At 40.3% G+C, this 57,671-nt stretch carries 54 protein-coding genes, 1 rRNA gene and 1 pseudogene (1 of these 56 running past the window's edge); 33 read left to right on the forward strand and 23 right to left on the reverse strand.

Translation table 11 applies throughout. The features are described 5' to 3' along the window. Window positions 1–141 precede the first annotated feature (141 nt). The 11 genes from rrf (at window position 142) to FA047_RS19635 (ending at window position 8,395) form a co-directional block, all read left to right on the forward strand. A 5S ribosomal RNA gene (gene rrf / locus FA047_RS19590) occupies window positions 142–253 on the forward strand. 71 nt (window positions 254–324) lie between these two features. Further along, complete coding sequence (locus FA047_RS21070) at window positions 325–579, forward strand: cation:dicarboxylate symporter family transporter (RefSeq protein WP_317130922.1); 255 nt, start codon at window positions 325–327, stop codon at window positions 577–579. Continuing rightward, window positions 536–1,285 (forward strand): cation:dicarboxylate symporter family transporter, encoded by a 750-nt coding sequence (locus tag FA047_RS19595; RefSeq protein WP_317130923.1) that lies wholly within the window; start codon window positions 536–538, stop codon window positions 1,283–1,285. The genes FA047_RS21070 and FA047_RS19595 overlap by 44 nt, the downstream gene beginning before the upstream one ends. Window positions 1,286–1,400: 115 nt before the next feature. Continuing rightward, complete coding sequence (gene rplM / locus FA047_RS19600; RefSeq protein ID WP_136837795.1) at window positions 1,401–1,844, forward strand: 50S ribosomal protein L13; 444 nt, start codon at window positions 1,401–1,403, stop codon at window positions 1,842–1,844. 10 nt (window positions 1,845–1,854) lie between these two features. After that, window positions 1,855–2,241, forward strand: coding sequence for a 30S ribosomal protein S9 (gene rpsI / locus FA047_RS19605; RefSeq protein ID WP_069378174.1), 387 nt, complete (start codon window positions 1,855–1,857; stop codon window positions 2,239–2,241). A gap of 18 nt (window positions 2,242–2,259) precedes the next feature. Further along, complete coding sequence (gene rpsB / locus FA047_RS19610) at window positions 2,260–3,084, forward strand: 30S ribosomal protein S2 (RefSeq protein ID WP_136837796.1); 825 nt, start codon at window positions 2,260–2,262, stop codon at window positions 3,082–3,084. A gap of 99 nt (window positions 3,085–3,183) precedes the next feature. Beyond that, window positions 3,184–4,023: a translation elongation factor Ts gene (gene tsf, locus FA047_RS19615; protein WP_136837797.1), complete on the forward strand. Its 840-nt coding sequence runs from the start codon at window positions 3,184–3,186 to the stop codon at window positions 4,021–4,023. A gap of 69 nt (window positions 4,024–4,092) precedes the next feature. Beyond that, window positions 4,093–5,208 carry an N-acetylglucosamine-6-phosphate deacetylase gene (nagA, locus tag FA047_RS19620; RefSeq protein ID WP_136837798.1) on the forward strand — a complete coding sequence of 372 codons (1,116 nt, stop codon included), beginning with the start codon at window positions 4,093–4,095 and terminating at the stop codon, window positions 5,206–5,208. A gap of 51 nt (window positions 5,209–5,259) precedes the next feature. Further along, entirely contained in the window at window positions 5,260–5,964 is a 705-nt protein-coding gene (gene pyrH / locus FA047_RS19625) for a UMP kinase (RefSeq protein WP_136837799.1), read from the forward strand. A gap of 21 nt (window positions 5,965–5,985) precedes the next feature. Beyond that, window positions 5,986–6,549: a ribosome recycling factor gene (gene frr / locus FA047_RS19630; RefSeq protein WP_136837800.1), complete on the forward strand. Its 564-nt coding sequence runs from the start codon at window positions 5,986–5,988 to the stop codon at window positions 6,547–6,549. A 97-nt stretch (window positions 6,550–6,646) separates the two neighbouring features. Further along, window positions 6,647–8,395, forward strand: coding sequence for an ABC transporter ATP-binding protein (locus tag FA047_RS19635; protein WP_136837801.1), 1,749 nt, complete (start codon window positions 6,647–6,649; stop codon window positions 8,393–8,395). Here the strand turns inward: FA047_RS19635 and FA047_RS19640 are convergent. From FA047_RS19640 to pnuC, 5 genes are all read right to left on the reverse strand, one after another. Then, a complete protein-coding gene (locus FA047_RS19640) occupies window positions 8,392–9,666 on the reverse strand; it encodes an MFS transporter (protein WP_225872802.1) in 1,275 nt (424 codons plus the stop codon). The two genes, FA047_RS19635 and FA047_RS19640, sit on opposite strands and share 4 nt — an antisense overlap. 66 nt (window positions 9,667–9,732) lie before the next feature. Beyond that, a complete protein-coding gene (locus FA047_RS19645) occupies window positions 9,733–10,365 on the reverse strand; it encodes a thiamine phosphate synthase (protein ID WP_136837803.1) in 633 nt (210 codons plus the stop codon). Window positions 10,366–10,370: 5 nt separating this feature from the next. After that, window positions 10,371–12,842 (reverse strand): TonB-dependent receptor, encoded by a 2,472-nt coding sequence (locus FA047_RS19650; RefSeq protein ID WP_317130924.1) that lies wholly within the window; start codon window positions 12,840–12,842, stop codon window positions 10,371–10,373. Window positions 12,843–13,025: 183 nt separating this feature from the next. Then, window positions 13,026–13,559, reverse strand: a complete 534-nt coding sequence (locus tag FA047_RS19655; protein WP_136837805.1) for an AAA family ATPase — start codon at window positions 13,557–13,559, stop codon at window positions 13,026–13,028. Then, window positions 13,543–14,154 carry a nicotinamide riboside transporter PnuC gene (pnuC, locus tag FA047_RS19660; protein ID WP_205943359.1) on the reverse strand — a complete coding sequence of 204 codons (612 nt, stop codon included), beginning with the start codon at window positions 14,152–14,154 and terminating at the stop codon, window positions 13,543–13,545. The genes FA047_RS19655 and pnuC overlap by 17 nt, the downstream gene beginning before the upstream one ends. A gap of 348 nt (window positions 14,155–14,502) precedes the next feature. On the opposite strand from pnuC, the gene FA047_RS19665 reads away from it, so the two are divergent. Then, window positions 14,503–14,820, forward strand: coding sequence for a carboxypeptidase regulatory-like domain-containing protein (locus FA047_RS19665; RefSeq protein WP_136837806.1), 318 nt, complete (start codon window positions 14,503–14,505; stop codon window positions 14,818–14,820). Window positions 14,821–15,037: 217 nt separating this feature from the next. Next, entirely contained in the window at window positions 15,038–17,854 is a 2,817-nt protein-coding gene (gene carB, locus FA047_RS19670) for a carbamoyl-phosphate synthase large subunit (RefSeq protein WP_136837807.1), read from the forward strand. 29 nt (window positions 17,855–17,883) lie between these two features. Here carB and FA047_RS19675 read toward each other — a convergent pair whose 3' ends face one another. The 6 genes from FA047_RS19675 to FA047_RS19700 all read right to left on the reverse strand — a co-directional run bounded on the left by FA047_RS19675 (window position 17,884) and on the right by FA047_RS19700 (window position 24,440). Then, the gene (locus FA047_RS19675; RefSeq protein ID WP_136837808.1) at window positions 17,884–18,849 is read right to left on the reverse strand and encodes a DUF3137 domain-containing protein; all 966 of its coding nucleotides are present in this window, start codon (window positions 18,847–18,849) and stop codon (window positions 17,884–17,886) included. Then, complete coding sequence (locus FA047_RS19680) at window positions 18,849–19,406, reverse strand: LemA family protein (protein WP_136837809.1); 558 nt, start codon at window positions 19,404–19,406, stop codon at window positions 18,849–18,851. Before FA047_RS19680 ends, FA047_RS19675 begins: the two co-directional genes overlap by 1 nt. Before the next feature lie 454 nt (window positions 19,407–19,860). Then, window positions 19,861–21,237: a DNA repair protein RadA gene (gene radA / locus FA047_RS19685; protein WP_136837810.1), complete on the reverse strand. Its 1,377-nt coding sequence runs from the start codon at window positions 21,235–21,237 to the stop codon at window positions 19,861–19,863. A 220-nt stretch (window positions 21,238–21,457) separates the two neighbouring features. Then, entirely contained in the window at window positions 21,458–23,008 is a 1,551-nt protein-coding gene (locus FA047_RS19690; protein WP_136837811.1) for an Rne/Rng family ribonuclease, read from the reverse strand. 250 nt (window positions 23,009–23,258) lie between these two features. Next, entirely contained in the window at window positions 23,259–24,131 is an 873-nt protein-coding gene (locus FA047_RS19695; protein WP_136837812.1) for a tetratricopeptide repeat protein, read from the reverse strand. A gap of 6 nt (window positions 24,132–24,137) precedes the next feature. Then, window positions 24,138–24,440 carry an HU family DNA-binding protein gene (locus tag FA047_RS19700; RefSeq protein WP_008240139.1) on the reverse strand — a complete coding sequence of 101 codons (303 nt, stop codon included), beginning with the start codon at window positions 24,438–24,440 and terminating at the stop codon, window positions 24,138–24,140. Window positions 24,441–24,602: 162 nt separating this feature from the next. Here FA047_RS19700 and mutY point away from each other — a divergent pair, with 162 nt between their 5' ends. Continuing rightward, a complete protein-coding gene (mutY, locus tag FA047_RS19705) occupies window positions 24,603–25,652 on the forward strand; it encodes an A/G-specific adenine glycosylase (RefSeq protein ID WP_136837813.1) in 1,050 nt (349 codons plus the stop codon). 14 nt (window positions 25,653–25,666) lie between these two features. Further along, window positions 25,667–26,089 (forward strand): single-stranded DNA-binding protein, encoded by a 423-nt coding sequence (locus FA047_RS19710; protein ID WP_136837814.1) that lies wholly within the window; start codon window positions 25,667–25,669, stop codon window positions 26,087–26,089. Window positions 26,090–26,160: 71 nt separating this feature from the next. Here the strand turns inward: FA047_RS19710 and FA047_RS19715 are convergent, their stop codons facing one another. Both FA047_RS19715 and FA047_RS19720 read right to left on the reverse strand, forming a co-directional pair. Next, window positions 26,161–27,618, reverse strand: coding sequence for a DUF4270 domain-containing protein (locus FA047_RS19715; protein WP_136837815.1), 1,458 nt, complete (start codon window positions 27,616–27,618; stop codon window positions 26,161–26,163). Between the two features lie 20 nt (window positions 27,619–27,638). Continuing rightward, a complete protein-coding gene (locus tag FA047_RS19720) occupies window positions 27,639–28,463 on the reverse strand; it encodes a glycogen/starch synthase (protein ID WP_225872803.1) in 825 nt (274 codons plus the stop codon). Window positions 28,464–28,616: 153 nt separating this feature from the next. On the opposite strand from FA047_RS19720, the gene panC reads away from it, so the two are divergent. The 3 genes from panC to FA047_RS19735 all read left to right on the forward strand — a co-directional run bounded on the left by panC (window position 28,617) and on the right by FA047_RS19735 (window position 31,118). Further along, a complete protein-coding gene (panC, locus tag FA047_RS19725; RefSeq protein ID WP_136837817.1) occupies window positions 28,617–29,486 on the forward strand; it encodes a pantoate--beta-alanine ligase in 870 nt (289 codons plus the stop codon). Between the two features lie 45 nt (window positions 29,487–29,531). Further along, a complete protein-coding gene (panD, locus tag FA047_RS19730) occupies window positions 29,532–29,882 on the forward strand; it encodes an aspartate 1-decarboxylase (protein ID WP_136837818.1) in 351 nt (116 codons plus the stop codon). Between the two features lie 96 nt (window positions 29,883–29,978). After that, window positions 29,979–31,118 carry an acyl-CoA dehydrogenase gene (locus tag FA047_RS19735; RefSeq protein ID WP_136837819.1) on the forward strand — a complete coding sequence of 380 codons (1,140 nt, stop codon included), beginning with the start codon at window positions 29,979–29,981 and terminating at the stop codon, window positions 31,116–31,118. A 161-nt stretch (window positions 31,119–31,279) separates the two neighbouring features. Here the strand turns inward: FA047_RS19735 and FA047_RS19740 are convergent, their stop codons facing one another. Continuing rightward, a complete protein-coding gene (locus FA047_RS19740; protein ID WP_136837820.1) occupies window positions 31,280–31,627 on the reverse strand; it encodes a phage holin family protein in 348 nt (115 codons plus the stop codon). Between the two features lie 18 nt (window positions 31,628–31,645). Here FA047_RS19740 and FA047_RS19745 point away from each other — a divergent pair, with 18 nt between their 5' ends. The 7 genes and pseudogenes from FA047_RS19745 to FA047_RS19775 all read left to right on the forward strand — a co-directional run bounded on the left by FA047_RS19745 (window position 31,646) and on the right by FA047_RS19775 (window position 40,154). Beyond that, window positions 31,646–32,074, forward strand: coding sequence for a hypothetical protein (locus FA047_RS19745; protein WP_136837821.1), 429 nt, complete (start codon window positions 31,646–31,648; stop codon window positions 32,072–32,074). Window positions 32,075–32,473: 399 nt separating this feature from the next. Next, window positions 32,474–32,932 (forward strand): annotated as a pseudogene (locus FA047_RS19750) (DUF6266 family protein). Between the two features lie 157 nt (window positions 32,933–33,089). Continuing rightward, window positions 33,090–33,554 carry a ribosome assembly cofactor RimP gene (rimP, locus tag FA047_RS19755; RefSeq protein WP_136837823.1) on the forward strand — a complete coding sequence of 155 codons (465 nt, stop codon included), beginning with the start codon at window positions 33,090–33,092 and terminating at the stop codon, window positions 33,552–33,554. Window positions 33,555–33,556: 2 nt separating this feature from the next. Beyond that, on the forward strand, window positions 33,557–34,792 hold the full coding sequence (gene nusA / locus FA047_RS19760; protein WP_136837824.1) for a transcription termination factor NusA: 1,236 nt from the start codon (window positions 33,557–33,559) through the stop codon (window positions 34,790–34,792). Between the two features lie 117 nt (window positions 34,793–34,909). Continuing rightward, the gene (gene infB / locus FA047_RS19765) at window positions 34,910–37,933 is read left to right on the forward strand and encodes a translation initiation factor IF-2 (RefSeq protein WP_136837825.1); all 3,024 of its coding nucleotides are present in this window, start codon (window positions 34,910–34,912) and stop codon (window positions 37,931–37,933) included. 114 nt (window positions 37,934–38,047) lie between these two features. Beyond that, window positions 38,048–38,971: a GDSL-type esterase/lipase family protein gene (locus FA047_RS19770; RefSeq protein ID WP_169304464.1), complete on the forward strand. Its 924-nt coding sequence runs from the start codon at window positions 38,048–38,050 to the stop codon at window positions 38,969–38,971. A 103-nt stretch (window positions 38,972–39,074) separates the two neighbouring features. Further along, complete coding sequence (locus FA047_RS19775) at window positions 39,075–40,154, forward strand: acyltransferase family protein (RefSeq protein WP_136837827.1); 1,080 nt, start codon at window positions 39,075–39,077, stop codon at window positions 40,152–40,154. On the opposite strand, the gene FA047_RS19780 is transcribed toward FA047_RS19775, so the two are convergent. The 6 genes from FA047_RS19780 to FA047_RS19805 are packed head-to-tail and all read right to left on the reverse strand — an operon-like array spanning window position 40,151 to window position 47,058. Next, window positions 40,151–41,107, reverse strand: a complete 957-nt coding sequence (locus FA047_RS19780) for a glycosyltransferase family protein (protein WP_136837828.1) — start codon at window positions 41,105–41,107, stop codon at window positions 40,151–40,153. The two genes, FA047_RS19775 and FA047_RS19780, sit on opposite strands and share 4 nt — an antisense overlap. A 26-nt stretch (window positions 41,108–41,133) precedes the next feature. After that, window positions 41,134–41,991 carry an alpha-1,2-fucosyltransferase gene (locus FA047_RS19785; protein ID WP_136837829.1) on the reverse strand — a complete coding sequence of 286 codons (858 nt, stop codon included), beginning with the start codon at window positions 41,989–41,991 and terminating at the stop codon, window positions 41,134–41,136. 15 nt (window positions 41,992–42,006) lie between these two features. Continuing rightward, a complete protein-coding gene (locus FA047_RS19790; RefSeq protein ID WP_169304465.1) occupies window positions 42,007–43,044 on the reverse strand; it encodes a glycosyltransferase family 2 protein in 1,038 nt (345 codons plus the stop codon). Continuing rightward, the gene (locus FA047_RS19795) at window positions 43,028–44,221 is read right to left on the reverse strand and encodes a glycosyltransferase family 4 protein (RefSeq protein WP_136837831.1); all 1,194 of its coding nucleotides are present in this window, start codon (window positions 44,219–44,221) and stop codon (window positions 43,028–43,030) included. The genes FA047_RS19790 and FA047_RS19795 overlap by 17 nt, the downstream gene beginning before the upstream one ends. Window positions 44,222–44,267: 46 nt before the next feature. Next, complete coding sequence (locus tag FA047_RS19800; RefSeq protein WP_136837832.1) at window positions 44,268–45,230, reverse strand: glycosyltransferase; 963 nt, start codon at window positions 45,228–45,230, stop codon at window positions 44,268–44,270. 4 nt (window positions 45,231–45,234) lie between these two features. Continuing rightward, window positions 45,235–47,058, reverse strand: a complete 1,824-nt coding sequence (locus FA047_RS19805) for an ABC transporter ATP-binding protein (protein WP_136837856.1) — start codon at window positions 47,056–47,058, stop codon at window positions 45,235–45,237. Window positions 47,059–47,180: 122 nt separating this feature from the next. On the opposite strand from FA047_RS19805, the gene FA047_RS19810 reads away from it, so the two are divergent. After that, window positions 47,181–48,287 (forward strand): glycosyltransferase family 2 protein, encoded by a 1,107-nt coding sequence (locus tag FA047_RS19810; protein WP_136837833.1) that lies wholly within the window; start codon window positions 47,181–47,183, stop codon window positions 48,285–48,287. On the opposite strand, the gene FA047_RS19815 is transcribed toward FA047_RS19810, so the two are convergent. After that, the gene (locus FA047_RS19815) at window positions 48,274–49,065 is read right to left on the reverse strand and encodes a glycosyltransferase family 2 protein (protein WP_136837834.1); all 792 of its coding nucleotides are present in this window, start codon (window positions 49,063–49,065) and stop codon (window positions 48,274–48,276) included. The genes FA047_RS19810 and FA047_RS19815 overlap by 14 nt on opposite strands. A gap of 3 nt (window positions 49,066–49,068) precedes the next feature. Then, window positions 49,069–49,851 (reverse strand): glycosyltransferase family 2 protein, encoded by a 783-nt coding sequence (locus FA047_RS19820; protein ID WP_262710004.1) that lies wholly within the window; start codon window positions 49,849–49,851, stop codon window positions 49,069–49,071. 173 nt (window positions 49,852–50,024) lie between these two features. Here FA047_RS19820 and meaB point away from each other — a divergent pair, with 173 nt between their 5' ends. The 7 genes from meaB to recG all read left to right on the forward strand — a co-directional run bounded on the left by meaB (window position 50,025) and on the right by recG (window position 57,217). After that, complete coding sequence (gene meaB / locus FA047_RS19825) at window positions 50,025–50,915, forward strand: methylmalonyl Co-A mutase-associated GTPase MeaB (protein WP_136837836.1); 891 nt, start codon at window positions 50,025–50,027, stop codon at window positions 50,913–50,915. 288 nt (window positions 50,916–51,203) lie between these two features. Beyond that, window positions 51,204–52,541: an OmpA family protein gene (locus tag FA047_RS19830; RefSeq protein WP_136837837.1), complete on the forward strand. Its 1,338-nt coding sequence runs from the start codon at window positions 51,204–51,206 to the stop codon at window positions 52,539–52,541. An 89-nt stretch (window positions 52,542–52,630) separates the two neighbouring features. After that, on the forward strand, window positions 52,631–53,599 hold the full coding sequence (locus tag FA047_RS19835) for a glycosyl transferase family 90 (RefSeq protein WP_136837838.1): 969 nt from the start codon (window positions 52,631–52,633) through the stop codon (window positions 53,597–53,599). 77 nt (window positions 53,600–53,676) lie between these two features. Then, window positions 53,677–53,796 (forward strand): DUF6728 family protein, encoded by a 120-nt coding sequence (locus FA047_RS21075; protein ID WP_317130925.1) that lies wholly within the window; start codon window positions 53,677–53,679, stop codon window positions 53,794–53,796. A 15-nt stretch (window positions 53,797–53,811) separates the two neighbouring features. Next, window positions 53,812–54,192, forward strand: coding sequence for a RidA family protein (locus FA047_RS19840; protein WP_136837839.1), 381 nt, complete (start codon window positions 53,812–53,814; stop codon window positions 54,190–54,192). Window positions 54,193–54,196: 4 nt separating this feature from the next. Beyond that, window positions 54,197–55,108, forward strand: a complete 912-nt coding sequence (locus tag FA047_RS19845; RefSeq protein WP_136837840.1) for an EamA family transporter — start codon at window positions 54,197–54,199, stop codon at window positions 55,106–55,108. A gap of 3 nt (window positions 55,109–55,111) precedes the next feature. Continuing rightward, complete coding sequence (gene recG / locus FA047_RS19850; protein ID WP_136837841.1) at window positions 55,112–57,217, forward strand: ATP-dependent DNA helicase RecG; 2,106 nt, start codon at window positions 55,112–55,114, stop codon at window positions 57,215–57,217. Here recG and FA047_RS19855 read toward each other — a convergent pair. Continuing rightward, window positions 57,214–57,671, reverse strand: partial view of a serine hydrolase domain-containing protein gene (locus FA047_RS19855; RefSeq protein ID WP_136837842.1) — the 3' portion only. It continues 772 nt past the right edge of the window; 458 of the gene's 1,230 nt are visible here — the last part of the coding sequence; its start codon lies off the right edge, out of view; its stop codon occupies window positions 57,214–57,216. The genes recG and FA047_RS19855 overlap by 4 nt on opposite strands.

The raw sequence follows: 57,671 nt of genomic DNA on the forward strand, positions 1-57,671 counted from the left end.
GCTTTCAAGAGCAGTAAACTGTTGTTTGTTCTTCCTAACTTAACTTCTTTCAATAATATGTCATTGTTATATGTTGAAATATAAAGCCTGTACTGCTGCAAAGCGATACAGAGATATACAACTAAATAACATTAAAAATATTTAGGTGCCTATATCGGTGGTGTCCACCTCTTCCCATTCCGAACAGAGAAGTTAAGCCCACCAGAGCCGATGGTACTGCGGTAACACGTGGGAGAGTAGGTCGGTGCCAAATCTTAAAGAAAGCCTGTAGCTAAAACTACAGGCTTTTCTTGTTTATAGCGAAAATTTCCTAATCATCGCCTGATGAAAGCTTTATTTTCAAATCTTACTTTCCAGGTGCTGCTTGCAATTACATTGGGTATCTTAACTGGTGCTTTTGTTCCGGGATTCGCGCCGCATGCAAAGCTGATCAGCCAGACCTTCATCAATACCATCAATATGCTGATCGCCCCAATCATATTCCTGACTATAGTACTTGGAATTGCGCATATGGGAGATATGAAAAAAAGTAGGCATGGTAGGTGGCAAGGCTTTGCTTTTGCTGCAGTCATTCGATAAACTATCGAAAGTATTTTTTAACATCATGAAGATCGTCATGCGTCTGGCTCCAATCGGGGCATTCGGTGGAATGGCATATAGTGTGGGGACTTATGGCTCGGTTTATCTTACCTGCTTCCTTTTCATTTTTGTGGTATTAAATGCCATATGTAGGTATTACAAATTTAGTTTGTGGAGCTATTTAAAGTATATCAGACAGGAGATCTTAATTGTATTGGGTACTTCTTCCTCTGAGTCTGCTTTGCCCAGTATGATGCAGAAAATGGAAGCTTTTGGATGTAAGAAATCAATTGTTGGCCTGGTGATTCCTACGGGTTATTCATTCAATCTTGACGGAACAGCAATTTATCTTTCTATGGCCGTGATATTTCTTTGCCAGGTGTTTAATATTGATTTATCCATATGGCAGCAGATCACTGTTCTGGCAGTACTTATGGTGACATCGAAGGGGGCTGCAGGAGTTACAGGAAGCGGGTTTATTGTATTGGCATCTACATTAACCGCGCTGAAGATTATGCCGGTGGAGCATATTGTGATTCTTCTGGGAGTAGACCGATTCATGTCGGAAGCCAGGGCGATTACGAACCTTATAGGTAACGGAATTGCGGCTGTGGTGATAGCGAAAAGCGAAAACGACTTTAATGAGGAGAAATACCGCCTGGCAATACAACCTGATGCAATAGAAAGGGCTGAAGAAAATATTTAGCGGATATCTGGGTTTTTTCTCTCCAAGTGTTTGACAATTAAAGATATTACACTATCTTTGCAGTCCCTAAAATTGAGGGGAATAAATAATTGTTAAACAAATTAAATACAAGCAAGTGAATACGTTAAGTTACAAAACTGTCTCTGCCAATGCAAAAACTGTTAATAAACAGTGGGTTGTTGTTGACGCACAAGGCGAGATTTTGGGGCGCTTGTCATCGAAGATCGCTATGATCATCCGTGGTAAAAACAAGCCTGAGTACACCCCACACGTAGACTGCGGAGATAACGTTATCGTTATTAATGCAGACAAGGTTAAGTTGACCGGAAGTAAATTTACTGATAAAGTTTATACTTCTTACACTGGTTATCCAGGGGGTCAGCGCTTCATTTCTCCTAAAGAGTTAATGGCGAAACATCCTAAGCGTGTTATCGAGAAAGCGGTTCGTGGTATGTTACCTAAAACTAAGCTTGGTGCGAAATTATACACCAACCTTTATGTTTATGCAGGTACTGAGCATCCTCACGCAGCACAATCACCAAAAACCATTACACTTTAATTAAGAAGAAATGTCAGTTACAAATACTTCAGGAAGAAGAAAAACTGCTGTTGCTCGTATCTATTTAAAAGAGGGCAATGGTACTATTACCGTAAACGGTAAAGATCATAAAGTATATTTCCCAACGTTGCCTTTGCAATACATCGTTAACCAATCATTCGAAGTTTCAGAATTGACAGGTCAATATGATGTAAATGTAAATGTAGCAGGTGGTGGTATCAAAGGTCAGGCAGAAGCTGTTCGTTTAGCTATCGCTAAGGCTATCGTTGAATTAGATGCTGAGAAAAAACCAGCATTGCGCGCTAAAGGGTTAATGACCCGTGATATGCGTATGGTTGAGCGTAAGAAACCAGGACGTAAGAAAGCACGTAAGAAATTCCAATTCAGTAAACGTTAATCTTAAGGAGACAAAACAATGGCAAGAACTACATATCAAGACTTATTGGATGCAGGTGTACACTTTGGTCACCTTACCCGTAAATGGAACCCAAAAATGGCACCATATATTTTTATGGAACGCAATGGTATCCACATTATAGATTTAAATAAAACTTTAACTAAAACTGAAGAAGCTGCTTCAGCAATCAAACAGATCGTTAAATCTGGTCGTAAGATTCTTTTCGTAGCTACTAAGAAACAAGCTAAAGAAATCGTTGCTGAGCAAGCAAAAAAAGTAAACATGCCTTTCGTAACCGAGCGTTGGTTAGGTGGTATGTTGACTAACTTTGCTACTGTACGTAAGTCAATCAAGAAGATGGTTACCATCGATAAAATGACTAAGGACGGTACATATTCAATCCTTTCTAAAAAGGAGCGTTTAATGATTCAGCGTGAGCGTATCAAATTGGAAAGCTTATTAGGTGGTATCGCGGATTTAAACCGTTTACCTGCTGCTATCTTTTTAATTGACGTTAAAAAAGAACACATTGCTGTTAGCGAAGCGTTGAAATTGAACATTCCAACTTTTGCAATGGTAGATACTAACTCTGATCCTTCTAACATCGATTTCCCAATCCCTGCGAATGATGATGCTACTAAATCTATCTCTTTAATTACTGATGTAATCATCAAAGCAATTGAAGAAGGTTTAGACGAGCGCAAACGCGAAAAAGACGAGGAAACTGAAAAAGAAGCTGTAGCTGCTAAAGCTGCTGCTGATGCTCCTGAAGCTGCTGCTCCTGGTGCAAGAAGAAAAAAAGTTGAAGCTGATACTGAAGAAGGTACAAGCGAAGAAGCTTAAATAATATAATATTGGGTTGTATTGGTGCGTTGAGGGTTTAATACTTACAACAATCTTATACAACCCATAATTTTTGATAAAAACTTAAAAAGAAATAAAATGTCTACAGTACAAATTTCTGCAGCAGATGTAAACAAATTGCGCCAACAAACTGGTGCTGGTATGATGGACTGCAAAAAAGCTTTGATCGAAGCTAACGGTGATTTTGAAGCGGCAGTTGATTATCTACGTAAAAAAGGTGCTAAAGTTGCAGCTTCTCGTCAGGATCGTGATTCTAACGAAGGTGTTGTTATTGCTAAAGCTACAGCTGATGGCAAACGCGGTATTGTTATCGAATTGAACTGCGAAACTGATTTCGTTGCTAAAAATGCTGATTTCGTTGCCTTAGGTAATAAATTTGCTGATTTAGCTGTTGAGAAAAACCCGGCTTCTTTGGAAGAATTATTGGGTCTTGAAATTGATGGGCAGAAAGTATCTGACCTGATCATCGAGAACACTGGTAAAATAGGCGAGAAAATCGGTATCTCTAAATTCGAAACTGTATCTGGAGAGAAAGTTGTTCCTTACATCCACGGTAACTACCGTTTAGGTGTTTTGGTTGCTTTAAACCAGGATGTTGCAGGTGTTGAAGAAGCTGGTAAAGATGTAGCGATGCAAATTGCTGCAATGAGCCCTGTTGCTTTAGATAAAGGTGACGTTGATGCAACGACTATCGAGCGTGAAACTGAAATCGCAAAAGAGCAAATCCGTGCTGAAGGTAAGCCTGAAGAAATGGTTGAGAAAATTGCTGCTGGTAAATTGAATAAATTCTACAAAGACAGTACTTTATTGAACCAGGAATTTGTGAAAGATTCATCTAAAGATGTTCGTAAATTCTTAAATGATACAGCTAACGGTTTAACTGTTACTGCATTCAAACGTATCCAATTAGGAGCTTAGTCTCTTTTTAATGATATTAAAAAGTCCCTTGTTTTCAAGGGATTTTTTTTTTGCCTTATATTAGCAATTATGATCGCTATAAAGAATGGTAAGTTCTTTTTGAAGGATGAACTGGTGACTAACCATATCATCCTTATTGAAGAAGGAAAAATAATTGATGTTCAAGGAAATCAAGTACCGGAAGGTAGTCAGGAAATTGATGCTGAAGGCGCTTATATTACTTCGGGTTTTATAGACCTGCAGATTTATGGTAGCGGGGGCAATCTGTTCTCTGCTTATCCTTCTGTGGAAACATTGCGCCAAATGGACGCTAATCTGATCAGTAAGGGGACGACAGGTTTTTTAGCTTGCGTAGCGACCAATACGCCTGAAGTAGTTCATGAGTCAATCATCGCTGCGAAAGCATATAGAAATGAAGCTAATGCCTTTTTAGGCCTGCACCTGGAAGGCCCTTATCTGAATGCCAAACGCAAAGGAGCGCACATTGAGGAATACATTTGCAAGGCCTCACTGGAAGAAGTAAAACGCCTGATGGAACATGCTGATGGCACAGTAAAAATGATGACCATTGCAGCTGAATTGCAGGATGATGAGGTAATTAATTATTTGCTCGATCAGGGAGTTGTACTTTCTATGGGGCACAGCGATGCGACTTTTGAAGAAGCTACAAAGGCTTATGACGAGGGCGTTGCGAGTACTACACATTTGTTCAACGCCATGCCATCGATACACCACAGGGCACCAAACTTGCCGGTAGCGGTGTTTGGCCATCCAACAGCAATGGCAAGTATCATAGCAGATGGCAGTCATGTAGATTTTGAGGTGATAAAGATGAGCTATAAGCTGATGAAGGACCGGTTGTTTTTAATTACTGATGCCGTCACGGCCTGCAGTATCGGGCCCTATCAGCATCAGCTTTCGGGTGAGAAGTTCATTACGCCGGAAGGCACGCTTTCGGGTTCAAATATTACCCTGCTACAAGCAGTACAAAATTGTGTTTCATATTGTGATGTGCCGTTAGCAGCAGCATTAAGAATGGCATCTTTAAATCCCGCAAAACTGATGAGCCTGGATCAGAAAATTGGTAATTTGAATGCCGGTTGTAAGGCAGATTTGTTATTTTTATCTGATAGTCTGGAGTTAAGTAAGATTTTAAAGGATGGCCGGGAACACACGAAGACATAGTGTAGAGAACAATACATTGGAAATAAAAGCAATTTTATCTAAGTTTGCCCCATGAAGTATAAACGGATTCTACTGAAGTTAAGTGGCGAATCGCTGATGGGCGATAAGCAATATGGTATTGATAATGAGGTTGTAAAACAATATGCCGAAGACATCAAAGCTGTGCATGACAAAGGCCTTGAAATTGCAATAGTGATAGGCGGAGGTAATATTTTTAGAGGTTTAAGTGCAGAAAAGTCTGGTATGGATAGAGCACAAGCTGATTATATGGGAATGCTGGCCACAGTAATTAACAGTATGGCATTGCAGGATGCACTTGAAAAAGTAGGCCTTAAGACCAGATTGCTGACAGCAATAAAAATGGAGCAGATCTGTGAGCCGTTTATCCGCCGCAGGGCAGTACGTCACCTCGAAAAAGGCCGCGTTGTAATCTTCGGTGCGGGAACAGGTAATCCTTACTTTACTACAGATTCTGCGGCGGCGTTACGTGCGATTGAAATTAAAGCTGATGTGGTTTTAAAAGGTACACGTGTAGATGGTATTTATACGGCAGATCCGGAAAAAGATCCATCTGCGACGAAGTATTCGGAGATATCTTTTAAAGAAGTTTATGCCAAAGGACTGAATGTGATGGACATGACTGCTTTTACACTTTGCGAAGAAAATAAGCTTCCTATTATTGTTTTTGACATGAATAAGTCCGGTAACTTCATGAAGATTGCCGGAGGCGAAGAAATAGGAACACTCGTTAGATAAAAAATAAAAACTTTATACATTATGAATGACCTCATAAAGAAACAATTACAGGACGCTCAGGCTACAATGGATAAAGCCATTGCACATTGTGAGTCGGAACTGACGAAAATTCGTGCAGGAAAAGCTTCAGCAGGTATGCTTGATGGTATCATGGTTGATTATTATGGAAATCCGACTCCGTTAAGCCAAGTTGCAAGCATCAATACACCAGATGCACGTACTTTGTTGCTGCAGCCATGGGAAAAAGCTCTGCTTATTCCTATTGAGCGTGCGATTATGGAAGCAAATATTGGAATTAACCCTCAGAATGATGGTATTATGATCCGTCTGGTTGTTCCTCCGTTGACTGAAGAGCGTAGAAAGGATTTGGTCAAGAAAGTGAAGGAAGAAGCTGAAAGAGGTCGTATCACTGTCCGAAACATCCGTAAAGATGCCAACGAGAAAATTAAAAAGCTAAAAGGCGAAAGCGTTTCTGATGATGAAATCAAAACAGGAGAAGCAGAAGTGCAAAAAATCACGGATGCCTATATTCTGAAAGTAGATAAACACGCAGAAGCAAAAGAGAAAGATATCATGACGGTATAAGCCGGGTATTTATAATCTATAAGTAAATTAAAGGGAATGAGGTCAGTACTTCATTCCCTTTCTTTATTTTTGATCCCTCAGAAACAAAACTAGATTAATGAAATTACTTCTTGAATACTTGAAAAACCATAAATGGACAGTGGTTTTGGCACTATTCCTGGCTGCTATTAATATTGGGTTTTCATTGCTCGATCCTTACATCACAGGAAGGATTGTAGACCAGTTTATAGAAAAAAAGAACCTGCTGAGCAGGAGTGAATTTATATTGGGTGTTCTGGGGCTGGTTGGACTCGGGATTGGCGCTGCAATGGTATCCCGGATTGCCAAGAACTTTCAGGATTACTTTACAAGCATTATCGTTCAGAAGGTTGGTGCGAGGATGTATGCAGATGGCCTAAAGCATTCTCTGGAATTGCCTTATCAGGTGTTCGAGGATCAGCGTAGTGGTGAAACTTTAGGCATTCTTCAGAAAGTACGCCTGGACTCAGAGAAGTTTATAACTGCTTTTATCAGTATACTGTTTGTGAGCCTGATCGGAATGATATTCGTGATCGTGTATTCTGTCACAGTAAGCTATAAAGTGACCCTGATCTACTTCTCGGCAATTCCGATCATTAGTTTTGTAAGCTGGTTTTTGAGCAGAAAGATCAAGACCATACAAAAAAGTATTGTTGCTGAAACGACTGCACTTGCAGGATCTACAACAGAATCTTTGAGAAACATTGAGCTGGTAAAGAGTTTGGGACTGGCCAATCAGGAAATAGACCGCCTGAATAAAACAACCTATAAAATTCTGGGTCTTGAATTGAGAAAGGTAAAATACGTACGTAGCATGAGCTTTGTGCAGGGTACGACGGTCAACTTCGTAAGGAGTACGATGGTCGTGGTCTTATTGATCCTCATCTTCGAAAATACAATTTCGCCGGGACAGTATTTTTCGTTCCTGTTTTATTCTTTCTTCCTGTTTGGACCCTTGCAGGAATTAGGGAATGTGATCCTGACCTGGAGGGAAGCAGAGGTATCGCTGGGCAATTTCAAGAAGATTTTAAGCACTCCTATAGACCAGAAGCCAATGAATCCGGTGAAGTTGGAGAAAATTACCAAACTTGCTTTTGACGGGGTTAATTTTAAACATCTTACCGGAAAACACAATGCACTTAACGACATTTCTTTCACGACTCACAACGGAGAGACCATAGCTTTCGTTGGACCGTCCGGATCAGGGAAAACTACCCTGGTGAAGCTGTTGGTTGGACTTTATCAGCCAATTGAGGGGGAGGTATATTATAATGACACTTCGAGTAAAGAAATAGATCTGGATCTGTTGAGGGAAAAAATTGGCTTTGTAACTCAGGATACCCAACTGTTTTCAGGCACAATTAGAGAAAACCTGCAGTTTGTAAGACCAGGGGCCACAGATGAAGCGTGTATGCGTGTATTGCAGCAGGCGGCTTGTCATAACCTGCTGGCCAGAGCTGACAATGGTCTCGATACAGTTATTGGCGAGGGAGGCGTAAAAGTATCAGGAGGAGAGAAGCAAAGGCTGTCTATTGCACGCGCATTATTAAGAAAACCAGATATTCTGGTGTTTGATGAGGCTACATCCTCACTGGATTCTTTGACTGAAGAAGACATTACTGCTACGATCAGGGATATTTCAGTACATACCAATCACATCACGATATTAATCGCGCACAGGCTATCTACGATCCGTCATGCAGACCGCATATTTGTGCTGGAAAGAGGTCATATCATTGAGCAGGGCAAGCATGAGGATTTACTGGCATTGAACGGTTTATATTATGCCATGTGGAGACAGCAGATTGGCGAGCGGCTGGAAGTTTAAACCTTTTGCTCGTTGATTTCCTGGAGGCTTAATTTTAGGAGTCCTTTTGTCTTCAGATAAGTAATTCCCGCTACTACTATGGTCATGCTGCCGCCAAATACCACGGCAGGGACTGTTCGCATGAGTTTGGCGGTAAGGCCCGATTCAAATGCGCCGATTTCATTGGAAGATCCGATGAACATGCTGTTTACGGCAGATACGCGTCCGCGCATTTCATCAGGTGTAAGCAGCTGCATGATGGTAGAGCGAATGATTACACTGATGCTGTCGAAAGCGCCTTCTGCAAAGAGAAATAAAAGCGTGAGGTAAAAGTTTTTGGACAATCCAAAACAGATGATACTCACTCCGAAACCAGTGACCGCAATCAGCAGATTTCGCCAGGGTTTATTCATTGGAGAAAAGCGAGTCATGGCCAGCATAGTGATTACAGCTCCGCTTGATACTGCAGCGCGCATAAACCCCAGCCCTTCTGAGCCAACTTTCAAGATGTCATGAGCAAAGACAGGCAGTAAAGCTACAGCACCGCCAAAGAAGACTGAAAACAGATCCAGGCTCATTGCACCAAGCATCATCTTTGTTTTAAATACAAATCGTACTCCTTCAGTGAGGCTTTTAACAATACTTTCCTTAGGTATAAATGTGGGTGGGTGAGGTTTTAAAAAGAAGATACAGACTAAGGCTATGAATATGAAACTGATGATCACGATATAGGTGACTGTGATTCCAAAGAAAGCATAAATGAGCCCCCCTGCCATTGGACCCAGGATAGAAGCCATTTGCCAGCTGGAGCTGTTCCATGTACTTGAATTTGGATAGAGCTTTTTGGGGATGATCTGTGCCATTAACGAGAAGGTAGCAGGGCTGAAAAATCCTCTTGCTATCCCAATTCCAAATATCATACAATACATAATTGGTACAATATAGCTGGTAGGAACATAAGCATGCATCTGTTTGGTGGTCACGATGAGCATCACCAGTGAACAAAGGAATACTCCGCTAAAAATCTTTAATAGGAGACCTCTCTTTTCAGACTTATCGGCCACATAGCCGCCATATAAGGCAATGCTAATGGATGGAATGGCCTCGCACAACCCGATGAAGGCAAGTGCAAGTGGGTCTTTAGTGAGCTGATAGATGTGAAAACCGATGACCACTGCCTGCATCTGGTAGGCAAATGTGAAGAAGAAACGCATTCCGAGGTAGGAACGAAACTCCCGGTAGCGGAGGGCGGCGTATGGATCCGGTTTCTCTATGAGATCTGTATTGTCCAAAGGAATTGATTTTAGACAAATGTAAGTGTTAGCAGAGAAGATATTAAAACCCTGCTTAAAATATCATTACATAATCTTGTCATAAAATGAGCCATATGCATCTTTCATATTTTCGGATTGATTGATGGCCGCAGAGGCCGCAATTCCAAAGATGCCGGTTTGCATGAGCGCATCCACGTCTTCTATGGTGACGCCCCCGACGGCAAGTACAGGCAGGTCTATTTGGTGTTCTCTTAACTTCAGCATCGTAGTTTGATAACCATCTATACCCAGCAAAGGAAAACCATTTAGTTTGGTAGTGGTTTCGTAAAATGGTCCGAGACCGGCATAGTCAACCCCTTCTTTATTCAGCCTGATCAGCCCTTCGAGTGTATTGGATGATCCGCCAATGGTAATGGCTTCGCCAAGCTCGTCCCTGATCTTAAGAAAATCAGCATCCATATCCTCGATATGAAAACCCTGGATATCGGCTTTACCATTTAGGTGGATATGATCCGTAACGATTAGAGTTGCTCCCCAATCGTCACAGATCTCTGCTATTGCATTGATATCTTTTAAAAGCTCATCGTCACTTTTGGTCAGGCAGCGGTACTGGATCCATTTTGCACCCGATTCGCAGGCTATTTGGGCCTGTTCGATGTGTGTGTACTGTTCTATATCGTGCGTAATAAAGTGGAGTTTTTCGATGAACTTCTTCATGTATTTTAAAAATTCAGATTAAGCGAAAGTAAGAAATTAGTTCCTGCCTGCGGAAAGTAAAAATTTTCGGTAACCGTTGCCCATGGATAAATTGAACTGTAGGTATAGCCATTACTCTCGTACTTTTTATTGAGGATGTTGTTTGCCAGCAAGGCAACATTGATGTTCTTGATCCCTTTCAGACTGAAATTATAACCTAGTCTGGCATTGTTTACCCAATAGGCATCCAGCTTGCGGCTTTCATTCTGCGTATTGTCCATGAACTGTTTGCTCACGTACTTGCTTTGCAGCGCTACAGCCAAACCTGCAAGAGGTTTGTAAACCAGTTCACCAAAAACTACAGTATTTGGCGAGAAGGAAATATCAGGGTTTTTGTAAGTTGTCGCCTGCACATTGATCAGGTCAAAATTAGCATCATATTCAGAAACATAATCGATGTAGTTTTTGATCTTGTTTTTGCTAAAAGCAGCATTTGCGTTAACAGCAAAATGAGAACTGATGGTGTAAGACGCATCCAGCTCCAGTCCTATACGATAACTTTTATCGACATTCTGACGATAAGCATCTGAATATTCATTGATCTCTCCAGTAAAGATCAACTGATCTTTGTAGAACATTCCATAGACATTAGCACCTGCATTGAAGCGGTCATCCTTAAAGCGATATCCAGCTTCTACGTTGTTTAAACGCTCAGCTTTAGGATTGGGAAGGCCTTCTTTTAAATTGGTGAAGTCATCTCTATTCGGCTCTTTATTGGCTACACTAAATGAAGCGTAAGCATTGCTTTGCTCATTCATAAAATAAGTAGCCCCTACTTTAGGATTGAAGAAGTTATAGTTGTTGTTGAAGTCAAGCGCCTTGCGGTTCTTATCTGTGCCGCTGATTTTGTAAGCGACATTTCTGTATTGAAGGTCTGCAAACAGGCTCAACTGAGCTGTAGGATTGTAGTTTATCTTGCCAAAGGTATTGAAATCGTCTTTGTTGCCTTTTCCATCATAATAATGATGGTCATTGGCCGCAGTAGAAGCATGTTCAGCCCAGGTGATTTCTCCAAAATGTTTGCCTCTATATTGATTGTAAGCACCGCCAAGTGTAAAGTTCAAATCAGACTGAGGCTGGTAATTGAAAGCATAGGTAAAACCATAGAAGTCATTATCTAGCCAGCGACGACGCACCAGGTTTGTTTTGGTGATGGTTGTTCCACCTACGACAACGTTCGGTAGTCCGTATTTCGTAAACTTCTGACTGTTTTTGTATTCCTCGAAATACCCTTCGCCATCAGTATAGTGCAAAGCACCATTGAATGAGAAATGCTCGCTAAACTGTTTTGCATACAATGCCTGGTAGTGGTTTTGTTTGTAATTATCTACCTGGTCTTTATAAGTAAATTGATTGTATGTCCGGTTGTCCGAATTGAAGAGGTTCAGGGAATCAGCCTTTGTATAGTACAGGTATTCAAGATTGTTATTGTAATGCTCCTTTAAGCCTTCCAGATCTCCTCTTAGTTTAGCCTCGGGAACACCATTCCAGGCTTGGTAAGTTTCTTCTGTGCCCGAAAATACATTTACGCGCAATAAGTCGTTTTTACCATGATAAGCGCCCGATAGGAAGTACGATTTTAGATCAGAAGCTCCGCGGTCTATAAAACCATCAGACTTTATCCTTGACAAGCGGCCATCAAAGCTCCATTTATTGTCGATAAGACCTGTTCCCACTTTTACAGTGTTTTTTAAGGTATTAAATGTTCCGAATGAATTGTTGATTTCCGCGTAAGGAATTTCAGAAGAAGATAGGGTCTGGATGTTCAAACTTCCGCCAAAAGCACCAGCACCGTTTGTAGATATTCCCACCCCACGCTGAATCTGAATATTGTCTACAGAAGAAGCAAAATCAGGCATATTTACCCAGAAAGTGCCCTGGCTTTCACTGTCGTTATAAGGAATTCCGTTTACAGTCACGTTAACGCGGCTGGCGTCACTGCCCCTGATTCGGATCCCGGTATATCCAACTCCGGCGCCGGCATCAGACGTTACCACGACGCCGGGAGTATTGTTTAAAATAAAAGGAAGGTCTTGTCCGAAGTTGTTTTCTTCTATTTCAGCCTTGCCGATGTTTTTATAAGTAGTAGCAGACTTTTCATTTGCACGTGTTGCCCGCACCGTTACTTCATCTGCAAGGAGCGCAGATTGCTCCAGGGTAAAGTTGATGTTCTCGTCGGATGAAAGGGTGATGATCTTTTCAATGGATTTATAACCGATGAAACTCGCTGATAAAGTGTAGCTTCCTGCTTTCAGGTTACTGATTTTATAATTTCCATTGGCGTCGGCATTTGTGCCGGTAGTCTTTCCTTTAATCCTGATGCTCGCGCCCGGTAAATTTCCGTTTGTTTGTGATACAGTACCTGAAATGGTGAATTGAGCCATTGATGCCAATGGCAATAGCAGCACAGCAAATGCTGCGATGATTGATCTTTTCAATTTTTTTGAATTTAAATGAATTTCCATAACTCTTATCCCTCCGCCGGCATTATCCGGATCAGGTGCTTATAACTTTTCAGTTATAAAGGGTATACTCTCAGCCTGTTTTTGTGTTTATGAAACAAGGCACCCCATTTGATATGGCAAAGTTACCTAAAAAAAATAAAATTAGGTCGAATTGCTTTATTTAGATTGCTGCAGGAAGTCATCAACTGCAACTATGGCATTGGTCAATCTGTCTTCGACACCGTGGATCACTTTGTAATTCGCCCCCAAAGCCTGTAGTTCACTGTGCCAAACCTGCATGAAATGTTCGCGTTTGTGAGGGAAGTCCCGCAATGGATCTTCCTGCCAGGGGAGGTCGATGTCCAGGAGCAGGTACAAATCATAATTGTATTTTGGGAGCGCATCCAGCACTACTTCCGGAGTTTCTCCAAAAACTTCATCGCTCCAAATCTTTACAGTCAGAAAAGTGGTATCGCAAAAGATCAGGTTTTTATCGGCAATCGCAAGAATGGAGTCTTCCAGCGCGACTTGTCCGTGAAACATGTTTATTTCATCCTGCAGGTCGCAGGGCGAGGTTAATGCCGCGCAATAATAGCGGGCATATTCCGGAACCCACAGCGTATTGTAGTGCTTTGCCAGCTGTTGGGTAATGGTTGATTTGCCTGTACTCTCGGGACCTACGATCGCTATTTTTCTAATGGGTCTGTTCACGGTAAGTTTTTTTCCAGTCTAAGTAACCAACGGATGCAATGTAAATATAAAGTGCATACATGATTGCGGTGGCATAGAGGTCTTTATAAATATACATGCCGACATATATAATGTCTACAAAAATCCAGATCAGCCAATTTTGTACGACCTTTCTGGCCAGAAATATTTGAGCTACCAGACTGCACGCCGTACAAAAGCTATCTATATAGGGCAGGGAAGCGTTTGTGTTTTTATACAACAGCTGTCCCAGTAAAAAGGTAAAGATGATCACTCCAACCAACGAGAGTAATAGCTCCTTTTGAGTGATGTTTACGATTGGTCTTGATGCCTCTGGGTTATTTCTGTGTTTGCTCCAATAATACCATCCATAGATGTTCATGAAAAAAAAATAAAACTGAAGGCCCATATCCGCATACAGCTTAGACTCGAAGAAGATGAAAATGTAGATGACCACACTGATGATTGCGATGGGCCAGCTGTAGATGTTGTTTTTTGCGGCAAGCCATACACACAATATACCTGTAAATACGCCACACCATTCCATCGCTCCTGTTTGAATAAAAAGCTGCGTAAAACTATCCTTCAGTAATTCCATCGCTCAAAAGTACTAAACAGATTTGCATAAAAAAATCCGGCAGGGAAAGATTCCCGGCCGGATTATAAACCAAACAAACTATTTATGAAGATTACCCTCTAACCAGAGGATTTTTTAATTCTGAATTATACCTGGTACTGTGCAAGCTTTGAGCCAATAAATGAAAAGAAGGTTTATGTGACTTAACGATGACCTGCTTATGGCTATTTCCTGAATTTTCGAAAACAAATACAAGCCTGACTTGTCTTTAAGTAGAGGAGATTTGAGTATGGTACACACCTACTAATTAATTTTATGTTAAACTCTGCTGATCAGAGATTACTGCTGATCTGCTAAACAACCATCCTTATGAAAAAGTTAAGTTTAAGTCTTTTAGTGTTTACGCTATTAGCGCTCGGAATACTTGCCTTTACATTTATTAAAAATGGGGGAATAAAAGGAACTATTGTACCTGCTGATGGTGCAACTGAAGTCATCGCCATATCGGCGACAGATACGTTGAGAACGACAATAAGCAATGGTAGTTTTGGATTTGGTGAGGTCAAGCCTGCTACTTATACGATTTGGGTGAAAGGGAAATTGCCTTATAAAGACACCTCAGTTGAAAACGTAGCTGTTATAGACAGCACGGTTACTGATGTCGGCGAGATCAAACTTCAGCAATAATTGGTTTAAAATAATCTAAAAAGGGGGCGTTTTTGCCCCTTTTTTTATTTATAAGCCTTTTTGAAAAAAAGCCTTATTTTTAATGTTCAAAAGCGTAACTTTGCATCCCGACAGAAGAGTCGGGTTCTTTATGATTATCAAAGGGAATCTCAAGACTGTTCCAGTCCATAACAAAGCATATTTTTCATCAATTATACTTTAGACTTTTTAAAGCCTTATGCCTAAAGACACCTCCATACGCTCAGTACTGATTATCGGATCTGGACCCATTATTATTGGTCAGGCCTGTGAATTTGATTATTCAGGATCGCAAGCAGCCTTATCTCTAAAAGAAGAGGGAATTGAAGTTTCCATAATTAACTCAAATCCTGCAACAATTATGACCGACAAGGTGATTGGCGATCATGTTTATCTATGGCCTTTAACTGTAGATTCAATCGAGCAGATTTTGCAAGAACGTAAAATAGATGCCGTATTGCCTACTATGGGTGGACAAACAGCATTGAACCTATGTATCGAAGCATCTGAACGGGGGATCTGGGATAAATACGGAGTTAAAGTAATCGGTGTAGACGTTGCTGCAATAGAGAAAACGGAAAACCGTGAAGCGTTCCGCCAGTTAATGGTTGATATAGGTGTGGGTGTTGCTACTTCAAAAATTGCAAACTCTTTCCTTGAAGGTAAAGAAGCTGCTCAGGAAATTGGTTATCCATTGGTTATCCGCCCATCTTATACACTAGGTGGATTTGGTGGCGGTTTCGTACACAAGAAAGAAGAGTTTGACCAGGCTTTAAAACGCGGGCTTGAGGCTTCTCCGACCCACGAGGTTTTGGTAGAGCAAGCAGTGTTGGGTTGGAAAGAATACGAGCTGGAGTTGTTGAGAGACAGTAATGACAATGTGATCATCATCTGCTCTATTGAAAACTTCGATCCAATGGGTATACATACCGGTGATTCTATCACTGTGGCACCTGCGATGACATTATCTGACCGTTGTTATCAGGATATGCGTAACCAGGCGATCAAAATGATGCGTGCGATTGGGAACTTCGCTGGTGGTTGCAATGTACAGTTCTCTGTAAACCCGGATAACGATGAGATCATCGCGATCGAGATCAACCCAAGGGTTTCCCGTTCATCGGCCCTGGCGAGTAAAGCTACTGGCTATCCAATTGCTAAAATAGCGGCTAAACTGGCTATCGGTTACAACCTGGATGAACTGGAAAATCAAATCACAAAAACTACATCTGCATATTTTGAACCTACACTTGATTACGTTATCGTAAAAGTTCCCCGCTGGAACTTCGATAAATTTAAAGGAGCAAATACAGAACTGGGCTTGCAGATGAAATCTGTAGGTGAGGTAATGGCCATCGGACGTACTTTTATAGAAGCCATACAGAAGGCTTGCCAGAGTTTGGAAATCGGCAGAGCGGGTTTGGGCGCTGATGGTAAACATAACCGCAGTATTGAAGAGATCATGCACGGTCTTGAACATCCAAGCTGGAATCGTTTATTCCTGATCAAAGATGCCATGAGTATGGGCGTTCCATTGGAATCAATCCGTAAAGTTACGCGTATCGATAAATGGTTCCTATCACAAATACAGGAATTGGTTCAGCTGGAAACAGAATTGAAACGTTACTCCCTAAATAATATCCCTAAAGATTTCTTCTTCACGCTGAAGCAAAAAGGCTTCTCTGACATTCAGATTTCTTATCTGCTTGGAAATGTAACAGAAGACGAGGTTTATGAGCGTAGAAAGTCATTAGGAATCAGACGTGTTTATAAGATGGTGGATACCTGTGCTGCGGAGTTTGCTGCACAAACACCTTACTACTATTCCACTTTCGAAGAAGAGAATGAATCGCATCCTTCAGATAAAAAGAAAGTGATTGTGCTTGGTTCTGGTCCTAACCGTATCGGTCAGGGTATAGAATTTGACTACTCTTGTGTACACGGATTGCTGGCTGCTAAAGAAACAGGATTTGAGGCGATCATGATCAACTGTAACCCTGAGACTGTATCTACAGATTTCAATATGGCTGATAAATTATACTTCGAGCCTGTATTCTGGGAACATGTACGTGAGATCATAGAGCTGGAAAATCCGGTTGGAGTAATTGTTCAGCTTGGCGGACAAACGGCGCTTAAAATGGCTGAAAAGCTTCATGAGAACGGAATTAAGATCATTGGTACATCATATAACGATATGGATGTGGCAGAGGACAGGGGACGTTTCTCTGACCTGTTAAAAGAACTGGAGATTCCTTATCCTAAATATGGTGTCGCAGAAAATGCAGAAGAAGCAATTGGTGTAGCAAATGAAGTAGGTTATCCGGTGCTTGTCAGACCAAGTTATGTACTGGGCGGACAAGGCATGAGTATCGTCATTAACGATGAAGATCTGGAGAAAGCAGTTGTGAAATTACTGGGAGATTTGCCTGGTAACCGCGTACTGATTGACCACTTCCTGGATAGGGCCGAAGAAACTGAATCTGATTCGATTTGTGATGGTGAAGATGTACATATCGTCGGGCTAATGGAGCACATCGAACCTGCAGGTATCCACTCAGGAGACTCAAGTGCTGTATTGCCACCGTTCAGTTTGTCTGAAAAGGTAATGAACGACATGGAGACTTACTCTAAGAAAATAGCCAGGGCATTAAATGTAATTGGATTATTGAACATCCAGTTTGCAGTTAAAGATGAGAAAGTATATGTAATCGAGGCCAATCCAAGGGCATCAAGGACAGTTCCTTTCATTGCTAAGGCTTATGATGTTCCTTACATTAACATTGCTGCCAAAGTAATGCTGGGTGTAAACAAGTTGAAAGACTTCACCATCGAGCGTAAACTGGTAGGTTATGCGATTAAGGAGCCTGTATTCTCTTTCTATAAATTCCCTGAGGTAACTAAAGAGCTGGGGCCGGAAATGAAGTCGACAGGTGAGGCCATCAGATTTATTAAAGACACTGAAGACCCTTACTTTAGGAAGCTGATCAAAGACAAATCAATGTATTTATCTAAATAATATAAAGTCCCGAAAGGGACTTTTTTATTTTACTGCTTTCCCCAGATCCGGGTATTTAGGTCAAGCTCCTCAACGATTCCATACATAAATCGAATCACATCGAGGTCTGCATTGAGCGACTCTTGATCAAGAAGTGTTTTGAACTGCGGGGGTTCAAAGTAATCTTTGTTCAGGGGAAAGGCGATGTACATATACGTGTCTATGAAAGAAACTGAGATGGTATACTTGCTTTTGTTTTCCAGCTCACACAGTCGCTCCATCATAGCAGGAGTAAGGATATAGCGTGCTTCTACCTGGTCGGTAGAATAGGTGACAAAGCAGTTGTTAAAATCAGGGTTTTCCAATTTTACGAGTTCTCTGCTGTTTGATGAAAAAACGGGGATGTTATTGGAGATCCATGTTCCGATTGAACTGCCGAAGTCCTTTGGTCTAATTACAGTAACACCATTAAAATGTTTATTGAAATCAGCGCAAAAAATGATGCCTTTAAAGATCTGATGCCATTCTGTTCTTTTTCCATTCTTGGTTTGAGTCTCAGTTTTGTATTCCGCATGTACCTCAGAAAAACCAAATCTCGTTTTCCCTGCTGAGCCAAGAATTTGATCCTGACTTGAATACCTGTCAGGCTCTTGGCTAAACAATTGAGACGAAACAAAATTACCTTCAGAAAGGCCTGTCTGGTAATCAATTTCTAAAGATTGGTCTATAGATTTTAAGGCAACAGCTATAACTTTCTGTTTAAACCCATGTCTGTATTCAGAAAACATTTGGCTGCCCTTGTTGAGTTTTACAAATCCAAAGATAAGTGACGCCAATCCTGGGATCGCCCCTACAAGAAACAGATCGGCCAGAAAAAATCCTAAGACGAAAAATAGTATGCCAGCTCCGATAAATATAAAGCTATTGATTTTTAGATCAGCTACAGCTTTACGCTGTTTTTCAAGTTCGTCTAACGTGCTGGTCAGTACATTGCTGCCTGATGTATCCTCTGTCATTAACTATTAAAAAGGTCTTTAGCACTGATGTTCTTCCTTTCTTCTTCTGTATTCTCAAGTACGGAGATCTGCTGATAGTTAAGCATTCCTGCAAACATACTTCCTGGGAACATCATAATGGCATTGTTGTAATCGGTGACTGCGGCGTTATATGTTCTTCTGGCTGCGGCAATCTGCTCTTCACTTTCAGTCCACGTAGACTGCAGGTTAAGGAAATTTTGATTGGCCTTTAAGTCGGGGTAGTTTTCGACATTAACCATGATCCCTCTTACGCTCGAACTTAATTGTCTGTCTATATCTAATTTTTGCTCAGTGCTTAGATTGCTGTTGCCTGCCTGGGCGCGGAGTTCAACGACTTTCGTCAATAGATCCCCTTCGTATTGCATGTATTGTTTAACCGTCTCTACCAGGTTAGGCAGCAGGTCAAATCGTTTTTTTAACATGACATCTATTGCGGAAAAAGCGTTGGTTACCTGGTTCTTTTTTCCGATAAGTGAATTGTACATTCCTATTCCAATGATCAGGAATACAATTATGATTATGGCTGCTACTATCATTTTTGGTAATTAAGAGGTTATCAGTTTTTAAATATATAAAATTCAGGATTAAAAACTCTTTGATCAGCGTAGTTAAAGATTGTTACAATGACAGAAAAAAGAAACCCTGTTCCGGAGAGAACAGGGTTTTATCAATCAATATTAAAAAGGAGAACCTTCTTAACAATTCAAAATTACAATTCTTTTATCGTTTAAAACAAAAAAATCCTCGTTACCTTACGATAACGAGGATAATCATCCCTATTGTTTTGTTATCATGCATAAGCATCATAACGCAATGATATATTCAATAAGCAAGCCATATTTTTAAATTTAATGTAATTATCTGTTATACAACTATTTGTATCATATTTTGGTTCTGCTAATCTTTTATTCCCGGGAAATAATATCCACAAAATGTAGAAATTTATAGCAAAATTACCCATTGATTTGAGCATTTGTTGCCTCAGTTAAATTATCCAAACAGTATTGAGAACACATCTTCAATCTTGCTTACAGCAGTCAGTTCAATTTTATATTTATCTGTGATCAGCCCTTTCATGTTATAGTTCGAAATGAAAATCCTGTCAAACCCTAGTTTTTCAGCTTCAGTTATTCTTTGTTCGATCCTGTTCACCGCTCTTATTTCTCCTGAAAGTCCAACCTCAGCAGCGAAACAGATCTTTGAAGAGATAGCAATGTCCTCATGCGAGGAAATTATGGCTACCAGAATAGCAAGGTCTATGGCGGGATCTTCTACTTTAATTCCGCCGGCAATATTGAGAAAAACATCGCGGGTGCTAAGCCTGAACCCACACCTTTTTTCAAGAACAGCGAGGAGCATATTCATTCGTTTGGTGTCAAAGCCATTTGCTGACCTCTGAGGCGTTCCGTAGGCAGCGGTGCTAACCAATGCCTGGGTTTCTATCAGCATCGGTCTCGCGCCCTCTAAAGTGGCTGAAATTGCTATGCCGCTGAGTTCCTCATTCCGCTGGGACAATAGAATTTCTGATGGATTAGATACCTGCCTTAATCCATTACCGTGCATCGCATAGATTCCCAATTCAGCGGCAGCTCCAAAACGATTCTTTATTGACCGTAAAATTCGGTAAACATGGTGCCTATCGCCTTCAAATTGTAAAACAGTATCTACCATATGCTCCAGGATCTTTGGGCCTGCGATAGTTCCGTCTTTTGTGATGTGCCCGATTAAAAATACCGGGGTATCTGTTTCTTTCGCAAATCTTAGCAGTTCTGAAGTACACTCCCTCACCTGAGAAACACTGCCAGGAGTAGAGTCAATGTGGGCAGAGTGCAATGTCTGTATCGAGTCTACCACCAAAATATCCGGTTCAAGTAGCTCTATTTGTTTGAATATGTTTTGCGTGGATGTTTCTGTAAGGATATAACAATCTGCTTTCGGGCTGGAGGTTATCCTTTCAGCACGCATCTTAATCTGTTGTTCGCTTTCTTCTCCGGATATGTACAGGATCTTTTTCCCGGAAATATTTAGCGCGAGCTGAAGCATCAAAGTTGATTTTCCTATACCCGGTTCTCCACCTATTAAGATTACAGAGCCAGCAACAAGTCCGCCGCCCAGTACCCTGTCCAGTTCTTGATCACCGGTAAGTATCCTTTCTTCTGTTATAGAAAGGATTTCTTCAACTTTTGCCGGTTTGCTCATTCTTTGGCTACCTGCGGTTGTCTTCCAGGAAGGAACTTTAGTTGTTGCTTTTTCAATAATTTCTTCAACGAACGTATTCCATTCATTACAAGAGGGACATTTACCGAGCCATTTTGCAGATTCATAACCGCAGCTCTGACAGAAATATGCTGATTTAGTTTTAGCCAATTGATTTACGATTTTAGATTTACGAGTGACGATTTTCAGTACAGTGCCTATTCGTCAATTGTCAATCGCAAGGTCGGAATTTTAATCTAATGTTTTAGATTTAGGGGATAAGATTTTCAACAACGATGGGTTCGTAATCCGTAGTGAAATACCTCCAATAAAAACGAGTTACGATTTAAGCAATTTGCTTAAATCGTAACTCGTGAATCTATAATCGTAATTATAATTTGATTTCTTCGTCCTTTGCAGAAAGGAAATGAAATTCAGTCAGGTTGTATGATGAAACCGATCTGATCTTTATCCTTTGTCCGAATTTAAAGAACCATTTCCATTGTAAGGAAATAAAACCTTTTTTAATAAAGGCTTCGATGTAAGGGTGTACACAAAGCGTAATGTTTTTTTCGTTTTGCTCTTGCAAAATATAGGTAAGGTTATTTTCAATGTCATCCATCAAAACAATACTTGCCTTAATCTCTCCTGTACCATCGCAGGTCGGACATTTTTCACTGGTAACGATGTTCATCTCAGGTCTTACACGCTGACGTGTAATCTGAACGAGCCCAAATTTACTTGGAGGAAGAATGGTGTGTTTTGCACGGTCCAGCAACATCAGATCTTTCAGATGATCAAAAAGCATCTTACGGTTTACAGGCTTGTGCATATCAATGAAATCAATCACAACAATGCCGCCCATATCTCTCAGACGCAGTTGTCTTGCAATTTCTTTTGCCGCCTCTTTATTGACCTGTAAGGCATTTTCTTCCTGATTCTCTTTACTTGCAGTTCTGTTTCCACTATTTACGTCGATGACGTGAAGTGCTTCAGTATGCTCAACAACAAGATAGGCGCCTCCTGCCAGGTTAACAGTTTTACCAAAGGAATTTTTGATCTGCTTCTCTATGCCGAAATGCTCAAAGATTGGTTCTTTATGTTTGTACAGCTTTACAATCTTTTCCATTTCAGGAGAGATCTCGTGTACATATGAGCGGATATCCTCGAAGAGGTTAGTGTCATTTACATAAACATTCGTAAAATCAGTACTTAAAATATCTCTTATCAGGGTAGATGTACGATCCATTTCACCCCAGACACGCTTAGACGGTTCTGCCTCAGGCAGCTTTTTAATGAAGTTTTCCCATTTAGCAACAGAGTCTAACAAGTCTTTCTGAAGCTCAGCAACACCCTTCCCCTCAGAAACAGTTCTGATGATTACTCCAAAATTCTTTGGTTTAATACTTTCAATAATCTTTTTTAAGCGATTACGTTCCGTATTGCTTTTAATCTTTTTGGATATAGAGATTACGTTGGAAAAGGGAACCAGTACAATGTACCTTCCTGCGATTGATAAGTCTGAACTTAAACGCGGACCTTTAGTCGATATTGGTTCTTTGGCGATCTGAACAGGTAAAACTAGATTTTTACTTACTACCTCAGAAATTTTTCCCGCTTTGTTAATGTCTCCTTCCAACTTGAAGTTATCCAATAAAGTGCCATTAACAGAGCCGTTACGCTTGATTTTAGTTAGCTTTATTAAAGACTGGACTTGAGGACCAAGATCAAAGTAATGGAGGAACGCATCCTTCTCATAACCAACATCTACAAACGCAGCATTTAGACCTGGCATAATTTTCTTAATGCGGCCTAAATAAATATCGCCAACGGCGTAGTTGTTATTGATCTGTTCTTTATGAAGTTCTACAAGGTGCTTGTCTTCAACTAAAGCTATGGTTACTCCCAATGGAGAGGAATCTATAATTAGTTCTTTTACCAAAAGCTACAGATTTTAAGGCTTTACAGCCTTATTAACACATGGACAATAAAAAAAAACTATGCAATCAACAATTAAGGCTACGATCAGATCCTAGCCTTAATTGTTGTGCATCACATTAAGAAAACTATTTTTTCTTATGTCTGTTTTTTCTTAAACGTTTTTTGCGTTTGTGGGTAGCCATTTTATGTCTTTTTCTTTTTTTACCGCTTGGCATAGTTTTAAAATTTAAATATTTTTATAAATCTGTTTATTAATTTTTACTTTTTAGCTCTACTACTTTGTCATCTATAAATTTAGATAATGTAGCGTTAGCTGCTAGCTTTTTACTGTTCACATAAGCTTCAATAGCCTCAGTATTTTTGCCTAAGTTTTCATAAGCCGTACCCAGATAGAAATAAGCATCCGGAGTAGGCTTAATCGCGATGATGTCTTTAAAACGAATGATCGCTTTATCAAATTGACCCGATTTAATCGCAAATGTGCCTAAGCTCATGTTGGCTTTTAAATTTTTCGGATCCTTTTTCACAACATCCATCAACATAGCAATACCCTGCATTGGCATTCCCATTCCATTAACTATGGTAATTCCCAGACCCGTTTTAGCATCGTTACTGGTAGAGTCTATTTTCACCGCATTGCTAAAAGCAGTATTTGCTTTTTGTAATAATGCAGGCTGCATTAAACTATCTCTTGTATTGTCAAATGCCTTTAAAAAACGTTCTCCAGTGATTAACCAATTGTTTAATGTCTGTTCCTTGTTCGCTACAATTTCCAGGTATAAAGCACTTGGAATAGTTTGTTCAACATCATCCCACTTCTGAGCAAGTAGTTTGGCGGTAGCGGTCTTTTCATCTTCCGCAGCCCCTTTATACTTGTTTTCAAGCGAGGTAATTTCTGCGGCAAGACTGGCATTCATCGTATTCTTTGCCGAAGTAGAAACTTCATCCAGATTAATTGGCTCTGGAGCAGCAGCTGATGATGACATTTGTCCGCCTGCAGGAACTTTACTGGTTTCCTCTTTTGGTTTTACTAAACCTTTAATATCACGAGTAAACAAAAACGCAATAAGCACAGCTATTGCACTTACGATGATTAATTGTTTAGATCGGATACTGTTTAGCATAATCGATTAAGCTTCTACGCTTACTTTTTTTGAGTTGTTCTTTACTTTATCAACAAATACTTTTGCTGGTTTGAAACTTGGAACAAAATGCTCCGGGATAATGATTGCAGTGTTTTTAGAAATATTTCTAGCAGTTTTCTGCGCTCTCTTTTTTACAACAAAACTACCAAAACCTCTTACATATACATTCTCTCCGCCGATCATACTGTTTTTGATCACTTTGAAAAATGCTTCAACGGTTTCTTGTACATCTACCTTTTCAATTCCTGTTTTCGTTGATATTTCTGAAATAATATCTGCCTTAGTCATATTCTCTATTAATTTATTTATATGTATTATATACTTTATAAGTGTTTTGGGGTTGCAAAAGTATTGCTTTTTAATGAGATAGGAAAATAAAAGATGATTTATTTGTTAAGTCTTCTATCACTGAATTGCAAGTTTTACGAATAACGGCGTATTTTTGTACTTATGGCTTTTCAAACTGAAATCACAAAGTGGTATTTGCACAATAAAAGGGACCTGCCCTGGCGAAAAACAACAGATCCATATGTGATCTGGCTGTCGGAAATCATTCTGCAGCAAACCAGGGTAGAGCAGGGATTGCCATATTTTAATAGATTTCTGGAAGCCTACCCAACGGTATCCGACTTCGCAAACGCGACAGAGGAACAGGTACTGAAGTTGTGGCAGGGCCTTGGCTACTATTCCAGAGGTCGTAATATGCTGTTTACCGCCCGGCAAATACAGGAAAAGTATAAGGGCATCTTTCCTGTTAAGTATGACGAACTGATTCTCTTGAAGGGGGTGGGCGACTATACTGCTGCGGCAATTTCATCCTTCGCCGCTGATGAGGTTAAGCCAGTCGTAGATGGCAATGTATTTAGGGTGCTTTCACGGTATTTTGGAATTGATACACCGATAAATAGTACAGAAGGAAAGAAAAAGTTTCTTGCTTTGGCCAATGAGCTGATCATCGGAGAAGTTCCTTCTTTATATAACCAGGCTATCATGGAATTTGGCGCAATGCAATGTAAGCCAAAATCACCTTTATGCAGCATTTGTCCACTCCAGGCCGACTGTTTTGCCAGGAGAAATAATCTCGTGAACGTCCTGCCTGTCAAAGAGAAAAAGCTCAAAAAACGTACGCGTTATTTCAACTATTTCGTTTGTACAAACAGCGATCAGATCCTCGTAAAACGCCGTACAGCTGGTGATATCTGGCAGGAGCTTTATGATTTTCCACTTCTGGAAACCCCCGATCAATACCATAACATACAGGAAGAATTTCTATCACAAGTGAAAAGTAGTTTTGGAAATGACTGCACAATCGCGCCTTTGGAACAAAAAAAACATTTACTAACACACCAAACTATATATGTTCAATTTTTTGCTTTAGATAATTATATCATTAACTTTAATCAGAATGCAGAAATAAAATGGGTAACATTTGATGAGTTCGACGAATTACCGCAACCTAAAGTGATCACCAATTTTATGAGCTCTTATTCCGTAAATTAGAAAAAACAGAATTCATGTCAGGTATTAACAAAGTTATTTTAGTTGGACATTTAGGCAAAGATCCTGAAGTCAGACATTTAGATGGTGGTGTAACTGTTGCCAGTTTTCCTTTGGCAACGTCAGAAACCTATAACAAGGATGGCAAAAGAATAGAGCAAACAGAATGGCACAATATAGTATTGTGGCGAGGATTGGCCGAAGTAGCTTCAAAGTATTTGCAAAAGGGCAAGCTGGTTTACATAGAAGGTAAGCTGCGAACACGTTCTTTCGAAGACAGGGAAAAAATAAAGAAATACGTCACCGAAGTGGTTGCAGAAAACTTTACTATTCTTGGAAGAAAGAGCGACTTTGAACCTACTCCTGCAACCGGGGAGCACACTACCCCAAAAAGCGAGACTGATTATATTGATGACCCGGCGGGAGACCTGCCTTTTTAGAATAAATGATAGCACACTAAAAAAGCCTTTAGAATCTTCTAAAGGCTTTTTTAGTGTGCTGTAGAATAAGTCTATTCTGCTATTCTTGTGTAGTATATGTTAAGCTTTATACCTTTCTGTCCTGTAGGGATAGATTTAGTATTGATGACAGCTCTTGCTGCGGAGGTTACCGAAGGAGTTAAATTGTACTCGGTCAATGAACTCGGCGCCAAATAAGTACCATAGTTTTCCGTTGCACCATTGATCAGATCCTGGATGTAGGCCGTTACAGTAAATACATACCTTTTGTTAGTGGTATCATAAAAACCGCCAAATAAAGTCTCAGATCCAGCATACCTGTAAGGGTCTCCGCCACCTGTAGAAGTAGGCGCATCATTGTCAGGGATGTTTTTCCTTTGTCCGGCAATGTCAAGTTTATAAAGTGCCAGTCTTGGTGCAGCCACAAAAGGAGCGACATCAGTTCCTGCATTTAAATTGACCACCAGTTCTGCTCTGTTTACTACTATTTTAGCATTGGCATTACCAGCTTTAGCTCTCGTTACAAAATCTTTCAGATCAGGGAATGTAATTTTATTCCTAACCCCGGCCATTGCTTGTAGATAAGTTACCTGATATGGCGTTGTTGGGTTCGGGGCATCAAGCTGAACCTTTACAGGAGTGCCTGTGTAGTCATGTTTGATTGTTGCCGCTACAGGACCTGAACTCGCGCTGATTGGAAATTTAACTGCTACAGTATCGGTAACAGATGCTGTAGCAGCGTTTTGCTTCTTATAATAGATTTCTACATTGGCATCGGCTCCGGTAAAACCAAAAAATATTATTCCGCCTTTACCTGTGCTGCCCGCTTTGTTGACACTAACGTGCAAGCCTTTAAAAACATTGGCAAATTTGTTATTTGTAGATCTGTTTGCAGAATCCAGGTTGATGATACTGCTTTGAATAAACGCAGTATTCAATTTTATTCTGATCTGGGGTACTACAGTTTTAAGCGTGTCAGCCTTTCCTGTTACAATGTCCGTTATCTTAGTAGGCGTTTTAGGCTGTATTTTACCCGTAAAAGTTCCAAGCACAGTCGTCTCAACCGGCCATTCCTTATTGCTTGGGAAATTTTTCTGCAAAGACAAGTTGTCTTTCAATTGTTGTACATTAAAACTGTAAACAGAGGTAGTGGTATCTCCATAAAACTGAGTAGAATATGGCAGAACCAGTACTGCAGAGTCTATAGCTGCATTTGTTCCGAAAGTATAATAGCTCGCAGCAGGCAATGTTACCGCCATTGCCAGGCTTGCTTCCGTATTTCCAAAAATAGGGTCAGCATTGATAAAACCAAGAGGGTGTCTTGGCATAGCAATCGTTGAAGTTACCTCATCAGGTACAGTGGTTGTGGCTACGGTCACTCCGTCTTCCAACGTTCCTTTAATTGCAAATTCAGGATCCGGATCAAAACCGATAGTGTTGGTGTTTTTACACGAAGTAAAAAGAAAAAGACCTATCAACAGGGTCAATAAGTCTTGTTTTGTAAATTTCATATTTTTAAAATAACCTGAGTTTATGCTATTGAAACCAATTCTTCATTCGAAATTTCTTCATAAAGTGAATAGAAATTGTCGAAATTTTCGGTTAAATTATAAGCTAAAGTTGGCTTATTAGAATCTTTAACAAATTTTAACACATTGGCATCGATCTTTTCATCAGCTAATACCACTGCGTCTGAGTAAGTTACGGCTCCAATATGTAAAGCATTACAATCTGCTTTTTCAAATACCTTAGTGTCTTCTAGGGTCATAGAGTTCATCACGGCTTTTTTGTATAAATCAGTATTTAATGTTTCAGAAAAGCACTGCTCATAAATAGAATACACCACTTTTGAATTTTTAAAAGTAGGATCATTTTTGTAAGTAGTTTTGATATACGCAGGTACCAAAGCCGTCATCCAGCCATGGCAGTGTACGATATCCGGAGACCAGCCTAATTTCTTAACAGTTTCAAGGGCGCCTTTGCAAAAGAAGATCGTTCTTTCGTCATTGTCCGCATAAAACTTATCTTCTTTGTCTCTGAATACATATTTGCGCTGAAAATAATCTTCATTATCCAGAAAATATACCTGCATACGTGCAGCCGGGATAGAAGCAACTTTAATGATTAGCGGGTTGTCATTGTCATCAATAATAATGTTCATGCCTGAGAGGCGGATAACCTCATGCAATCTGTTCCTTCTTTCGTTAATGTTTCCAAACCTGGGCATCAAAATGCGGATTTCGAATCCTTTATCCTGCATTGCCTGTGGTAACTGACGGGTAATTTCTGAAATCTTTGTGAGTTCAAGGAAAGGCGACATCTCGTGTGTAACAATCAGTAGCTTCGTTTTTGCCATCTCCATATTCGTAAATAAAAATTTATGTTAAAGAAAAGATTATCAAGGGGCAAAGGTAAGCAAAATAATAACATTTATCAATATAATACGCAAGATGTTTTGTTGGGAATGTATAAATAACCAACTTTGGCGTTTGAAATTTTATAAGCTGGTTTGGAAGTTATAAATACTATTGCGGCATTGAAGTCGCTGCTTGGTCCAAAAAAATTGGCCCAACAGAAAATCGCGCTCGTGCCTACAATGGGTGCATTGCACAAAGGACACGTATCGCTTATCAGAATCGCGCAGCGCCATGCTGATGTGGTGGTGTGCAGCATCTTCGTAAACCCTACACAATTTACAGATCCTAAAGATCTGGAGAAATATCCGAGGCCTCTGGAACATGATATGGCAATGCTAAAGGAATCCGGATGTAATGTCGTATTTATGCCTTCAGTAAAAGAAATGTACCCTGAGCCTGAAACCTGGCACATCGACCTGGGGCCGGCAGAGTTTCTTTTGGAAGGGGAATTTAGAAAAGGACATTATCAGGGCGTTACACAGATCGTTAAAAAACTCTTCGATGCGGTAGAACCCGATACAGCCTTCTTTGGACAAAAAGATTTTCAGCAGGTGCTGATGATCGAAAATATGGTTGCCCACTTTAAGCTGCCTGTTAAAATCATCACCTGTCCAATAGTCAGGGAAGAAGACGGACTCGCCATGAGCTCCAGAAATATACACCTCAATGCCGAAGATAGAAAGCACGCGGTCGTATTAAGCGAGGCACTCTATCATGTAAAAGAATTTTTCGATAATAACTGTAAAACGCAGGAGGGTATAAAAAAAGAAAAATTACCAGCGCTGGAGGATGTGGCCAAGCGGATGATTTCACGCACTCCTGGTGTTGAGCTGGATTATTTTGTAATCGTAAGTGGTCATACTCTCATGCCTCCTACCGACAGTTATGGGCTGGGGCTTGTCGCTCTAGTGGCCGCTAAAGTAGGTGAAACCCGCCTTATTGATAATATGATACTGAGCTGAACAATAGAAAAACCATTCATTCACAAATTTAGCTAACTTTGCAGTATGATTATCGAGATATTAAAATCGAAGATACACCGTGTTAAAGTAACACAGGCAGAACTCAACTATGTTGGAAGCATTACCATTGATGAAGATCTGATGGATGCAGCCCAGATTATCGCAAACGAAAAAGTGCAGATCGTAAATAATAATAATGGCGAGCGCTTTGAAACCTATGTGATCAAAGGAGAGCGAGGTACAGGTACCATATGTTTAAACGGCGCTACCGCACGCCGGGTACAGGTTGGTGATATATTAATTATCATGTCTTATGGTTCATTACCAGTAGAGGAGGCAAAAAAATACCATCCGATACTAGTGTTCCCGGACGACAATAACCGTCTTTTGAAATAAAATTTCATTCATCTTCCAAAATAATACTATGCAACCATAACACTTTGTGTTGGAATTGTATAAATTTGGCATAACTTATTATTTAATAATATAATTATGCTATTTCAATTAAGTGAAGAACAGTTGATGATCCAGCAGGCAGCAAGGGATTTTGCACAAAATGAACTTAAGCCTGGGGTTATTGAAAGAGATGAGCATCAAAAGTTTCCTGCTGAACAGGTAAAAAAGTTGGGCGAACTCGGCTTTTTAGGAATGATGGTGTCCGAAAAATACGATGGCAGCGGTATGGATGCCATATCTTATGTGTTGGTTATGGAAGAGCTGTCGAAAATAGACGCGTCGTCTTCTGTAGTCGTATCTGTAAATAATTCCCTGGTATGTTACGGACTTGAAGCCTATGGCTCAGAGTTCCAGAAAGAAAAATATTTAAAGCCCCTGGCTTCCGGAGAAAAGATTGGTGCGTTCTGTCTGTCGGAGCCCGAAGCAGGTTCTGATGCCACTTCCCAGCAAACTACTGCAGAAGATAAAGGTGATTATTATTTGCTGAACGGGACTAAAAACTGGATCACCAATGGAAGTACAGCCTCCACTTATCTGGTTATTGCCCAGACCGACCGTTCTTTAAAACATAAAGGTATCAATGCATTTATTGTAGAAAAAGGCATGGAGGGTTTCACTGTAGGCCCGAAAGAGAATAAACTGGGTATTCGCGGCTCAGATACACATTCATTAATGTTCAACGACGTTAAAGTCCCAAAAGAAAACAGGATTGGCGAGGAAGGTTTTGGCTTTAAGTTCGCCATGAAAACATTGGAAGGCGGACGTATCGGTATCGCTGCACAGGCACTGGGTATTGCGGCAGGTGCGTATGAGCTGGCGCTTGCCTATTCAAAAGAACGTAAATCATTTGGCAAACCAATTTCAGATCATCAGGCTATTGCATTTAAACTTGCCGACATGGCCACCCAGATAGAGGCAGCACGTTTGCTGGTTTACAAAGCAGCCTGGTTAAAAGACCAGGGACAACCTTATACACTCGCAGGATCTATGGCAAAATTATATGCTTCTAAAGTCGCTATGGATGTAACGATAGAAGCTGTTCAGATACATGGAGGATATGGATTTGTAAAAGAATATCATGTAGAGCGTATGATGCGTGATGCTAAAATTACTCAAATTTATGAGGGTACCACAGAGATTCAGAAAATGGTCATCTCCAGAGAAGTGTTGAGGTAAAAAGCGCGCATTAACCCAGGATTTGCATCACGTCATCTCGAATGAAAAGAGAGATCTCTTGTTCATACATAGCTTGCTCTGCAGCAACTTCATGTTCAAGAAATCTCTCATAGCTGCGCTTCCCTCGAGATAATGGGGGCGAAGTTTAAGCATGGAGTTTATTAATCCTTATCGCTACCAGCTACGGCACCAAAAATTGCTTTGATAATCGCAACTACAATGGCCAGAATCGCAGCAGCCCAGAATCCGGTAGTGCTGAATCCTGCCATCAGGTTATCTACCAACAAGATCATCAATACACTGATGATAAAGGAAACCAGTCCAAGCGTTAAAAAATTAACAGGAAAGGTTAGCACCCTTAGGATAAATCCGATGGTGGCATTGGCCAGTGCAATCAGGATGGCTGCAATTATTGCTGTTCCATAGCCGTCAACTGATACCCCCGGGACTAGCTTTGCGCCCAGAAATACAGCGAGTCCCATTAATAAAATTTCTACAATCAGTCTCATAATGTTTAATTTAGTGATATGGTTAAAAGTATTATTAAGTTTTCAGCAGTAATCATGCTGTTTATATCAGCATGTTCATCATCAAATAGCAAGCCACTTTTAATCGAATTTTCGGCCGATAGCACAGCAATAGAGTTTCACAATATCGATCCTGCAGGTCTGCTGCAATTAAAAAACGCCAACTCCGCTGACAGTGTGCTGGTCGAACTGGTCTCTGTATTACAGACGCTATCTGAAAAGGACACTTCTTTAAGGGAAGAGCCCATAAAGGGGAAGCTACTGCTCACTGATAGTAGCATTGTTTTTAAACCTTACGCTCCTTTTATAAAGGGCAGGGAGTATCTGGTGATTACACATTTGAATGCCAGTTTCGGTAGCATGGAAAAAATGCTGAAGAACGAAATGGCTGGTTCCGTAAAGCCAAATCAAGAAGTGCTGACCCGATAATAATTTCAGACGAACCTCAACGAATTTTCATTTATGACACCTGTGTAATTCTTTTCTATTTAAACAATATTGATACAATATTTAAACATTGTTTACACAATAGTTATACAATCAAAAATTGTTTAAACTATGTTTTTATAATGTTTAAAATTTGTTTAATTAAAGTTTTAATATGATATTCATATCAATCAAATTAATATGGGAAAATTAACAGAGGGGCTGGACGGTGCATTGAGCTGAAAAATAGGCAATCATGTTTACTATAACATGTTCGGAGAGATCCGTGTGCGCATGAAGCCCAGTAAAAGAACAGGTAAGAAGACCAAAAAGGAAAAGTCAAATACCGGAGGTTTTGCTAAAGTACAGGCTTTCATGAAGCCGCTTTAGGAGTACCTGACAATTGGATATAAAGATTATGGGACTAAAACCGGCGGGTACAACGGGGCTGTTTCTTACGCGTTGAACAATGCGGTTGAGGGCGATCATGCCCATCGGTTTGTAAATCCGTAGAAGGTGAGGGTTTGTGGCGGTCAGCTTCATTTTCCTGAATCAATAGACACGGTGCTGGAGGCAGATAATTTTCTACGGTTCAACTGGAGTACAGAGGAGGGCGACAATGGTCATGATCAGGATCAGGTTTTTATGCTTGCCTATTCGCCTGGTGAAGATAAAGGCGATAGTGGAAAGCATGTATGTCAGCCTACAGGTGCATTTAGAAAAGACGGTACAGACGGATTGCAGTTGAAGCCAAAAAGGAATGAAGTCGAATATCATATATATATAGGGTTTATAGCGCTCGACAGGTCTTGTCAGGCAGATAGCGTTTATCTGGGTAAGGTGACAGTTCTGGCTAAATAGATAAGCATTCCTTTTAAAATTGAGTTGATTTGGCATTTCGTAAAGCATTGATTGTGACCTCGCATTTTTATTTTGCAAAATAATTTCATACATTTGCACAGTAATAGAGGTAAGAGGGGGCAGGAGTCCCCTCTTTTCTATTACAGGCAAATTGGTTATGCAGGTAGAAAAAAGAGTAAAAGAGTTAGTTGAAGAAAAGATTTCGGACAGACCGGAATTGTTTTTGGTAGAAATAAAAATGCTTCCGAACAATAAGCTTATTATTCATGTTGACGGTGATGAGGGCATTACAATTCAGGATTGTGCAGCAATCAGCAGACATGTTGGCTTTCATTTAGAAGAGGAGAACACCATAGAGAAGGCGTACAATTTAGAAGTTTCTTCGCCTGGTATTGGAGAGCCGCTAAGGCTGAAGAGACAGTATGAAAAGAACGTAGGCCGTGAGGTGAGCGTGAAATTGTCGGGCGGAGAAGTGAAGGAAGGCAAATTGCTTTCTGTAAACGAAGCGGGCATCATTATCGAAGCCAAAGTAAAAGAAAAAGGTAAAAAAATGCAGCTGCTGGAAACAGCTGTTGATTTTAATAATATAACAGAAACAAAGGTTTTAATTTCATTTAAATAAAAATGAGCAATATTAACTTAATCGATTCATTTCAGGAGTTTAAGGACTTCAAAAATATCGACCGTCCTACAGTGATTAGTGTGCTGGAAGAGGTATTTCGCAGTATGTTGCGTAAGAAATACGGTACTGATGAGAATTGTGACGTAATCGTTAACCCGGATAATGGGGATTTAGAGATCTGGCGTACCAGAAAAGTGATGGAAGATGGTTTTTCTGAGGATGACGATTTGGAAATTGAACTTGCTGAAGTTAAACTACTGGATGCGGATATGGAAGTTGGCGACGACTACATCGAGCAGATCACATTGGAAAGCTTTGGCCGTCGTGCAATATTAGCAGCACGTCAGACATTGGTTTCTAAAGTATTGGAGCTTGAAAAAGACGAGATCTTTAAAAAATATAAAGACAGGGTTGGTGAGATTGTAACCGGTGAGGTTTACCAGGTTTGGAAGAAAGAAACTTTGGTACTTGATGATGAAGGTAATGAGTTGATGATGCCTAAAACTGAGCAGATTCCGGCTGATTATTTCAAAAAAGGTGATTCTGTACGTGCCGTAATCCTTAAAGTGGATATGGTAAATGCAACACCTAAGATCATCATCTCAAGGATTGCTCCTGAGTTCTTACAGCGCTTGTTTGAGATTGAGGTTCCTGAGATCTTTGACGGCCTGATCACGATCAAGAAAATTGTTCGCGAACCGGGAGAAAGAGCCAAGGTTGCTGTGGAGTCTTATGACGACAGGATTGATCCTGTTGGAGCTTGTGTGGGTATGAAAGGTTCACGTATTCACGGTATCGTGAGAGAACTGAAAAATGAAAATATTGACGTAATTAACTTTACAAACAACATTTCATTGTACATCACGAGGGCATTAAGTCCGGCAAAAATCACTTCTATTAAACTGGATGACGAGACTAAACACGCTTCAGTTTACTTAAAACCGGATCAGGTTTCTCTGGCGATTGGTAGAGGTGGGCACAACATTAAATTGGCAGGTAAATTAACAGGATACGAAATCGATGTATATCGCGAGGCCGGAGAAGAAGATGAGGATGTGGATATTGAAGAATTCTCAGACGAAATCGATAGCTGGATCATTGATGAGTTAAAAGCTATTGGCTGCGATACAGCTAAAAGTGTATTGGCCCTTTCTGTTGATGAGCTTGTAAAACGCACGGATCTTGAAGAGGAAACGATCAAGGAAGTGATGAGTATTTTGAAATCAGAATTTGAATAATACGTTCTCTATGTTTTTACTAAATTATGTAGTCATTAAAAACTAATTGTCTACACATGAAATAAACAAGAATAAACGTTACTTTTGTATAAGAATTAAAGAAAAAATAGGATATCAATGTCAGACGACAAACCAATAATTTTATTTAAAGCAGTTAAGGAACTTAACGTAGGGATCGCTACGGCCGTTGAGTTCCTGGAAAAGAAAGGCTTTTCTGTTGAGAATAAACCCACTACTAAGCTCTCACGCGACATGTACAATGCGCTGTTGAAAGAGTTTCAGGGCGATAAAATCGTAAAAGAAGAAGCCAATCAGATTGTTATTGGTAAAATTCGTCGTGATGAGCCTGAGATAGCTGAGAAAGCTGCTGAGGCGCCTAGAAAAAATGTTGAATTTGAAAATGAAGGCATTTTAATTAAAAATCTGAACAGTTATACTCCTCCGGCTGAAAAAGCTAAGGAAGAAGTTCCCGCTAAGCCGGCTGTAGAAGAGAAAACTGAAGAAAAAGCAGAAGAAGGCGCTTTGCCTGGTGTAAAAATCGTAGGAAAGATCAATCTTGATGATCTGAACTCTAAAACACGCCCTGTCAAAAAAGAGGAAGCTCCTGCCCCTGCACCAGAACCTAATGCTCCTGAAGTTCAGGAAGCTCCTAAGGCTGAAGTTAAAGAGGAAGCTCCTGTTGAAAAACCGGTTGAAGCAGCGAAGCCAGAGGTTGAGAAACCGGCAGAGCCTGTAAAAGCGGTTGAAGAAGTGAAACCAGAGGAGGCTCCTAAGCCTGTAGAAACACCAGTGGTGAAAGCAGAGCCGGTAGCACCTAAGGAAGAAGCTGCTCCGAAAGTAGAAAAACCAGAGGAGACTGAGGTGATCAAAGCACGCTCTGTAAAACTTTCAGGTCCGAACATCATTGGTAAAATTACTTTGCCGGTGACACCAGACCGTAAGTCGCAGCCTGTGGCTTCATCTGCAGATAGCGCTGATGCTAAGCGTAAGCGTAAACGCAAAAAGACTCCTGGAGGACATCCGGGTCAGCCTGGTCAGCAAGGTCAGGGTGGTCAACAACAAGGTGGACAACCTGCTCAGCAAGGCGGGCAGCCTGGTCAGCCAAGAGCTGCAGCACCTGTGGGCAACAGACCTGATTTTAGAAATAATACTAACAATACAGCCAACAGGCCAAACTTTAGGAACAGCAAACCGGGAGCTCCTTCCGGCGGACCTAAGGAAGAACCTACGGAAAAAGAAATACAAGATCAGATCAAAGCAACACTTGCCCGTTTGAGCGGTGCTGGTAAGTCTGGTAAATTTGCTCAGCGTGCAAAATTACGTCGTGGCAAGAGAGATGACGTCGCTCTTTCTGCGGAAGAAGCGGCAATGGAGCAGGAGCTTCAGTCTAAAGTTTTGAAAGTTACAGAATTTGTAACAGCGAATGAACTGGCTTCCATGATGGACGTACCGGTGACCAAGATTATTGGTACTTGTATGAGTCTGGGTATGTTCGTGTCGATCAACCAGCGTTTGGATGCAGAGACACTAACCATCGTGGCCGATGAGTTTGGTTACGAAATTCAATTTGTGAAACCAGACGATGAGAGTGACAGCATCATTGAAGAAGTAGATACAGAGGAAGAATTGCAGCCAAGAGCGCCAGTGGTAACCATCATGGGTCACGTGGATCATGGTAAGACATCTTTGCTGGATTATATCCGTAAAGCAAACGTGGTAGCAGGTGAGGCCGGTGGTATCACCCAGCACATCGGTGCCTATATGGTAACGACTCCAACAGGCAAGAAAGTAACCTTCCTGGATACACCGGGTCACGAGGCCTTTACGGCCATGCGTGCAAGGGGTGCCAAGGTAGCGGATATTGCGATTATCGTGATCGCTGCGGATGATGCGGTGATGCCACAAACGAAAGAGGCGATTAGCCATGCGCAGGCAGCTGGCGTTCCTTTGGTATTTGCATTTACAAAAATTGATAAACCGGGTGCAAACTCAGAAAAAATACGCGAGCAGTTGTCTACCATGAACATCCTTGTAGAGGATTGGGGTGGTAAATTCCAGTCGCAGGAGATTTCAGGTAAAAGCGGATTAAATGTAGACCTGTTATTAGAAAAAGTATTATTAGAAGCAGAATTATTAGAATTAAAAGCTAATCCCGATAAACGTGCTACAGGTAGCGTAATTGAGGCTACTTTAGATAAAGGACGCGGTATTGTAACTACAGTTCTGGTACAGGCAGGTACGCTAAAAATAGGAGATCCTATTTTGGCCGGAAGTTATAGCGGACGTGTGAAAGCATTGTTCAATGAGCGTGGACAGAAAGTGGATCAGGCAGGCCCGTCGGTACCGGTACAGGTATTGGGTATGCAGGGTGCGCCAACAGCGGGTGACCGTTTTAACGCCATGGAAAGTGAAGTGGAAGCGAGAGAAATTGCCAACAAGCGTCTGCAACTGATGCGTGAGCAGGGCCTTCGTACACAGAAACACATTACCCTGGATGAGATTGGCCGTCGTTTGGCGATCGGTAACTTTAAAGAACTCAACCTGATTGTGAAGGGTGACGTGGATGGTTCTATCGAGGCATTGTCTGACTCCCTGTTGAAATTGTCTACACCTGAGATACAGATCAATGTGATCAGTAAAGCGGTGGGTCAGATCTCTGAATCTGATGTATTGCTGGCATCAGCTTCTGATGCGATCATCATCGGTTTCCAGGTAAGGCCTTCTCCGGGAGCGCGTAAGCTTGCCGAGGCAGAGCAAATCGATATCCGTCTGTACTCTATCATCTACGATGCGATCAACGAGATCAAAGCGGCGATGGAAGGTATGTTGGCACCTGAGTTTGAAGAGAAGATCACGGCTAACGTTGAGATCAGAGATACCTTCAAAATCACTAAAGTGGGTACAATTGCGGGATGTATGGTTCTTGACGGAACGATCACACGTAACAGCAAGATCCGTATCGTAAGAGACGGTGTGGTAATCTATACTGGTGAACTTGCTTCATTGAAACGTTATAAAGATGATGTGAAGGAAGTATCAAGAGGTTACGAGTGCGGATTGAATATCCATAACTTTAATAACATTGAAGTAGGGGATATTGTTGAAGCCTACGAACAGGTAGAAGTAAAACGTAAGTTGTAAAAGACTTGAATATATTATTGTAAAGCGCCTTATTTTTTAAGGCGCTTTTTTTGGTTTAATTTACAGATGCTGCTTAGGAGGATTTTTATTTTTGTATGTTTTGTGATGTTGGGCGTGACAGCATTTTCTCAGGGGAGGATGCCTGTATGTGGCCCTTATTCTCAATTTTATAGCAAAGACAGCCTGAATATTGTAACCTTTGGCGCCAGTACAGTGCAGGGCAATCCCGACCCTCTTAATTTTCAGACCTCATTAAAATCCTTTCTCGAAAACTGCTATACAGGTAAACCTGTGGTGATTGCCAATCATGGGATTGCGGGTGAAAATACTACACAGGGGCTGTTGCGTTTTGATAAGGCAATAGAAAACAAGACAGGTTTCGTACTGATCCTCATGGGTGCAAATGATGCAGTACAGATTATAGACGGGAATGAGAAGTTGAGTAATACGCTGAGTAATATGCGTACTATGATTAATAAAGCCAGGAGCAGGAAACTTGCTGTGATCTTAGGAACAATTCAATATTTCGTAGAAACACCGGGCCGGACTCCAGCTGCAAGGCTCTCGCAGCGTAGAAACAGAACGATTGATATGATCAACAATGGCTACAAGAATCTGGCAAAGGAACTTGGGGTTAGGGTTGCGGATATCAATTCTCTAATAGGTAAGAATAAGCAGCTTTATGCAGATGATGTACACCCCAATGCAAAGGGGTACGGGGTGATTTCTTTGATGTGGTTTGATGCTTTAAATCAGGAAATCATTGAAAACTACCTTTCTCCGGGGATTGTTCAGAACTATCCGAATCCTGCAAATACTTTTACTAAACTCGGGTTTAACCTTCCCAACGCAGCGAGGGTTAAAATCACGCTATATAATATCTTCGGACAAAGGGTTGCTGTCGTTTTCGATGATTACAGAAATGCCGGATACCAGGAGGAAAATATCTCTACTGAAATGTACGCTGCGGGGGTGTATGTATTGCATTATGAGCTGTTGGGTCATAAGTTTTCAAAAAAACTCGTCATCGTGCATTAAACTATCTACCCTTTTTATATCTAAATCTTTACTGTTAACAAGTGTTAATCTTTGTGATTTTAGCAAAGAAAAGTGGATTTTTGCGCCGACCTAATTGTATTTAATGGAGCTAGTAGAGAAAAAAGAAAAGAAGAATTTTGATTTTGTTGATACAATCAGGTGTATTTCAATGATAGGGATCGTTTTTGAGCATTGCGCTGCGGGTGGCACAGGCTTATACCGGTCGTCATTTTTCGATACCGTAGTTGAAACCTCAGTGATACAATCTTTTAAATTCAGTACGATCGCCTTCTTTTTAATTGGGGGGTTTCTAATTAATCATAAGTTCCAGGAATATACGGCAGGACAATATCTGAAGAACAGATTCAGGAGTACAATTAAGCCATGGCTTTTCTGGTTATTGATATATGTTGCCTTAATGGTATTGGATAGGTATGTGGCTTATTTGAGGGGTGGTGATGATGTGCTGGCAACAAATTTCTTTGGCTATGTCTGGGACCGCTTTGTCTTCGGAATATTTTATACCTCCAGTTGGTTCGTATTGAATTTTCTGATCTGTATCTGTATTCTCCTGCTATTTAAGCGCTATTTGTATAGCTGGGGACTTGGAGTGTCATTAGCACTGCTTTCGCTGATTTATAGCTTAAATATATACCATCAGTGGTTTTTAAGTACGCACTCAACAGCCTTATTTGGTTTTGTGTTTTACCTTTGGCTTGGGGTGATGCTCAACAGGTATTTTGAGGTGGTGATGTCATCTATCAGGAAGACATCTTGGTTTGTACTGATATCAGTAGTTGTGCTGTTATTTGCACTGGCTATTGCTGAATCTTTTGCGCTTGTGCAAATGGAGTCGAAGGATGCTTACAATACGTTGAGGATTACGAATGTGCTTTATTCATTTGGCATGTTTGCCCTCTTGTTAAAGATTGGGGCACTGGATTTTTTACAGCGAAACTTTGAGCCCAGGAAAACTACTTTTGGTATTTACCTTGTGCATTTTGTAGTTGTTGTAAGGCTCCTTCCCTTGATATTTCAACCGCTAAAACTTGATCTTGAAGCATATTCAGTATGGCAGAATACAGGTATTCATATACTGCGCTTCTTCATTGTCTACGGCGTGAGTTTTTTGATGGTTAGGCTGATTCAGAAAACCAGGTTTAAATGGATTATCGGGAACTAACTATAACTTGCCAGAATCTGGTCTATTCTGTTGGAATAGGTATGGTTTTTTAGGATATTCTCCTGCATTTTTTTAATCATTTCCATGCGTTTATCGGGGTGGGAAATGTAGTGGTGCGCTTTTTCGAGAAAGTCATCGCCATTTGTTGTAATAATGAGCTCATCTTCCTGAAATAGTTCACCTGCAAGCGGGTTGTCGCAGATCTGAAACCCGCCAAGCATAGAAGATTTGAATACCATTTCGTTCAGTAACATCCTATTTTTGATCTCAATTTCTGTATGGATGTTCGGCGTAATGAATGAGCGGCTGTAGTAACCTTTTGATTCAATCGTCCTGGGGTTGATCATGTTGTGCTCATTGTATTCCAAATAATTGCTGAACGTCGTTTTCAATGGTTGAATAAAAGCCTTATAGGTAGTTGTACGGGTACCAATATCGCCAACCCATAAGAAATCAAACTCAGGGTTTAACAGCGGGGCGGAGTATTTTGCACTGTCCGCGCAGTGCAGCGACTGCATAACACTTATTCCAAGATCTTTTTGATATCCTCCAAAGAAACGTTCGTTAAAAGATTCGTCATATGGCGACCTGATCAGTATATTGTGTTTTGTACTGTACTTGTTTAATACCTGCTTTGTCTTTGCTGTTACAGCAAGGGTTTTAGGCAGGTAGCTACAGCTGGAATAAAATGAACCTGATAAGACTAACTTAGTGTTCTTAAGTAGGCTTAAGGGGATGTTAGATACGTTCTCCACGTCAGTAAAAATCACATCAGGAGCGTAGGTAATTAGTCTCAGCTTTTCATGCGGCCAAAAGGAGCTTTTCAGTTTAATAAGATCGAAAATTCTGAAAGTATCCTTTCTTTCTGTGAAAGCATTTTTAAATCCATCGACAACAGTTTTAGTCGCGTAGTCCTGTGTGTTGTTTATATTGTATATGTATGCAACTTTCATGAATCGGTGATGTTTAAAGTATTAATTTATATACTCAACCAGGTTTGAGGGATCAATCCTGAAGTATCTAAATTAACATCATTTACCCATTTCTTTGGACAAATGACAATATTATTTTGGTTTTGATTGAGCCATGCTCCCCACCAGCTAAAACTGCTGTTTGCGATGATGTTGTGCTTGCATTGACTCATTAGCTGCATATCAATGTAGCTGGAAGAATTGTTGTTCCATGAAATGAACTCACAGTTGGTGATCTTCAGGTTTTCCTGACACCACGCGATGTCGTTGGAAAAGATAAAATATCTTGGTGAATCCACTTTGGACTGAATGTAAGCTATTGCGCTTTGGTAATATTTCAGGCTACACAATCCGCCAAGCAGGGGATCGGTAAGGTAGTCACCCCTTCTGATGTGGATAGACACGCTGTTGGAATTTTGAATGCGATTTAATGCCTGTTGATTTTTATCGTCAAGTGGATTTTTGAATTCAAAATCTGTTTTTAGTGCTTTACTGATGTCTTGAAAATAGGCGATGTTTTGCCAGTATCCCCAGTAATACGCAGGTTTGGGATTGGTCAAAACTTGCGGATCAAAGCCAAAAAGATTGCTTTCCTCCTGATAGGCTTTTTTTAAGTTCATTATTCTTCTGAGCTTTCTGTAGATCCATTTTTTATGCTGAACCTGATAGAGCTTGCTTTTGAACAGGGATGCTTCGGAAACATGAATGTCAAAAATATCTTCCAGTTCAAATCCGTTGTGCAGTCCATAATCATGGAAACCCTGTAAATCCGCTTTTACATTGGGAAATCTTTTCTGCAATGCTTTATAGAACGCATATTGAAACATCTGATTACCTAAGCCGCCTAAAAATCTAACAATTTTCATTAAGTCTAATATAGATTATTTAGAGATTGAACCGATGCCATTAATGGAAAGCTTAAAGGTTTTTCTTAACTGGCGTAAACTTACGAAAGACCATTTGAAAAGATTCTTGTTGAGTAATAGGGAAAGCGCATTCATTTTGGCTCTTTTTATGTAGATAATTTGAAACCAATAATTAAACAATACCTTTTCAAAAGGGATTTGCGGATATTTTTTTAAAGACTGATTCGCCGTTTTTAACCTGGTGAATAGAGAAAGGTAGTCAGTAAAGCTGGATGCATTAAAGTCCCCCTCCAATAGGCTGAAAAGCGCTTTACTTGTCCTTTCGTCAGGTTCGATTTGTAGTTGAGTCAGTTGGTTCTGTTTAATCGCAAAAACTTTCTCACGCCCGGTTTCAGATTGAACTATAGAAATGTTGTTGTCGTGAATTCTGTATTTTACCAGTATGCAATCCAAATTGTTGACCTGGTATTTAGCTGAAATCCGGGTAAAAAGCTCATAATCTTCAGCTGGTGCATAATCTAGATATCCGTTTAATTCCCTTAATACTGCAGATTTATACATTACTGTAGAGTTGATAAACGTATTTTGAAAAAGCAGTGTCATTTTTATTTTATCAGCGCCAACAGGAACTATGAACCTATTATCTTCCACATGCTTTCCGGTTTTGTCGATCACTGTGCCATGCCCCCCGCATAGAGCAAAATCAGGATGTTCCTGAAAGAAGGTATATTGAAGTTCTAAACGATTCGGGACAGCAACATCATCGCTGTCTAATATGGCAATATATTCACCTCTGGCTTCGGTTAAAGCTACATTTCTGGTGTAGGTCAGTCCGCGGTTTTTGTCATTGTTTACTAACCTGATCCTGGGATCCTTAAACTCATTTACGATATCAAGGGTCTGGTCTGTAGAGCCATCGTTAATTATTAATAATTCGAAGTCTTCAAAGGTTTGGTCCAGGATACTTTGGATAGATTCATTGATGTAGCCGGCCGCGTTGTAAGCTGCCATGCAAACCGTTATTTTTGGGAGCATACTAAATTCGTTTTTCATATTTACCGGATCGTGAAGAGAGGATTTTTCTGTACGATTCATCGAAATCACAGTTGTTGTAAAGTTGCTTTACAGTATTAAACGCATTAATACTAAAGGTTTTTAAGTGCGCTCTGTTGCTGATGAAAAATTCTAATTCTTTAATGAATTGTAGCGCAAGATCCTCCACATTATGCAGGTTGTCGACTACAATACCATTTTCTTTTGTGCGTGAAATATAATTTGAAAGTTCGCCGACGTCAGTAGATATTGGGACTACCCCCATATTCATTCCTTCAAAAACAACCAGTCCCCAACTCTCACGGCGTGAGGTAAGCAGTAAGAGGTGCGCATCTTTATAATGGTCGTTTAAAATAGCTTTATCATGCACTGGCCCAACTATTTTTGTGTTTGAAGGAACAATAGTATCGCCAGGGCTAAAATCACCGATCAATTTAAATTCGATAGGAAGGTTTAGGTCATGGGCAATTTCTGCTACCCTGATAAACACATTTGGTCGTTTTTCCTCGCTATTTCTCCCCACAAAAAGAACCTGTAAGGTGTCCTCATAGTTTTTTTCCGGAAAGACTCCATCAAAAGGAATTTTATTTTGAATTACAGTTAGTCTTTCCAGATACTGTTCCGGTATATGATTAATTGAATACAGGTCTTTAAACTGTTGGATCAGTACATTTCCGACAACAATTCTTTTATTAATCCGGGGAACATGCGGAAGGCTATACCTCTCTATCGCTTGGTCATCATCATCTTTAAAATTATGCATGATATCGATGATCTGAACATGAGGGGCTAAATATGGAATCAAATCATACATGAAGCTACTACACCAGCCTGATACTACAGCATGCTGCTGTGCGTTAATCGAAGCTGCCAGCATTTTATATAATTGTTGTTTAAGCTCTTTTTTTTCCGCCCATCTACCCAGTTCTATGACGTCTGCTGCTGCCTGAAATTCTTTTTTAAATCCATCAGTTATTGACCTGTCAGTAATGAAACAAAGCGGTTTAGGATCATTGAAGAGATTCATGATGTCGACATGGACACGTTCAGCTCCACCAAACGACCAGGAGGGAAAGAAGAAGTATAACTCTCTTTGCTTTGCAAGTTCCGTTTTGATACGGAAGTATTTGGCCAAAGCAGTAAGATTGTCTGCTATTCTTTTAAATTTTTTAAACATAATTAATTCTTGCCTTTGATTGTTTACAATAAACTGGAGCGCGGATTTAATTGTTTATAAACGCCTTTATTTGTGTTGTTATTCGATCTGGCTTAACAAAAGGAAATAAGTAGCACATGATTCTTCTCTGTCTGGATTTTTTTTGTGGAGAAGACGAAAAGATATACCTGATTGGAGTAATTAATCTCAGCCTGATTTTATTAAATAAACTGAGCTTGTTGTTGGGCCCATATTTTATGGCCAGATAGTAATTGTCGATGATCAGGTTGGACTTCCTAAAGTTTTCAAACAAACTGTTTTTGTAGGTTAAAGTTAGCCTCCCTTCAGGGATATAATGTTGTAAAGACAATCTGGGATCGTAGTATAATTTGTAACCTTTAAGGACTAGTCTCAGGCAGTACTCCGTGTCTTCTGCTGTTAATATTTTATGATCTGATTTGTTGATCAGAAGAGAAGGGAAATTACGGTAAGCATCCAGATAAAGCTGTGTTCTGGAACTTAAGCCTGCTCCCCATAGCCTTCCCTTAAACGTGACGTCACCTGTGTTTTTGGATTGTGTTCCAATAGCGTAACCTTCTTGTACAGGTTCAAACCATTCAGGTAATCCTGAATTTCCAGTTGCAGCTTTAGCTTGTCCGCCCAAAGCTCCGATATCATCGTTTTCGTCGAGGATGTCAAACGCTGTTTGTACGTACTTTGAATCCAGCCAGTTGTCATCATCACAAATGATAAAGTATTCATATTTCGCCAATGCGATTCCTTTTTGCAATGCGTAAAGTTTACCTGGTGTGCTTTCCTGGATGAGTGTCAGAGGAACGTTTTTAATATTGTGCTCATTCCAATAAGCTGCAGCGATCTCGGCTGAGTGATCTGTAGAAGCATTGTCGGCCAACAGGATTTCCCATTCCAAATTATCGCTAACTTCCTGGGCAGCCAGGTATTTCAATGTATCGGGCAGCCGCAGCGCTCCATTATAAGTACAAACAATAACGGTAATACCTTTCTTCATCAGTTTAACTAAACGTTTGTAATTGTATTAGTTTGTTGTATAAGCCATTGTGGTCAACTAATTCTCTATGCGTACCTTTTTCAACAATCTGACCTTTATCAATCACCAGAATCAGGTCTGCGCCATGTATCGTACTTAACCTGTGCGCAATTACAATTGATGTGCGGTTCTGGGTGAGTTTGTTTAATGCATCCTGAACAAGTTTTTCTGATTCCGTATCCAAAGCAGACGTCGCTTCATCCAAGAGCATAATTGGAGGGTTAGAAAGAACAGCTCTTGCAATACAAATGCGTTGTCGTTGTCCGCCAGATAAGCGATTCCCCCTATCACCTACGAAAGTATCATAGCCGTTTTCGCTTTGCAAAATAAATTCGTGTGCATTGGCGATTTTCGCAGCAGCAACTACTTCTTCAGGAGTTGCCTCTGGTTTCGAAAAGGCAATGTTGTTAAAGATGGTATCATTGAACAATAAAGATTCCTGATTAACGAGACCCATCTGTGAGCGAATACTTTCTATGGTTAAATCGGTATAGGGATGCCCGTCTATCTTAATTGTTCCGGACTTTGGATCATGAAAACGTGGGATAAGATCCATTAACGTACTTTTTCCACCACCAGAAGGTCCTACCAACGCAATGGTTTTGCCTTTTTCAACAACAAGATTAATATTTTTCAGGACGTCTTTGTTTCCATACGAAAACGAAACATTTTCAAGAACCAGCGAATTCTGAAAAGAATTTATTGTAGTTGCATCTGGCTTGTTTACCTGTTCAGATTTTGTATCGATTAACTCCAGAACGCGTTCTCCGGCGGCTATACCTGAATGTATTCCTGCAAAGGAATCAGTAAGGGCTTTTGCCGGTCGCATGACTTGCGAAAATAAGGCTATATATGCTATAAATTGCCCAACAGAAAGCGCATCCGGTTGCTTGCTCAAAATTAATGAGCCGCCATACCAGACAATAAAGGTTACCATGACAACGCCCAGGAATTCCGAGACGGGCGAACCCAGTTGTTGTCTTCTTACCATTTTTCTATTTAGATTGGAGTAGAAAACATTTTCCGCATGGAATTTATCTTTAATCCTTTGTGTGGCATTAAACGCTTTGATGATTTTTATCCCTCCGAGGGCTTCATCCAAAGAGCCGATCATTTTGGCAAAAGATTCATGTGATTCCTTTGCCTGTCGTTTTAATCTTTTTACAATTTTACTAATGATAAAAGCAGATACCGGGATCACCATTAACGAAAATAAGGTCAGCTTTACAGATATCATTAATAAAGCAATAACATAAAATATAAGTGTAAGAGGCTCTTTAAATACAACCTGCAAGGTATTGGTGACTGTAAATTGGACAACCTGTACGTCTGAGGATACCTTTGAAATGATGTCGCCCTTACGTTCATTGTTAAAATAGCCGACATGAAGGTTCATGACGTTGTTAAACACTGTTTTACGAAGATTGAGCAGGGTGTGGACCCGTAAATCTTCCATTATTCTTTGAGAAAAATATTTGAAAATATTTGAAAGCAGAACGGAACACAAAATAATCAGACATATGTATCCTAATGTCGGCTGTTCGCCATAGGTAGCCACAGAGTAGTTGACGAATTCCTCAAACCTCGTTATCAGATCAAAAGAATGTGTGGTTTTTGTCGGATCAGGCAACTTCTCTGTAGTTTTCGACATCATTACACTAAAAAGTGGTGAAAGTAAAGTAAGGTTTAATACGCCGAAAAAAACTGCAAGAAAAGTGGTAATTACGTAAGGTATGGCAAATTTTTCTATGGGTTTTGCGAACGATAATAATCTGAAGTACGTTTTCATCATAATGATAAGTGTTTTGTTGGTTTTGCCCGATTTTGATAACAGTAGCATTAACCAGCCTGCAAATGTACGGACTATTTAGCTTTTTTATTTGCTGAAAAAACGCTGTATATTTGCTTTTCATGCACAATGTGAACTCGATAGATGTCGTAATCCCTTCTTTCAGATTAAATGAAGAAATCCTATTAGGGATTTTTGACGTGGACCATCCCGTTGGATTTACAATTAATTTTTATGTTGTTGCCGATAATCCTGGTTTGAAAGTTCCGGCTTCGATAGTTGAGCTTTCAGAAAAGGGGTTGATTATCCTCGTGGTAAATCAAGTAAATCTCGGCTTTGCTCAAACACGTAATAAGGGGATCATGATGGGCAAAGGTAAATGGCTGCTTTTGCTTGACGATGATATTGTGCCCGATAAACATTTGTTGACAGCTTATGCTGACGCGATTGCAGAACATCGTGATGCGATTGGTTTTGCAGGAGTGACTAACTTTCCGGAAACATTCAATTCAGCGACAAGAGCCATGGAACTTCATGGACTTACCGGTCATTTTAAAGCCGCAAAAACGCATAAAAAATTGATGTGGGTGCCTACAGCAAATGTCATGCTGAACAGAGATAAGATGGATCCGGCATTGTTCAATGAAAGTTTAAATAAAGGCGGAGAAGATATTGAGTTTTTGGTGAGAAATGTTAACCTGTTTGGTGAGCAATACATATCGGTTCCTCTTGCATCAGTTACGCATCCCTGGTGGGACAACGGCGCTATTCAGACTGAAAGGCAATTCCGTTATGGTGTTGGTGCGGCTCAAATTGCAGCGACTCCCACAATTAGTCCTTATACTTATCATGATTTTACAAATACGGTAGAAACACTATTATTGCTTTTATTGGCATCGCCTTTCATTATTTTAAATTGTTCTTTATACTCCTTTTTTCTGATCTGTTTAATTTTTGTTGGAGCGGAATTTTTAACCAATGCAACTAAAGCAATATTTAAGACGTCGGGCTTTTCTTTAGGATTGATCATAAACCTGTTCTGGTTAAAGAATTGTTACGAGGCCGGATATTTATATGAAAGTATAAGGAGCGGACGTTGGAGCGGTTTTGCTGAGCGGATTGAAATGGGTTTTGTGAAGAAGAATCCAAGCTGGTTCAGGTTAAATAAATGGAAAATCATCAAAACCTGTCTGATTATAATTGGTCTGCTATTGGCTACAATTGTTTAATGCCATTTTTGCATTTTATTGTTCCGTCTTTAATAACCGCTAAATATTTTTTATAGTTCAGGTCTTCGTTATGGCGTGAGTTGATTTTATGATAAAGATGGAAGCATATGGCCTTCATTTTTAATTGCCGCTGCTTAATTCCCAGATTGGTGAGCCGGGCAGCCAGCTCAATGTCCTCATGTCCCCAACCCTGCAAGTCGTTGTTATAACCGTTTACGTCGACAAAATCCTGCTTCCAAAAGGAAAAGTTACAACCTCTTAAATTGTTGGATTTCAATTGATCGCCTCTGAACAGTGGAGCGAATAACGGCGATCTGGTCGCATTGATTTTGCTGCCTACGCCCGAACTGAAAACATTTATTTTTGGATTTTGAGTTTTTAATATTGTTTGAGTGCGTTCGGCAGACAGCATTGAGCGGCTGCCTTTGATGTAATGCCCTTGCATTGCTTCGCTGCGGTGGTCGGCAATAAATTTTGGGTGCAGGACAATGTCGCCATCAATCTGGATGATGTGTTCCCCATTGGCAGCGTTAATTGCTCTATTCATTACAATGGTTTTTCTAAAGCCATCATCCTCTTGCCAGAAATGAGTGACAGGAATGGTTGTCATTAGTTTAAAGTCGTCTATCACGGCTTTTGTTGCTGGCCCGGAGCCGTCGTCGGCAATGAGAATTTCAACAGGAAGAACAGACTGCGCCAATACACTTTTTAAGCTAACCAGAAGGGCTTCCGGCCAGTTGTAAGTAGAGATAACAAGTGAAATGGATGGGCTTTGCATTAGCTAAGTGTATTGATTAATACCATGTTCAATATAAGTCGTTTTGTTGGTAATGGCATCTTTAAACTTCCTCGTGTTTTCCTCCAGGAAGGTTTTAGCGTTTTCTTTATGATAAATGTGGAATGCGATTGCTCCCAGTTTTATAAAGCGTTTTTGGAGACCTGTATTTAATAAGCGAGCGATAAACTCTTTGTCCTCTGGTCCCCAGCCATTAAAAGATTCGTTGTATCCATTCACCTTGATTGCGTCTTTACGCCAATAGGCCATGTTGCAGCCATGAATTTCGTAAAGTTCATAACCCTTTATTTTATAGTCATTCTCAAAGTGTTTCCATAGAAAAGGCATTCTAAGCGCACTGAAGACATTGGTAATGCCTTTACTAAAAGCACTGATTTTATATTTTTTGGAAGCGAGCATCTCTTCCGAGATCTCGTCGTTGATGTAAATCCTACTTGCCCGAACGAATGAGTTGGCCTTCGCAAATTTCACGTGATCTTCTATGAATCTTGGGTGCATGATGATGTCACCATCGATCTGTACGATGTAATCGCTGCTTGCTTTTGCTATGGCCTTATTTCTGATTTCTGCTAGCCTAAACCCATTGTCTTCCTGCCATACATGATGGAGGGGGATTTGGGAAAGCTTTGCATACTTTTCTATGAGTGCTTTTGTTTCAGCACCCGATCCATCGTCGGCTATAACAATCTCGTTGGGTAATACTGTTTGATTTAGAGCGCTCAAGAGTACAACTTCTAATGCCTCAGGCCAGTTATAAGTAGAAATCATCAGTGAAGTTGTAGGGTAGTTGCGCATTATGATTTATTCATTAAATAATTTCATTTTTTCGATTAACCGAGGGCGGAATCTCTCATTGGGGTTGCTGCGCCGTTTGCAAATATAAAATTTAAAAAATCTTATTTATAAATTCTAATATTTGTAGAAAACAAGCCTAAAATCTCATGCAAAATGCAACAGCACTTGTCGAAGGAATGAAAAAAGGGGATTTTATCTCCCTTGCCAGGGTTTTAACTTTGGTAGAGAATGATTTAGAGCCTTATAAGAAGATTCTTTTTAAGCTGCAAATCAATCCAGATGTTCCCGTGATAGGTATCACAGGGCCTCCGGGTGCTGGGAAAAGTACGCTGGTGAATGCCATTACTGCCCATTTGAGTGATTTAGGTAAGAAGATTGCCATTCTGGCTGTAGATCCGACCTCTCCATTCAATTTTGGGTCTTTGCTGGGCGATCGCATCAGAATGTCCAAGCACTTTAACAACCCTAAAATCTTTATTCGCTCTTTAGCTACACGAGGCGCCCTGGGAGGGATTTCAGGGAAGACCATTGAAATGGTGGATGTGCTTAAGTCATCTGGATTTGACCTGATCCTGGTCGAAACAGTTGGCGTGGGGCAATCTGAGGTAGAGATAGCAGGGCTTGCCGACAGGACTGTTGTCGTCCTGGTTCCTGAATCCGGTGATGAGATTCAAAACATTAAATCCGGGTTGATGGAAATCGCTCAGGGATTTGTGGTGAATAAAGCAGACAGGGAGGGGGCTGATGCATTTGCTAATAATTTGCAGAAGCTGGTACACCAGCAACATCAGGATGTCCCGGTATTTAAAACAGTTGCGGACAAAACGGAGGGGATTGTTGAATTATGCAATTGGCTAATGTTACCCATTTTGGCAGACAATGAGCGGAAGGCTTTATTGATGGCAGAGAAAGTTTTTAGAATCATAGCGCATTATCGGATGCAGAATATTAATAAAGCGAAACTGAGGGCTGAAATAAGTGTAGGGATGAAGCTATCAGATTTCAATATTTATCGGTTTATTGATGGTCTGATTTGACGGATACACACTTTTGGTCATCCGCTCCATTTAGAAAATGTCTCAAAAACAGGACTGATTTGTATATAGCATTAGTACAACTTTACATACTTTTTTTGTTAAATTCCTTTTTATGATACATATTGCAGGATATCTATAAAATAATTTAGCCTGAAATGGCTAATTATTGATATTTACGAACTTTGGAACGGAGTTTGTACAAGTGTTTTGAGAAATTAAAAATTTGTTTAATTTTGCTACACAAAAAACAATACAATTAAAATTTGTTTAACCTTAAAAAAGAAAATTATGAATTATTCTACTTTAAAAAAGGGTCTAGCAGTTTCTTTTGTTGCATTAATGGGAGCTACGTCTCTAGCTAATGCTCAGGAATCTGCGACTTCGTCTTCTGCCAAGGTATTTGGTGGGAGAAGCCAGTACAGAACTTGGTCTCTAGGTGTTAACGGTGGTGTTTTATCTCCATTTGTTGTAACTGGTGGATCAAACGACTTTACTAACTGGGAGCCAAACTTAGGTTATGGTATCTCATTGAGAAAACAATTAGGTCATGCATTTGGCTTAGAAGGTAATGTTTTCCGTGGAAAAGTTTCTGGTACTAACAAAGACGCTAACGCTAGCGGAGTTGTTAATGGTATCAGTGCTTTTGAAACTGAACTTGCTTATTCAGCTGATTTAAGAGGTGTTGTTAATGTTGCAACTGTTGACTTCTTACGTCGCGAGAACTCTGTTAACTTCTTCGTAACTGCTGGTTATGGTGTTGCTGCTTACAGAGCTGCTTTAAACGGTGCTGATCCTAAAGATTTGGGAGAAGTTTACGGTGAAGACGGAGACAAAAAATACATCAAAGAAGCTTACATCCCTGTAGGTGCTGGTGTTAAATTTAAAGTTTCTGAGCGTGTATCATTTAACTTAGGTTATACAATGCACTTCTTAGACGGAGATAACTTTGATGGAGTTTATGCTAAAGGTACATCTAAAGATAAATTCTCTTACGGATATGCTGGTCTAGAATTCTCATTAGGTTCTAGCGCTAAGCCAAACTTGGATTGGGTTAACCCACTTGCTTTAATGTATGATGAATTGAAAGATCCTACGTTACGTCAAGAAGTTGAAGCTTTAAAAACTCGTGTATCTGCTGTTGAAGCTTCTGTTGAGGCTTTGAAAAAAGATAGCGATGGTGACGGTGTTTCTGATCAGTTTGACAAATGCCCGGGTACTCCTGCTGGTACTGCAGTTGATGGTTCAGGATGTCCTCTACCTAAAGCTCCAGAGCCTACTACAGTTGCTACAAGCAATTTAACTGGTTTTGAAACTATCCAATTTGAATTTAACTCATCAGTTTTGAAAACTGAAGCTTACCCTACTTTAGATAAATTATCTTCAGTATTGCGTGAAAACGGTGGTAAAGTAACTGTTAACGGTTATGCTTCAAGCGAAGGTACTGCTGCATACAATTTGAAATTATCTAAAGACAGAGCTAACTCTGTTAAAACTTACTTAGTTAACTCTGGAGTTAACGCTAGTCAAGTTGCAACTAAAGGTAATGGCGAAGCTAATCCAATTGCTTCTAACGATACTGAAGAAGGTCGTATCCAAAACCGTCGTGTTGAATCAGCTAGAAACTAAGAATTTCTAACAACAATACTAAGAGAGGGCTCCATTATTGGAGCCCTCTTTTTATATATAATGACCTCTACAATTAGAATAGCTTAGTAATGCGCACACCATTAATCTTCCAGCAAGTACAATTGATAATTAAGAAGAATAAGCTTTCATATTATACAGTAAGCTTTATCAGGTGGGTAATCCCAGCTATATTTTATCGTCGTCAGCTTACAAAGAAGTTAGCGGTATTAAATAAATACGATATGGCTGACGTAATGGAGCGTGTGAATTACTACAATAAATTAGAAAGAAATATCCCGATAGGAAAAGGATCGATACCTGTTAAGGATCTCAGAAAGTTCAAAAAGCCTAAGGCATATTACTTTGATACCTTTGAATACGCACGTTATTTTAACCCTTTCTTCAGACTCAATTTACTCATTGGGGATATTACTTATGTAGCTGGATATCCTACGATTCAGAAGAGCAGGCCTATTGGTAAGGACAATGCTAACGGCGTACTTTTAAAACTGGATAAGCATCGTCATTTTATTTTTTTAAATGATCAGGTTAAGTTTGAGGAAAAGAAAGATGTGCTAATTGGCAGGGCCGCAATAAGACAACCTCATAGGATGAGATTTATGGAAATGTATTTTAACCATCCAATGTGTGATCTGGGGCAGGTTAACAAGAGTGGAGGAAACATCGCCTGGCTTAAACCTAAGATTTCCATTACGGAGCATCTTCAGTACAAGTTTATTTTAAGCTTGGAAGGATACGATGTAGCGACGAATCTCAAGTGGATCATGTCATCCAACTCTATTGCGGTAATGCCAAAGCCGAAATATGAGACTTGGTTTATGGAGGGATGTCTGGTGCCCGATTTTCATTACATTTTGATTAAAGACGATTATTCTGACCTTGAAGAAAGGCTTCTGTATTTTATAAATCATCCAGATAAAGCACTTAAAATTATTAGCAATGCCAATGACTATGTAAAGCAGTTTTTGAATAAAGACAAAGAAGATCTGATATCAATATTGGTTTTGAAAAAGTATTTTGAATGTACTTCCAGTTAAATTGAATCTGGTTGTATTAGGATATGAAACAGGTAATAAATTGTATTTAGGACTATTTTATCTAAGTTTGTATTGTTATGTATTTTTTTAGAAAGAAAGACCCTAACCAGCCTAACAATATTAATATTAAAATAATGCATATTATTAATGCCACGGCGATTATTGCTTGCTGCAGGTATTTTATGGAAATTAATTGATTGGATTTTACTGAAATGAATAAAATAATAAACACTACAAATGCACCGGCACCTATAGGGCCTTATAACCAGGCAGTAATTGCTAACGGTTTTTTATTTATGTCTGGCCAGGTGGCAATAAATCCGGCTAACGGTGAAGTTGTTCAATCTTCTATCGCAGAAGAAACACATCAGGTGATGAGAAACATTAAATCGGTTTTACTGGAAGCAGGCTACGGGTTTGAGGATGTTGTTAAGACGACTATTTTTCTTTCTGATATGAGTCTGTTTGCTGAAGTGAACGATATCTATGGTTCTTATTTTGAGCACAATTTTCCTGCACGTGAAACTGTAGCTGTTAAAGGGCTTCCTAAGGGCGTGAATGTGGAGATATCCATGACTGCTTACAAAGGTTAAGGCTGTGCCTAAATCGAATCTGAGGTATTTTTTTGCCGGCATACTATCATTTGCTATATGGGGTTTTTTTTCAATTCCCCTTAGAAATCTTAAGGAATTTCCTTCAGAAGAGATTCTATATTACCGGATATTTACTTCGCTGGTATTTATCTGGATTGCAATTCTCCTTTTTAGAAGGAAGCAGTTAAAGGCCGATATTCAATATTTAGCAGGTGCGACCAAAAAGAAAAGACAGACCATTGGGCTGCAGATCGCAGTATCTACTGTTTTCCTGACCTTAAACTGGTATACTTATATCTATGCAGTGAACAATGTCAGTCTGCAATCTGCGGCATTTGCATATATGGTTTGTCCATTGTTGACTGCTTTTGGCGGTTTTATTCTGCTAAAGGAAGAACTGTCACGACTAAAGCTCATCTCGCTTGGGATTGCTTTGCTGAGTATATTGCTGTTGGCTACAGGATCCTTGATAGAAGTAGCCTGGTCGGTAATTATTGCCCTGCTCTATGCATTCTATTTAATCCTGCAGCGTAAAATGCAAAATCTGGATAAGTTAAATGTGCTGGCGGTTCAGATTGGTGTAGCGGTATTGCTGATGTTACCTTTTTATTTATCCAAGCACGGGGATTTTCCTGCAAGCTTATGGTTTTGGGGTAATATTTCAGTAGTGGCTGTTGTGTTTACAATTATCCCTCTTTTTCTAAGTCTTTATGCTCTGATTGGAATCCCTTCATCGACATTGGGGATTATCATTTATATTAATCCAATCATTGCTTTTGCAGTGGCCGTATTGTATTTCAATGAACACATAGATACGCATAAACTATTTGCCTATTTACTGCTCATGGTCTCAGTATTTGTGTTTAATTGGGGCATCATCAAAGATATGCTTAACTTTAGGAGAAAAACTGTTTAAACCTTGTTTGCTGCTACTTTAGATACGACTATAGAATTTCTTAAGGGCGTAGGTCCTAAGCGTGCTGAGCTGTTTCAAAAAGAGCTGGGTATTTTTACCTACGATCATTTGTTGAATTACTACCCTTTCAGGTATATTGACAGGACGAGGTTCTATAAGATCAACGAACTCGATCCTGATTTGCCATATGTTCAGATTCTTGGCAGGATAACCAGCAAAGAGATCATTGGTGAAAAGCATAAGAAGCGCCTGGTCGCCAGACTAACTGATGAGACTGGTACGATAGAACTGGTGTGGTTTCAGAGTTTGAAATGGGTAGATGAGAATCTGAGCAAAGGAAAAGTTTACATTGTGTTTGGCAAGCCTGTAGTATTTAATGGCTCATTTAGTATTTCTCATCCGGAACTGGAAAATTATCCAAGGCCAGCGACTATAACCGGTAATCTGAGACTACAGCCTGTATACCACTCTACAGAAAAACTGAAGAAGTTTTTTCTGGACAGCAAAGGAATACAGAAACTCCAGACCCAGCTCATTGAGCAGCATATCAAAGAAGTGAGGGAAAGTCTGCCTCTGCATGTTCTGGAAAAATATCATATGATATCCAAAAAAGAGGCACTTCTAAACATCCATTTCCCCAAGGATGTGAAAGCCTTAAAAAGCGCTGAAAGAAGACTGAAATTTGAAGAGTTGTTTTTTATTCAATTGCAACTATTACACACCAAGCAGCAAAGAGAGTTGCGCTTTAAAGGACATGCCTTTGGTGCTGTGGGTGATAAGGTAAACACATTCTATAAAGAAATACTTCCATTTGAACTGACGAACGCCCAGAAGCGGGTCATTAAAGAAATACGTCTGGATACACAGCGTGGAATTCAGATGAACCGTTTGGTTCAGGGAGACGTTGGGAGCGGTAAAACAGTGGTCGCCCTGATGAGTATGCTTCTTGCCAATGATAATGGATTCCAGGCCTGTATGATGGCTCCTACGGAGATATTGGCCAGGCAACACTATGAGTCCATTGCTTCATTGGTAAAAGATGGACTGGTAAGCGTAGCGATTCTGACCGGCAGCTCGACTAAAAAGCAAAGAACACAACTGCACAAAGAACTGGAAGCAGGTGAGATTGATATTCTGGTCGGTACTCATGCGTTGATAGAAGATAAAGTTGTGTTTAAGAACTTAGGTCTGGTTGTGATCGATGAGCAGCATCGTTTTGGTGTGGAGCAGCGAGCTAAATTATGGAGAAAGAATGTCATCCCTCCGCATATCCTGGTGATGACTGCTACCCCTATTCCCCGTACTTTGGCGATGACTTTGTACGGAGATCTCGACGTCTCCATTATAGACGAATTGCCTGCAGGAAGAAAACCCATTGACACCAGGCATTTGTATGAAGGACAGCGTTTGCGGATGTTTGGTTTCATGAAGCAGGAGATCGCTAAAGGCAGACAAATCTATATCGTTTATCCGCTAATCAAGGAAAGTGAAAAATTAGACCTGTTGCACCTCGAAGCAGGTATAGAACAGATGAGGTACCAGTTTCCACTCCCGGATTACCAAATCAGTATTGTTCATGGCAAAATGCCCAATGCGGATAAGCAATACGAAATGCAGCGGTTTATAGAAGGAAAGAACCAGATCATGGTGGCTACTACGGTGATTGAGGTTGGTGTAAATGTGCCAAATGCTTCGGTAATGATCATTGAAAATGCTGAGCGCTTTGGACTGTCGCAGCTGCACCAGTTGAGGGGTAGGGTGGGTCGTGGTGCGGAGCAGTCTTTTTGTATCCTGATGTCTGGCAATAAGCTGAGCAAAGAAGGTAAGCTGCGTTTGGAAACTATGGTTAAGACCAATAACGGGTTTGAGATTTCAGAGATAGACCTGCAGTTGCGCGGCCCCGGTGATATCTCCGGAACACAGCAAAGTGGGGTGCTGGATCTAAAGCTCGCGGATCTGGCTACAGACCAGCTTATTTTACAAGAAGCAAGATCAACAGTAATGGAGATTCTTAAGGCAGATCCTATGCTGGAAGAACCCAATAATAGCCTGCTAAGGACATACCTCGCTAAAAGAAGCAGAGGTATAGCCTTTGACAAAATTTCTTAATCCTCGTCGCTTCCCGGAAGAGAACCTGAACCTGAATAAGCACCCTTGCGGATTACCGGAACTTTCATATGTTTATATAATTCATCGAGGTGTAGCAAACTTCCATTAGTCAGGTTGCCCAGGAAAATGATGACAATATTCTTCTCAATATCACGCACGTAGATGTGCCTGAAACCGTGCCACCATCCAGTATGGTAAACGACCTTTTTTCCTTTATCCCCGTCAAACATTCTCCAGCCATAGCCATAATTAAAGTGTCCGTTGATCGCTTTATTGCGGCCCTTATAGGCTGAGTCCAGGCTTGCTTTCTTTAGTAATCTTCCATTCTTCAAAGACTTGTCGAATAAAACAAGGTCGTGCAGTGTACTGTAAATCCCTTTGTCACCTACGGGGCCATCCAGGAAGTTTTGTACCACTGAATACCTCCAGGTACGGTCGTGACCAATCACATCAA

Origin of the sequence: Pedobacter frigoris (genome assembly GCF_005116445.1) — a bacterium.
Lineage (GTDB): Bacteria > Bacteroidota > Bacteroidia > Sphingobacteriales > Sphingobacteriaceae > Pedobacter > Pedobacter frigoris.

Bases quoted from the DNA above. Each gene is read 5' to 3' on its own strand.
- FA047_RS21070 (WP_317130922.1), top strand. From the start codon at position 325: ATGAAAGCTTTATTTTCAAATCTTACTTTCCAGGTGCTGCTTGCAATT.
- FA047_RS19595 (WP_317130923.1), top strand. From the start codon at position 536: ATGGTAGGTGGCAAGGCTTTGCTTTTGCTGCAGTCATTCGATAAACTA.
- rpsI (WP_069378174.1), top strand. From the start codon at position 1,855: ATGTCAGTTACAAATACTTCAGGAAGAAGAAAAACTGCTGTTGCTCGT.
- rpsB (WP_136837796.1), top strand. From the start codon at position 2,260: ATGGCAAGAACTACATATCAAGACTTATTGGATGCAGGTGTACACTTT.
- tsf (WP_136837797.1), top strand. From the start codon at position 3,184: ATGTCTACAGTACAAATTTCTGCAGCAGATGTAAACAAATTGCGCCAA.
- nagA (WP_136837798.1), top strand. From the start codon at position 4,093: ATGATCGCTATAAAGAATGGTAAGTTCTTTTTGAAGGATGAACTGGTG.
- pyrH (WP_136837799.1), top strand. From the start codon at position 5,260: ATGAAGTATAAACGGATTCTACTGAAGTTAAGTGGCGAATCGCTGATG.
- frr (WP_136837800.1), top strand. From the start codon at position 5,986: ATGAATGACCTCATAAAGAAACAATTACAGGACGCTCAGGCTACAATG.
- FA047_RS19635 (WP_136837801.1), top strand. From the start codon at position 6,647: ATGAAATTACTTCTTGAATACTTGAAAAACCATAAATGGACAGTGGTT.
- FA047_RS19645 (WP_136837803.1), bottom strand. From the start codon at position 10,365: ATGAAGAAGTTCATCGAAAAACTCCACTTTATTACGCACGATATAGAA.
- pnuC (WP_205943359.1), bottom strand. From the start codon at position 14,154: ATGGAATTACTGAAGGATAGTTTTACGCAGCTTTTTATTCAAACAGGA.
- FA047_RS19665 (WP_136837806.1), top strand. From the start codon at position 14,503: ATGAAAAAGTTAAGTTTAAGTCTTTTAGTGTTTACGCTATTAGCGCTC.
- carB (WP_136837807.1), top strand. From the start codon at position 15,038: ATGCCTAAAGACACCTCCATACGCTCAGTACTGATTATCGGATCTGGA.
- FA047_RS19675 (WP_136837808.1), bottom strand. From the start codon at position 18,849: ATGACAGAGGATACATCAGGCAGCAATGTACTGACCAGCACGTTAGAC.
- FA047_RS19680 (WP_136837809.1), bottom strand. From the start codon at position 19,406: ATGATAGTAGCAGCCATAATCATAATTGTATTCCTGATCATTGGAATA.
- FA047_RS19695 (WP_136837812.1), bottom strand. From the start codon at position 24,131: ATGCTAAACAGTATCCGATCTAAACAATTAATCATCGTAAGTGCAATA.
- FA047_RS19700 (WP_008240139.1), bottom strand. From the start codon at position 24,440: ATGACTAAGGCAGATATTATTTCAGAAATATCAACGAAAACAGGAATT.
- mutY (WP_136837813.1), top strand. From the start codon at position 24,603: ATGGCTTTTCAAACTGAAATCACAAAGTGGTATTTGCACAATAAAAGG.
- FA047_RS19710 (WP_136837814.1), top strand. From the start codon at position 25,667: ATGTCAGGTATTAACAAAGTTATTTTAGTTGGACATTTAGGCAAAGAT.
- FA047_RS19715 (WP_136837815.1), bottom strand. From the start codon at position 27,618: ATGAAATTTACAAAACAAGACTTATTGACCCTGTTGATAGGTCTTTTT.
- FA047_RS19720 (WP_225872803.1), bottom strand. From the start codon at position 28,463: ATGGCAAAAACGAAGCTACTGATTGTTACACACGAGATGTCGCCTTTC.
- panD (WP_136837818.1), top strand. From the start codon at position 29,532: ATGATTATCGAGATATTAAAATCGAAGATACACCGTGTTAAAGTAACA.
- FA047_RS19735 (WP_136837819.1), top strand. From the start codon at position 29,979: ATGCTATTTCAATTAAGTGAAGAACAGTTGATGATCCAGCAGGCAGCA.
- FA047_RS19740 (WP_136837820.1), bottom strand. From the start codon at position 31,627: ATGAGACTGATTGTAGAAATTTTATTAATGGGACTCGCTGTATTTCTG.
- FA047_RS19745 (WP_136837821.1), top strand. From the start codon at position 31,646: ATGGTTAAAAGTATTATTAAGTTTTCAGCAGTAATCATGCTGTTTATA.
- rimP (WP_136837823.1), top strand. From the start codon at position 33,090: ATGCAGGTAGAAAAAAGAGTAAAAGAGTTAGTTGAAGAAAAGATTTCG.
- nusA (WP_136837824.1), top strand. From the start codon at position 33,557: ATGAGCAATATTAACTTAATCGATTCATTTCAGGAGTTTAAGGACTTC.
- infB (WP_136837825.1), top strand. From the start codon at position 34,910: ATGTCAGACGACAAACCAATAATTTTATTTAAAGCAGTTAAGGAACTT.
- FA047_RS19775 (WP_136837827.1), top strand. From the start codon at position 39,075: ATGGAGCTAGTAGAGAAAAAAGAAAAGAAGAATTTTGATTTTGTTGAT.
- FA047_RS19780 (WP_136837828.1), bottom strand. From the start codon at position 41,107: ATGAAAGTTGCATACATATACAATATAAACAACACACAGGACTACGCG.
- FA047_RS19785 (WP_136837829.1), bottom strand. From the start codon at position 41,991: ATGAAAATTGTTAGATTTTTAGGCGGCTTAGGTAATCAGATGTTTCAA.
- FA047_RS19790 (WP_169304465.1), bottom strand. From the start codon at position 43,044: ATGAAAAACGAATTTAGTATGCTCCCAAAAATAACGGTTTGCATGGCA.
- FA047_RS19795 (WP_136837831.1), bottom strand. From the start codon at position 44,221: ATGTTTAAAAAATTTAAAAGAATAGCAGACAATCTTACTGCTTTGGCC.
- FA047_RS19800 (WP_136837832.1), bottom strand. From the start codon at position 45,230: ATGAAGAAAGGTATTACCGTTATTGTTTGTACTTATAATGGAGCGCTG.
- FA047_RS19805 (WP_136837856.1), bottom strand. From the start codon at position 47,058: ATGAAAACGTACTTCAGATTATTATCGTTCGCAAAACCCATAGAAAAA.
- FA047_RS19810 (WP_136837833.1), top strand. From the start codon at position 47,181: ATGCACAATGTGAACTCGATAGATGTCGTAATCCCTTCTTTCAGATTA.
- FA047_RS19815 (WP_136837834.1), bottom strand. From the start codon at position 49,065: ATGCAAAGCCCATCCATTTCACTTGTTATCTCTACTTACAACTGGCCG.
- FA047_RS19820 (WP_262710004.1), bottom strand. From the start codon at position 49,851: ATGATTTCTACTTATAACTGGCCTGAGGCATTAGAAGTTGTACTCTTG.
- meaB (WP_136837836.1), top strand. From the start codon at position 50,025: ATGCAAAATGCAACAGCACTTGTCGAAGGAATGAAAAAAGGGGATTTT.
- FA047_RS19830 (WP_136837837.1), top strand. From the start codon at position 51,204: ATGAATTATTCTACTTTAAAAAAGGGTCTAGCAGTTTCTTTTGTTGCA.
- FA047_RS19835 (WP_136837838.1), top strand. From the start codon at position 52,631: ATGCGCACACCATTAATCTTCCAGCAAGTACAATTGATAATTAAGAAG.
- FA047_RS21075 (WP_317130925.1), top strand. From the start codon at position 53,677: ATGTATTTTTTTAGAAAGAAAGACCCTAACCAGCCTAACAATATTAAT.
- FA047_RS19840 (WP_136837839.1), top strand. From the start codon at position 53,812: ATGAATAAAATAATAAACACTACAAATGCACCGGCACCTATAGGGCCT.